Genomic DNA, 57671 nt, shown 5'->3' with positions numbered 1-57671 from the left:
CCGTTACTTTCCGTCATAGAGGAAAGCAATGAAAATCAGAAAAAAAATGTATTAGAAAAAATAATAAGTAAAAATAAAAAAAAGATTGGGATTTTAGGATTAAGCTTTAAAGCGGGGACGGATGATTTGAGAGAAAGTCCTATTGTAGATATTGTTGAAGCACTAATTGGGAAAGGATATGAAATAAGTATTTATGACAAAAATGTATACTTATCTGATTTAACAGGAACAAATAAAGAATATATTGAAACTAAAATAGCACATCTTCAAAAATTAATAACAAATAATATATGGGAAGTAATTGAAAAGTCAGAAGTAATTGTTGTTACAAATAATGAGGAAGAAATAAAACAAGCTTTAATAAATAAAACACTTCATGAAGATAATCCAGCTTTTAATGAAGAAATTGCAGCAACCTTTGAAAGCACCAGACTTATGAAGAAAATAGTTATTGATTTGGTTAGAATAGATGGGATTAAAGGAAATGTAGGTGAGTATGATGGCTTGTGCTGGTAAAGTGTTAATTATCGTAGAAAATCTACCAGTTCCATTTGATACACGTGTTTGGCAAGAGGCGGTTACATTAAATGATAATGGGTACCTAGTATCAGTTATATGTCCTAAGGGAAAGAGTTTTACAAAAGATTATGAAAAAATAAATGGTGTCAATATATATAGGTATGAATTGAAGGTAGAAGGAAATGGAGCCTTAGGTTATTTAAAAGAATATTATATATCTTATAGAGAACAGCTTAAATTGGCTAAAAAGGTGTATAAAGAGGTGGGTTTTGATGTAATACAAGGTTGTAACCCTCCTGATAACATCTATTTAATATGGAAAAAATTTAAGAAGTACGGTGTAAAATATGTTTTTGATCATCATGACTTGTGTCCTGAACTGTTTGAAGCTAAATTTAACAGAAAAGGTTTCCTCTATAAAATGCTTTGCTATTTTGAATATTTGACATACAAAAATTGTTCTATTGCCTTTGTTACAAATGAATCTTATAAAAAGGTTGCAATAACAAGATGCAAAATGGATGAAAAGAAAGTCTATGTATTAAGAAGTGGACCTAATTTAAAAAGGTTAAAACTTCAAGCTTCAAAGCAAAAAATAAAAAAAGGTAAAAAATACATGGTTGGATATCTAGGTGTTATAGGGAAGCAGGAAGGTATAGAATATTTGCTTAAAGCAGCAAAATATTTAAAGGAAGAAAAGGGACGGTCAGATATATTTTACGGTATTGTAGGCGGGGGGCCACATCTTGAGTATTTACAAAAATTATGTAAAAAGATGGAACTAGACAAGGACATTGAATTCACAGGAAGGGTGCCTGATCAGATTATGCTAGACTATTTAAACACCGCAGATATATGTGTAAATCCAGATACCTACAATGAAATGAACGATAAATCTACAATGAACAAGATATTGGAATATATGGCTTTAGGTAAGCCCATTGTACAGTTTAATTTATCTGAAGGAAAGTATTCTGCTAAGGAAGCCTCACTTTATGCTGAAAATAATAATTATAAGGACATGGCAGATAAAATTGAATTTCTTTTAGATAATCCTGAAGTTAGAAATAAGATGGGCAAATACGGAAGAAATAGAATAGAATTTGAGCTCAGTTGGGAACATACAAGCAAAGCTTTACTTAATGGATATGGTAAATTATTATCACAATAATAATTTAATGAAATGGAGGTGGTAAACATATGTGTGGAATTGCTGGTTTTATAACAAGAGAAGTTTTCGATTATGAAGAAACAATAAGATCTATGACAGAGATTTTAAGTCATAGAGGCCCAAATATGCAAGGTTATTTTGAAAGCAGATTACAAAATGATTATATTTTAAAATTTGGGCATGTAAGATTAAGCATACTTGATATTGTAGGTGATCGAGGAAAACAGCCTATGGATTCCTTTGATGGGAGATATACTATAATTTTTAATGGAGAAATATATAATTATCTTGAGCTAAAAGAGTTATTAATGAAAAATGGAATTTATGATTTTAGAACTAATACAGATACAGAAATAATAATTGATATGTATTCACTTTACAAAGAAAAGTGCCTTGATTATTTTAATGGAATGTTTGCATTTGCGATATATGATAAATATACTCAAGAGGTTTTTATTGCTAGGGACAGGCTTGGTAAAAAACCCTTATATTATTCAAAGTTTAAAAATACTTTTGTTTTTGCATCTGAGATAAAGGCAATATTAAAAATCCCTGATATGACAAAAGAAGTTAACATGGATGGATTAACAGATTATCTTAAATTTAGATATGTAAGAAATCCCAGTACTTTGTTTAAAAATGTGTACAAACTTGAACCAGGTTACTACCTAAAATATAAAAATAATAAAATACAGAAAAAAAGATATTGGGACATTAAAAACGATGAAATTGAAAAAGATGTAACTCAGGAAGATGTAGAAAAATTGCTGCTAGATTCTGTAAAGCTTAGAATGAGAGCTGATGTATCCGTTGGAGCATTTCTAAGTGGAGGGTTAGATTCAAGTTTAATAGTTGCAATGATGAGTAAATTCACTGATAAAAAGATAAATACCTTTTCAGTAGGCTTTGAGGGCAATAAAGTAAGTGAACTGCCTTATGCTAAGCTAGTTGCAGATTATTTAGGAACAAATCATCATGAGGTATATATTAATTCTAAAAGCGTAATAAACAATTTAGAAAAATGTATTTATTACAGAGACGAGCCTATTTCTGAACCTTCCGAAATAGGTGTTTATCTATTAGCAAAGGAAGCACAAAACAAAGTTACTGTTGTATTAACAGGAGAAGGCAGCGACGAGAGTTTTGCAGGTTACCCTAAATATGCATATGATTCTCTTGGAGAAAGCAATTTGTGCAATAGTGTTTTTAAAGTTGTAGATGATTTTACTAGCAGCAGGACATCTAATTGTAGAAGAATACGACAAGCAAGCAATGCATTAAAAACCCATGATTATCTTGAAAGATATGATAAATGGTTTGCGTCCTTTAGTAAGACGGAAATTGATATGTTAATGAAAAATAATGATTATAGAACTGGACAATTGCAGGAGTTTAAAATAAAAAAATCATTATCAGGTTTTAAAAGCAATTTAAATAGGATGCAATATTATGACATAAAATATTGGCTTACAGATAATTTACTAGATAGAGCGGATAAAATGCTAATGGCGGCATCACTAGAGGGAAGAGTACCATTTCTTGATTATCGCATAGTAGAACAAGCTTTTTTATTAAAGGATAACCAAAAAATTAAAATGGGAAATTGTAAAAAAATAATAAAAGATATTGCAGAAAGATATATCCCCAAAAAAATAATAAATAGAAAAAAAGTAGGCTTTTACATACCTGTGTCTCAATGGTTTAGAACTGAAATGAAGGATTATTTATGCGATAATCTGTTTTCAGCAGATTTCTTAAATTTAAATTTATTTAATAAGAAGTATATAGAAAACATAGTAAACAATCACATTAGCGGAAAAGAAGATAATTATAAAAAGTTATGGATGTTATTGTGCTTAAAAAAGTGGTTTGAAATGGGGTGAATAAGTTGACAGCAATAAAATTGTATAGACTGTCTAATATGTTATATAAAAAAAACGTACCTTTTTTTCCAAAGTTAATATACAGACTTATTTATTTTATAAATAACTGCCATGTTCATTATTCAACGCACATAGGAAAAGGGACTAAAATAGCATATGGAGGCATAGCTGTGGTTATACATAAGGATGCCATTATTGGTGAGAATTGTGTTATTGAATCCTGTGTTACTATCGGTGGAAGATCTAATTTAAAAGAACTTCCGGTAATAGGAGATAATGTTTTTATTGGAACAGGGGCAAAAATATTAGGCAACATAAAAATAGGAAATAATGTAATAATTGGTGCAAATGCTGTAGTGATTAAGGATGTACCTAGCAATACAATTGTTGCAGGTGTGCCAGCAAAAATTATAAATAATATTAAAGATGTTAATGAAAAAGCCAACCTACTTGAAATCGTTGGAGGTAAGTAATGGAAAAAATCATTATATCAATAATAATAATATGTAAGAATGAAGAACTAAATATAAAAAGGTGTTTAAAATCCATAAAGCAAGAAAGGCTTATGGTAACTTACGAGATATTACTAATAGATTCTTGTTCAATAGATAATACCGTAAATATAGCAAAACAATTTGAAAATATAAAAATATATATACTTAACCCTAAGTGGCATCACAATGCTGCTATTGGTAGATATGTAGGAAGTAAATTAGCTAAAGGTAAATATTTATTATTTATGGATGGAGACATGGAATTAGGAAAAGAGTGTAATTTCACAAAGGCAATTGAAATTATGGAGGCTGATGGGAACATTATTGCATTGTCAGGGATTCTTGAAGAATATATTTATAATGAAAAACAGGAAATAATTGGTCATACAGAAGATAGATATAGGGTTAAAAAGTTGGAGGAAAGATTGGATTTAGGAGGTGTGTTCATTATAAAAAAAGATTTACTGGAACAAGTAGGCAATATGGATATTACCTTGGATTCTGAAGAGGATTTGGATCTGAATTATAGATTTAAATATATGGGTTATAAGTTATATAGAACACCTGAGTTAAAGTTTATTCATCACACAAAGGACTATAACAGTTTTAGGGTGCTAAATTCAAGATTTAAAGATAAAAGGCACAGAGACTTGTGGTTAGTAACAATTAGAAGCGTAAAATATAAATGCTTATATAAACATGTTTATGCAAATAGAGGTGTATTCATGTGGATAATTACATTAGTATTCACACTAATATGTGCAATGCTTCTTTTATTTAAATTGGTAAAGCCTTTAATATTTATTTGTGTAGTTACAGTAGATTGTTCTTTATGTATATACAAAATTGTGAAAAACAAAAAACTTAAATTGGTGCTTATGGATTTTTATCACGCCTTGCTTTGTTTGATAAGTATTTTTCAAACTAATAGTAATAAAAACATAAAAATAGATTTAAGAGATATTCAAAAGAATAATCAGTTTTAATAGAGTTTAATTTTGGGGACTACTGCGTTAGTAGAGAAGGTGTAATTTATGACGTACAAAGAAATAAAAACAGTTAGAAATAAGTTTGACATTATAGGTAGAATATATGGTGTTTTAGTTTTTATGGCTGGAACAGGCGCAATTATACCTGTAATAAGGCAGCAGTCGGGAAATGGATATAACAATATAACTACCGATAGTGTAATGCAGAATGTATGGTATGTGTTGTATATTTTGACAATCATATTCGTCATTTATAAGTGGAAAAAATTTGTTAAAATAATCTTTTCAAATAAATTAATTTGGTTTATCTTTGGATTTGCTACATTATCTGCCATATGGTCAGTTTCAACTGGTATAACACTTCGAAGATGTACTGCATTATTTTTTACACAAATAATAGGGGTGTATTTATATTCGGAGTATAAATTAGAGGGAGTGATGGATTTATTAAGATGGACTTCAGGAATAAGTATTATTTTATGTTTTATATTTTCTATATTTTTACCAGTATATGGTGTACATCATGATGGCGTGTTCGATGGTGTATGGCGTGGAATTTATTTGCACAAAAATACGCTTGGCCTTAATATGGCAATATTTACATCTCTTTGGATGATTACTTTACTAGACAGTATTAAGAATAAAAACAAAAGTATTTTGTCATTTATATTCTTAATATTAGCACTAACTCTTTTGATAAAATCTCAATCTAAAACCTCATTATGTGTCTTTATTATTATCCTAAGCTCAATACCGATTTGTTTAGTGATTAGGAAAAACTTAAGCCTTGCATTAGGTATATTTTTTTCGTTTATTACCTTTGTAGGTATTTTTGTATATAACGGTACAAGTATAATTAATGAATTAATAATATCTATGGGGAAGGATGTCACTCTGAGCGGTAGAACAAACATTTGGATGCTTGTAACTGAGGCAATAAAAGCAAAGCCACTACTTGGATATGGTTATGGGGCATTTTGGCAGGGAGATATTGGACCGTCAGAGTTCATAAGCAGTTTGCTTGATATGCCACTTGATCAAGCCCATAATGGATATCTTAATATTACACTTGAATTAGGGGTAGTTGGACTTGTAATATTTCTTTTATCACTTTTACAAAATATATTTAACTCTATGAGGCTTCAACTATACGCTAAAGGATATCTAGTTATTTTTCCTTTAACATTTATGATGTTTCTTTTGATCTTTAATATGTCAGAATCAATAATTTTATCTCAAAACTCAACTTCCTGGATTATCTATAGCACTTTAAGTACATATTTATCATACGAGTCACTTCAAAATAAAGCAGAAGTAAATGATGAAAATAGAATTCAGTTAAATTCATGTTGAATAACTTGGGGGATAAGATGAAAAATAAAATAATAACTGTTGTAGTAATATTTATAGTTTTATTTATAAGTATAACTCTCAGCATAGCAATTTTTAGTGCGAAATTTAAAAACATAGACAGTATACCTACACCAAACGAAGATCATCCAAGACTTTTTCTTAGTTCAAAAGACATTGACAATTTAAAGAGTAAGGCGACATCTAAAAAGCTAAAACCCGTTTGGAATATCATTTTAAAAAACAGTGAGACTAAGCCTGATACTGTAGATAAACTGGAAGTTAGAAAAATATATGAATCAGATGCATTTGTATACCTAGTAACAAACAAGCGTGAATACGCAAAAAAAGCCATTAACTTGGCGTTAAAAAATTTGAGCGAGCTTAAGGTAAATAGGACAAAAGCTTCAGATTATAATAATTCTCAAATTTATGGAAGAATTATGCTTAGTGGTGCTATGGTTTATGATTGGTGTTACAAATTTTTGACAAAAGAACAGAAAATGAAATTTATTAGCCAGTTTGAAAAAATAGCAAAAAGCTTGGAGGAGGGATATCCACCAAAAATTCAAAGCACTATAACTGGTCATTCTAGTGAAGAGGTAATAATGAGAGATTTGCTTGGCACTGGTATAGCCATATATGATGAGAAAAAAGAAATGTATAATATTTGTTCTAGTTATATTTTTAATGATTACGTACCTGTAAGAAAATTCATTTATAAATCTGGTATGTACTATCAGGGTAATGATTATGGGCCTACACGCTTTAGTTCAGACATGTTTGTTACCTGGATATATGACAAAATGGGATATGGAAATATATTTGGAGCAAGTCAAGGAAAACTTTTGTATAGGACAATTTATTCAAGAAGACCTGATGGGAGACTATTGAAAGATGGTGATATGTTTATGGATGATAATAGTACATATCCTTCATATCCTATGGAAACTATGCTTGCATCAAATTATTATAAGGATCCATATCTTATTAACGAGTTTAATAAAGAATATGACGGGCCGGGAACTATTGATCCTATTTTTGAAATGTTATTTATTGACCCTAATTTAAAAGAAAAATCATTTAACACCTTACCTCTAACACGGTATTTTGGAGCACCTATGGGCTCCATGATAGCAAGAACAGGCTGGAACTTTGGAAGCAAATCAAATGATGTGGTTGCAGAGATGAAAGGTGGAGCATATCAATTTAACAATCATCAACATTTGGATTTTGGAAGTTTTCAAATTTACTATAAGGGAGCTCTTGCAATAGATTCTGGAATATATGAGGGAACAAGTGGGGGATATGGTTCTAATCATGATATTAATTATAATAAGAGAACTATAGCTCACAATTCAATGCTTGTGTATGATCCAAAGGAGATCTTTAGCTTTGATGGTAAAAGGGTTTCAAATGATGGAGGACAAAACTGGCCGAATAATGGATATGAGGCTTTTGATCTTTCACAATTGAATTCAAAAGGTTATGAAAGAGGAAAAGATCTTCACTGGTATTTTGGGCCCGATAACACTAGTCCTGATTTTAGCTATATTAAATGTGATTTAACTCATGCATATTCATCAAAGGTAAAGAATTATAAACGTTCAATGGTTTTTATAAATTTCAAAGATAAGCATATACCTGCGGCAATGATTGTTTTTGACAAAATAGATTCTAGTAATCGAGGTTACAAAAAAAGTTGGCTTTTGCATTCTATTGAAGAGCCTCAAGTTAACAATAACATTTCTACAATAAAAGTAAAAGGAGGAGGTAAACTTGTAGACACAGCTATCTTACCTAGTATAGATAATTTACAAATAGAAAAGGTAGGCGGTAGTGGCAAGGAGTTTTATTATGACGGTACAAACTATGAGAATAGTCCACAAAAATCAAACACTACAAATGAGGATGGTGGCTGGCGAATAGAAATAAGTCCTCAAGCTAAAGCAAATACTGATTTGTTTTTAAACGTGCTTCAGGTTATGGGCACAAAATACAATGCTGTACCAGTTAAAAAAATTAACGGTAGCGACAATATAGGTGTAGTTATCAGTAATTATGCAGTAATGTTTAATAAAGGTGGGGAGGACTTTAAAAAAAATGTAACCTTTGATTTAACTTGCTTACAAGCAAATAAAAAGTATAAATTACTGTTTTGTGATTTACAGGAAGGAGAATGGACTGTTTATAAGGATGGGAAAAAAATTATGGAACAGAAAACAGTAAACCGAAATGCTGGATCAATATTTTGTGTAGGAACTTCAGGCAAATACACATTTAAATATAAAAAATAAGAATTTTAAATTTTAAGGAGGACTAATTGTATGGAAGTAAAAAAATATATTGAAATTGTTGTAAACAATTTGTTATTAATTGTTTTAATAACGCTTTTTACAACAATGCTTACAGCCTACCTTGTACTATTTAGAATTGCACCAGTTTATGAATCAAGTGCCAGTCTCTATGTTATGGAAAATGACTTAAGCTCAGGTCAATATACTGATATGACTGTAATTAAGCAATTAGTTAAGGATTATCAAAGTATTCTTTCAAGCAGGATGATTACTGATATGGTTGAAAAAAGTGTAGGACTAAAAAGTGATGAGGTAAGTGATATTACTAGAAATGTCTATGTGAGTCAACAAGGTGATGCCAATATTATTGTATTAAAGGTGAGAAATAAATCACCTAAGATGGCACAAAACATAACCGAAAATTTTTCTAAACTTTTTATTGAAAAAATTTCAGATATATCAACTGTTAAAAATGTAACAGTAAAGGCTATAGACAAACCAGAATTACCTAAAATGCCTATAACGCCTAGAAATAAGCTTGATATAGCGGTTGCTTTTATGTTAAGTTTTACTGCTTCATTAGGCATTGTATTTTTAAAAGAATATTTTGACACTTCTCTGAAAACAGTAGAGGATGTGGAAAAATATCTTAATCTTAAGGTTTTAGGAACTATACCAGTTAGAAATATTAAATAAGGAGAACAACATAATGGATATAGAAAACATAGATATTTATGATGAGGATAATAAGCCATTTCAAGAGTCATTTAATGCGCTTAGAGAAAATATTAAATTCTGCTGCAACTCTAAAAACCATATTAAAACTATTGCCATTACAAGTTGTAAGCCAAGAGAGGGCAAGACAACTATAGCCATTAATTTTGTTATTTCTTTAGCTAAGAATGGTTACAATGTATTATTAGTTGATGCAGATCTTAGAAAGTCCAAAATAAAAAAAAAGCTGTCAAACAACTGTACAGAAGGAATAACTTCTTATGTAAAAAATGGTTGCTCCCTTGAACGTATCATTTGCAAAAGTAATATGAAAAATGTAGATTATATTGCTGCTGGATATAATTCAAGTAATCCATCAGGAATAATAGCATCAATAAAATTTAAAGAATTAATTACATGTGTTAGAGAAAAATATGATTATGTTATTGTTGATACACCTTCATTAGGCAGTGTTATTGATGGAAGTGTAGTTGCGTCTATAACAGATGGAACAGTTTTGATTGTAGAATCTAAAGCTGTTAATAGAGAAGTTGTAGATAGAACAATGGTTCAACTGAAAAATGCAAAAGCACAAATGCTTGGTGTTGTGTTAAATAAAATAAACAAAAGACAGTATAAGAAATATTGTCGATATTACAAAGATGTATTATTTTGTAAATGATAGCTCGCATAGATAACAGAGAGAGAGGGGGGGACAGGCTATGGAAAAAGCTAAATCACAAAAATTAATAAAAGACACCCTAATATATGGATTAGCAACTTTTGGACCTAAGCTAGTTTCATTTATTTTATTGCCTTTATACACACATTACTTCACTTCTGCTGAATATGGTACCTGGGATTTAGTAGTAACAACAATTTCCTTAGTAAGTCCAATTGTTACATTAGAACTTATAGATTCTGTATATAGATGGCTAATAGAGGCGAAAAGATTAAATGACAGGATGAGAATAATTACAACTGGATTTTTTGCTTTGGTAAAAAATTTAATGATCTCCAATCTTATAGCTGGAGTTTTTTTTATTATGTTTCCAAATAATTATTGGTGGCTTTCATTGTTAATAATTAACTCAGATAATTTAAGTGGATTTGTACAACATTGTGTAAGAGCGTTAGGATACAATAAACAATTTGCAATAATAGGAATACTAAAAACTGCTGTATCAATAGTTTTCACTATATTTTTTGTCTTTATCATGCATTTTAGAATAGAGACATTTTTTTATTCAATGATAATAAGCAACATTTTTGGGTTAATATATTCCTGGAGATTCCTAAATTTTCAGCAATATATTAATATTAAAGTATATTCAAAAAATACATATAAAGAGTTTATTAAATACTCAATTCCTCTAATTTTAGGAGCTGTAAATTGGTGGGTAATGAACGTGTCAGATAGATATATCATTGCCTTTTATTTGGGAGTCAAGGCTAATGGTATATATGCTGTGGCAAATAAACTACCATCTTTGGTGAATGTGGTAAGCTCAATTTTTTATCTTGCATGGCAAGATAACGCTATAAGGGAGTACAATAATAATGAGAGAGACAAATATTATTCTAGTATATTTCGACATTATTTTAGATTGATGGTTACAACAGTAATCTTATTAACTGCATCTTCAAGAATTATCATGAGAATAATGATTTCAAATCAATATGATAGTGCATGGAAATATGTAGGAATATTATATCTAGGAGCGATGTTTTCTACCTTCAGTAATTTTTGGGGGGCAGCTTATCAGGGGTCAAAACAAACAAATAATATTTTTGTGACAACGGTTATAGGTGCAATTTCAAATATTGCTATTAATCTGGCGTTAATTAATCATATTGGGATTTATGCTGCAGCGATATCTACGTTTTTAGGTTTCTTTATAATGTGGATTATGTGTGTATTAGATTCAAAGAAGGAATTCAAAATACAAATAGATTATAAAGAGGTAACAGTACTACTAACAATTTCATTTATAACTCTGTTATTATCTTTTTATGCCAACATTGCAATTGATTTATTTATTTTCTTAGTAGGAGTTGTTACATTTATAATAACTAATGGTGATATAATAAAAAAAATTTTTACTTATAGTTATAATTATAAATTTGTATCAAAAATTACGGTATTAACAAAAAATAAAATAAAGCAAGCAAAGTAGACATACAATAATTATAGAATAACTACTTTGCTTACTTCATTATTTACTTAAATTGTAATTGTTTATGATTTCTTTGTCGGTTAAAGCTCTATTATAAACTCTTATGGTGTATATATTACCTTTGAAGTGTCCATAGCCATTTACAGGGTTTCTTCCTATGTTAATGTCAGTATTATTTGAAATCATTTTTCCACCATAGGTAGTGTTTTTAATCATGGAATCCACCCATATATCAGTCTTACCATTTTGCATTCTGCAAACAATATAATGTTTTTTATTATCAGCTACATTTACTGAAGAACTGCAAAAGGCATCTCTAGAAAAGAAAAATGCTTGTGAAGTTATATTAGTAAAAAAAGATTTTTTGTAATTTTTACCTATGATAACACCATTATCAGCAGAAGTTTTCTTAATAACATATTCAATGGTAATGTTTTTCCCTTTTATATTTAAGCTGTCTGTATTTGGTAAAAAACAATAATCATCAATTCCATCAAATTTCAAGGAGTCTCCTTGCCAGCCGCTAGTGCTATTATAATTAAAGTTCATTAAGGTAAAGTTATTATTATGACCGCTTTTGTCATACCACATGTTTTTATTTCCACTCCCATCTGATCCATCAAGCCATAATACCAATCCATCACTAATAATTGAAGGAGGTTTTGAAGCATTTACAGTTATACTAAAATTAAGAATATTAGAAACTTTTCCAGAGCTATTCCTTGAAGTTATACTTAAAGAATGATTTCCGGCGCTTAGTTTTCCTGCATTCCATGTGTTGTTACCAGAACTTAAAGCTTTACTGGATGTTGACCTTCCATCTATTGTATAAGTTGCTGTAAAACTATCTATAAGGTTAGCACTAGCTATAGTATAAGGAATTGCAATATTGTCATCAGTTGTAAAGCGTGTATTATTGAAAGTAGAAGTTAGTGAGGGAGTAGCAATAGCTTGCTCAAGTTCAAAGCTACTGAGCGTAAGAGGCCTTATGCCTGTACTAACTATATAATCGGCAAGACCTTTCACAAGGCTAGTAGGAACTGTGTACGTATCAGAACTAGGTGAATCAGATACATTGTGGCTAAATATAATTGCAGTGCTACCAGATTCAATAGCTTTGTCTATAGTATTTTTCACATCAGCTAACGTAGTTGTATTTGTCATTTCTAATGCAGATTTTAATGACATGGCATTGTCAACTGGTGTATTTACTAAACCAACAATAGAGCCTCGCGCCATTACAATGCCACTATTTTTAAGAACATCTTGAACGTGTAAATCATCTGCACCTAAACCCTCAGGATATGCAAGAATGTTTGAGGATTTAATAAAACCTAAATTATTTAAATATGTACTGCAGGTTGTTATCTCATTTGCAATACCACTATCGGTTAATGAGGTTAATGCAGTGTGATTAGTAGTGTGATTTATTACATCCCAACCACTATTATATAGGTTTTTCAGTTGAGACTCTGTCATATAACCATCAGTATTAACTGAATTTTTAATTGCACAAACACTAACAGGAATATTTCTAGCTTTAAAATAAGGGTACATTTTATTGTACACACTAGAATAACCGTCATCCATTACAACTATTACCTGTGGTGTACTTTTTTCATTTTTTCTCATCTCTCCAAAGGTTACGTCAGCACTTTTGAGAGAATCTGACCACACCCACAATCTTAATGTAGTTATAGGGGTATTCCAATTGGCATTACCAGAGCTCGTAAAATCTGATTTTGCAAACTTAACGTGATTCCATCCATTTGTTAATGACCATTTTGTAATATTTGCACTAAAACTTGATGCAAAATTATTTGAGATAAGGTCGGCTGATATTGCAAGCAATTTAGATTTATCAGGTATATATACCCAAAAAGAGATAGTCTTGAGGTCAGAAACGTTTAAAGAACAAGTTTTGTCAATGTATGCACCGTCCCCAGGGTTATTTACTGTTAATCTTAGATTGCTTGAACCGGATTTTACATTAATTTTATCTACGGATTTTGTACCACTACTTGAAGCAACCCAATTATCCGTATTGTCGAAGTTATCTAGTAAGGTTCCAGGATTATAGCTATATTTTTGGGAACACAAATATCTAGAAGCAGCATTGTTTATTATGGTGGTTTTGTAGCAAATAACAGTTGAAAAAAATAACAAAGCTAACAAAAATGAAAGATATTTTTTCAAATTAACTCAACTCCTTTTTACTAATTATATTATAAAATGTAATTAATTGTAAATTAAATATTGTATAGAACGCCCGTTAATGTTTTACACCTTTACAGTTGCATTATTTTAGTTCCGTCATATTTTATTATAGAGGAGGGCGAGCTATGAAAAGTTTTAGTGGAATTAGTAGCCAAACTAGTACAATTGATTCGTTAGTGGCTGATATTATTACTATAGATGTAAAAAAGTATGGAGCAAAGGGTGACGGAATTACAGATGATTCGGGTATTATAAAAGGTATTGTGAGTTCATTAAATAGTAGTGCAGGTGGCACAATATTTTTTCCTACAGGCACTTATGTTTTTTCAACACAAATATTAATACAAAATATAAATAACATTAGGATTAGAACAGAAAAAGGTGTAGTTTTAAAAAAACAAGCTAAATTTCCAACTGATATGCCCTATGGTATATTTGAGTTCTTAGATTGTACTGGAGTTCATGTTGATGAAGTTATTTTTGAAGGAATTACAAACTCTGCAACAGACGTAGTATGGAATGACAATGGAGTTAACGTCCATTCTTGTTCAAATGTAATAATTTCAAAATGTTTTTTTAAGGATTTTGGAGATAATGCAATAGAAGTTTGCAGCGAATATAATCCTTCACTACCTGTATCTGTGAACAGTTCCTATATTATGATTAATAATAACACCTTTACAAATGTATCAAAAGCAATAACCACAACACCAGGAGGTTCTGAGGATGTAATCGTTTCTCAAAATATTTCTTATGATATAAAAGGTTATGGAATAAGATTTTATACTGACATTCCAAGCATATCAAGAATAATCATAACTGACAATATAATTAAGAACAGTATAGGCAGCGGAATTGGAATTGATTCTTGTTCTAATGTTATTGTTTCTAATAATGTAGTAGAAAACACAAAAGAAGAAGGGATTTTGCTAGAATCCAATGGAGCAGCTATTACTAATGGACATACCTTTGCAAATGTAAAACTTCACGATAATATAGTCAGAAACTGTGGCAATGGTATATTGGTAATGAATAACGTGTATAACAATGGAGACAACCGTTTAGTACAAAATGTGGAAATTGTCGGTAATTTTATAGAAAATACAGTTGGTGTAAGTAATACTGCTGATCATGGGGCCATAGTTGTAAGTCAAAATCAGATAAAAAATCTTAAAATTGTTAGTAACACAATTAATGGTTCAGCTGATTGTGGCATATATATTGGAATGTATGTTAATAATCTTGCAGATAGTGATGAAATACGAATAAATGATAATTATATTAACAACTGCACTAATGATTTAATTAAGATAGAAAGATATGCAAGCACAAGAAACTATAAGGACATTGAGATTGCTAGAAATAAATGCATAGGAAGTAGTTTTGATATATATGATTGTGACGATTTGACAATTTCAGATAATAGCATAAATTCTTCTAAACTAAGTGGAGTTACAAATTGTAATAGTGTATATGCCAGAAACAATTATTTTCACTCATCAAATGATGGATTTCAATTCTACAATAATAATGGTCTGAATTTAAGCAATAATTATTTTGAGGCATTAACAAATGCTTTAGCTTTACTAGGCTCATGTAAAAATATAATTGAAGTTAATAATGTTTATGTTGGACCAACTGTGCTAACTGGAACTTTTAACACTAAAATTGGCATTAATGGGAACAGCATTGCATTTGGTAATGCTATACCAAGTGCAGGAAGTTACAAAAAAGGTGATATAGTATATAATTCAAACCCAGCTTCCGGAAAATATATAGGTTTTGTATGTATTACCTCAGGAACACCTGGCATTTGGAAGGGTTTTGGCATTATACAAACTTAACTTTAAATAAAAAAAACTACAAAAAGAATTTGATTGTAAATAAATTCTTTTTGTAGTCATTAAATAAACACAGCAGAGATGTCAGATACTTTTATAGCGAATTTCATTGCTATTATTAGCGTAAATCAAAAATTGTTACCGTTCCAGCCCCAATGTTCTACTTCCTCATATTTAATATAAATTCGATCTGAATTTATATCTAACTCTTGATTTAGAATGTCAGTAATAGCTTTTGTAAGTTTAGCATAGGCAGCTTGTGTAGCTTTTCCAAATATTTTTACTTCTACAAAAGCTATTTTATCCTCACTAATACCTTTAAAATAAAGATTACACTGATCATCAAAAGAAAGCATAAGCCAATCTTCCGTTTTTCCAGGAATAAGTTCAATAGCTTTCCCTAATTTACTTTTTAGAATTTCTTCTTTTTCTTTTGAGATTTTTACATTTACTTTTGTACTAATAAATGGCATATATAATCCTCCAATATTTTATTAAACTTAATATTTATATAGCATATTTTAGCACTTTAAAATTTAAATATCAATTTTATCCATTAGCTATCATCCGTAAAAACTCTCACTTCGAACTAAACGATAAAGTGAGTTAACGGCTGCTACGTGCTGGACTTTAGTTCAACTAACATTAATATAGGGTAAAAAACAAACTCACACATGAGTGCAAGTTTCACTTTATTTAGAAATTTACTTTGTTTCCATAATAGATACAAGTGAATAGTTTCTCCATTGTCTTATCATCTATTTCTCTAGGATTTGAACTAGTGCAGGCATCTAATACTGCGTTGTGAGAAATATATTCTAGATTGGATTTAAAATCTTCTTCTGTTGTACCATAATCTTTCAAAGTAAGAGGAAGATCCATTTTTTTATTTAAATTCTGTATGAAATTAATTAATGACTCAACTAGTTCATCGTCAGTTTTACCAGATAAATTTAATCTTTTAGATATATTAGCATATCTGTGACAACATTTTTTAGAGTTATATTGAATTACATATGGTAAAAAGATTGCATTAGCACATCCATGAGGAATATGAAATACAGCACCTGTTTTGTGTGCCATTGAATGAGCTATGCCAAGTAGTGCATTTGAAAATGCCATTCCAGCTAAACATTGAGCTGAGTGCATTTCATTTCTAGCCTCTTTATCTCCATTATAGGATTTTATTAAGTATTCATTTATCATAACAATAGCGTCTAGTGCGAGTGGATCTGAAAAGGCGGATCTAAGACTAGCAACATAAGCTTCAATAGCATGAGTTAGAGCATCCATACCAGTATGAGCTATAAGTTTTTTTGGCATAGTTTGAGCAAGTTCTGGATCAACTATTGCGATATCCGGAGTTATATTAAAATCAGCTATAGGATATTTAATTTTCTTTTTATAATCAGTTATAACTGAAAAAGCTGTAACCTCTGTTCCGGTACCACTAGTTGATGGAATAGCAATGAATTTTGCCTTTTGCCTTAGTTCCGGAAGGCCAAAAGGAACAACGGCTTGTTCAAATGTGAATTCTGGGTATTCATAAAATATCCACATAGCTTTAGCAGCATCTATTGGGGAGCCACCACCGATAGCTACAATCCAATCAGGCTCAAAATCCCTCATTATAGTAGCACCATCCATAACCGTATCAACTGAAGGGTCAGGCTCTATACCATCAATAACTTTAACTTCTATATGAGCTTCTTTTAAGTAATCAATAACCTTGGCTAAAAAACCAAATCTTTGCATAGAACTACCACCAACAACTACTACAGCTTTTTTGCCATTTAGGGTTTTTAAAGTTTTAAGAGAACCTTCACCAAAATATATGTCTCTTGGTAATGTAAATCTTGCCATAAAATATTCCTCCTAAATAATATAAATTTACAATTTATTTCTTGTATATAGAATAACAATAACAGACAAAAAATGCAACAAAATAATATAAAAAATGTGTCTAAAATATTGCATTGTTTGTGTAATGAAAGAAACCACCGGCTTAGCCGGTGGTCATGATTAAGTGCAATTATTATAAAACTGAAAATTTATATATTGTAGTATGGTTATATTCCTCATTAGACTTTAGCAGAGGGGAGGCAAAATTATTGTTATTTATAGCATTAGGTACACATTGTGTTTCAAGACAAACAGCATTTCTTTTTTCATATACAGCACCGTTTTTTCCAATATCAGATCCATCAAGAAAATTAGCTGAATAAAATTGTACTCCTGGCTGAGTAGTATAAAGCTCCATTACTCTGCCTGTAGATTCATTTACTAATTTTGCAGCTAGCTCATTAAGGTTTCCTTTAGAATTTAACATCCAGTTGTGATCATATCCTAAGCCAAAATGAATTTGTTCGTAAGTTTCATCAAGCTGGTGGCCAATAGTTTTTAATGTTTTAAAATCCATGGGAGTTCCTTCTACAGCTACAACTTCCCCAGTAGGAATAGAATATCTATTATTTGGTGTAAATTCATCTGAATTAAGCATTAGTTTATGATTTAAAGCACTTCCAGATGCATGTCCTCCTAAATTGAAATAGGAATGATTTGTAAGGTTAACAACTGTATCTTTATCGCTAATTGCTTTATAATTTATTTCTAAAGCATTGTTTTCTGTAAGTGTATAAGTAACTGTGACATTAAGATTTCCAGGATAAGATTCTTCTCCATCTTTACTGAAATAGGAAAGCTTTAATATGTTTTTTTCAGCATCAAGTATGGATGCTGTCCAAACTACCTTATCAAAACCTTTAATACCACCATGCAGGTGATTATCACCATCATTTCTAACTAATGAATATTCTTTTCCATTAATTTTAAATTTTCCATTCTCAATTCTGTTAGCACAACGACCAACCAAGGCACCAAAAAACTTGTTACCGTTTTCATAAGATGTAATATTGTCATAACCTAATACAACATCATCAAATTTATTGTTTTTATCAGGTACGATTATGGAAACTATGGTACCTCCATAGGTAGAAATTTTCACTGTGACACCATTATTATTAGTAAGAGTAAATAGATCTACGTCAATGTTTTCCTTTGTTTTCCCAAAATTTTGTTTAGTTATAGACATAATAAAACCTCCATTAAAATTTATTTGTAATATAGAATGTTTAATAAATGAGAAATATTCATAATACTTATAAATTGCAAAGTACGGGTGAAGGGTTTTCACCTTTGCTTCGCCTTTTAACGGGCGCAGCATCCGTTAAAACCCTTCACTATTATTTTGCAATTTCTTTGTATTATGAAATAAAATTATTAAGCATGTGATAACGAAATATTAGGACCTACAGTGTCTCTTTTAACGAGACAATTATTTAAAATTATTCGTTTGCTATATTTATTGTCACAGTCAATCTTCTGTATTAAAAGCACTGCAGCATTAGTACCAAGAAGAAACATGTTTTGATCCATAGTAGTCAATTTTGGTTCTACAAATTTGCTTAACAGTATATTATCATAACCGATTATTGAAAAATCCTTTGGAACATTTAAATTTAATTTTTTACAAGCGTTAAGCACACCAACAGCCATAAGATCGTTACATGCAAACACAGCAGTTGCAGAAGAGCTCTTTAATAATTCAAGAAATAGATTTAAAGTGTTATCAACAGTGTCGCTACTATTTCCATTTCCAATATTAATAATATTATTAGGCTTAAAATTATTAATTTTTTTCATAAATTCTTCATATACTTGTTCTTTTAAATCACAAGAATAACTATCTTTACCCCTAACAAATAATATGTTTTTATGATTGTTATTCAGTAGATAATCTAAAGCGATTTTTGCACCCATAACCTCATCATTTGAGACACAAGATATGTTAGAATCTACATAATGACCATTTACAAATACAATTGGTATTTTGCTTGATATATTATCGTAGAATTTAGATCTAATATTATTTGTATTAGGTCCGATTAGTATTATTCCAGAAACATTTCTTGATATTAAATTATTTATACATTTTTTCTCTTCGTTAGCATCGTTGTTAGTACAGGTTAAAACTATAGATAAAGATTTGTTTTTTAAATGACTCTCTATACCATTAACAACTTCAGGAAAAAACATATTATTAATACTAGGTACAACTACACCTATAGTAGCAGATTTTTGCTGTGTAAGTTCCCGTGCTTGCATATTTGGTATATAGTTAAGTTCATCTATTGCTTTAAGAACATTTTCACGAGTTTCAGCCTTTACGGGGTAATTACCATTCATTACCCTTGAAACTGTTGCAACAGACACATTTGCTTTTTTTGCTACTTCAAGTATAGTTATCTTCATAATTAATCACCTATAATATATTTATAAATTTGTCGAAGGCACATAAACCAGATGAAGTTCTTTTAAACACACCAGAATGAGTTAGAACTTTTAAAAATTTAATACCAACTTCTTCTTTTAAAATGTTATCAACATTTCCTTCATTTATATCTTCGTATTTATCTATAAGGAATTTATACCAATCACTATGTTTTGATACATTTTTATCATTTGAAATATGATTTACTCTATTAATTAAACATTTTCTCAAAATAATAAGTTCATATTTTAGCCTTGCAGGGAGAACTGCGAGACCCATTACTTCTATAAGACCTATATTTTCTTTTTTTATATGATGAACTTCGCTATGTGGATGGAATATGCCAAGAGGATATTCCTCACTAGTTCTATTATTCCTTAAAACTAAATCAAATTCATACTTTCCATTCCTTTTTCTAGCAATAGGGGTTATAGTATTATGAGGTTCATCACCAGTATGACTCATAATATTAACAGATTCATCTGAATAAGTTCTCCAAGTATCTAATATATGCTCTGCTAAATTTATTAGCTTAGTTTTATTATCCCCTGAAATTCGAATAACTGACATAGGCCACTTAACTCTTCCAATTTCTATATTATCATAACCAGATATAAAATATTTTTTTTCTATAGGGGCTTTCTCCATAGCAAAGCTATATCGGCCTCCTTGATAATGATCATGAGATAATATTGAACCGCCAACTATAGGTAAATCTGCATTTGAACCAGCAAAATAGTGAGGTAATATATCTATAAATGATAGTAGATTTTCAAAGGTTTTTCTACTTATTTTCATAGGAATATGATTGCTGTTTAATATTATGCAATGTTCATTATAATAAGTATACGGAGAATATTGCATAAACCATTGACTTTCTCCAAATTTAAATGGAATTATCCTATGAGTTTGTCTTGCCGGATGGTTTATATTCCCATAAAAGCCCTCATTTTCTTTACATAATAAACATTTTGGGTAAGAGGTTGATTTAAACAATTTTGCTTTTGCTATGTCTTTTGGATCTTTTTCTGGTTTTGACATGTTTATAGTTATATCCAAATCTCCATATTCAGTATTGGTTTTCCAAATTATATTTTTATCAATTCTACTCTTTCGTATATAGTTTGAGGCCACACTCAATTTGTAATAATAATTAGTAGCCGTTTCTGGAGACTCTGAATAAAATTTATGAAAGTTACTTATTACTTCAGAAGGTCTTGGCATTAAAGCATTCATTATTTTAGTATCAAATAAATCTCTTTCAGTAATTGTGCCGCCTATAATATTATTTTCTACGGCATAGTTTAATATGTTTTCCAAAATAGGAGTAGGTGTATCTAAATTTTCATTAACGTCTTCTGGCTCAAAATAATCTATATTTAGTAATCCAATAAGCATGTTTGCTGAATAAATCTTGTCCTCTTTACATATAAGGTTTTGTTTAATAGCAAAATTAATAAGTCTGTTTAGCTCATAATTAATCATAGTAAAAACCTCCTAGTCTTCAAAGCCATTTGGATGAGTCTCATGCCAAGTCCAAGCATCTTTTACAATTTCTTTAATGTTTGTATATTTCGGACTCCATTCTAAAATTTTTCTAGCCTTTTCACTTGAAGCAACTAGTTGAGCAGGGTCTCCAGCTCTTTTTTCGCCTAAGACAACCTTAATATCTTTTTTTGTGACTTCTTTAGCAGCATCAATCATTTCCTTTACGCTAAAGCCGATTCCATTACCTAAATTAAATATGTTACTTTCATTACCATTTTCTAAATACTTAACAGCTTTAATGTGGGCATCAGCTAAATCAAGCACATGGATATAATCACGTATACATGTACCATCAGCAGTAGGATAATCAGTACCAAATACAGTTATAAATTCACGCTTTTTTAATGGAACTTGAAGTATAAGTGGAATTAAATGAGTTTCAGGATGGTGGTCTTCACCTATACTTCCATCTTCTAAAGCACCAGCTACATTAAAATATCTAAGGGCTACAAAGTTAATTCCATAAGCTTTATTACACCATTTCATCATTTTTTCCATAGTAAGTTTTGTCTCACCGTAAGTATTTGTAGGGTTTGTATCATCACTTTCAACTATAGGAATTCGTTTTGGTTCTCCATAAACAGCAGCAGTGGAGGAAAATACTATATTTTTTATATTAAATTTAACCATAGTTTCAAGTAAGATTTGCATTCCATAAACGTTATTATTGAAATAAAGCAGAGGTTTAACCATGCTTTCTCCAACCAAAGAATTGGCTGCAAAGTGTAATACGGATTCTATTTTGTTTTCATAGAAAACCTTTTCTAAAAATTTACTATCTCTAATATCACCTTTATAAAATTTAGCGTTTTTATTAACGGCTTTAAGATGACCGCTTTGTAAATTATCTACTATAATGACATCATTGCCTTGTTCTATAAGCTTGTACACTGTATGAGAACCGATATATCCAGCACCACCACAAACTAAAATTGACATAAATAAACACTCCCTTTAGATAAAATTTTTAAATAAGGAGAAAACATTTTCATTTCCTTATAATGCTATAGTAACCGATTACTATAAAAAAGTAAAGAGTAAATTTTAATAATTTATCCCATGACTATCATTCGTAACACTCCAATCTTTTTCAAAGTGGGAGATAACGGTTGCTACGTTTCTGGATAATTACTTCTAAGTTTATTATACGTTTTTTAATTATTTTATAGATATGTGTAGAACATACTATTATATAAGCAATTGACAAGTATAAGATTATCAATTAAACTAACTTAGTTATAAAATGAATAAGCTAATTCACTTTATTTTATAGAAAGGAAATTATAATGAAATTTAAAATGTTTTTAATATATAAAGGTGCAAAGATGAGTATTAGAAAAAAGTTTGTAATTTTTTCAATAATATTAGGAATAGTACCAACTTGTCTTGCAGTAAGTATATGCATTGTAAACTTTAACAATAAAAATGTAGAAATGATTAAAGAGAACGTAACAACAGTTGCTAAAGATCAATCAAGTAAATTAGATGAGTTTTTCAAACAAAACATTACTGATCTTAACATAGCTGCCAATATACCAGTAACCAAGCAATTATTAGTCACTTCTAATAATGGAATAGATGATAAAAATTTAAAATACAATAACGAAATGTTAAGTCAACTTTTTGAAAGTATACAAAAAGAACAATTTTTTTTAGATAGAGTATTACTTGTTAATAAATATGGAATTGTAATTTTATCTAGTGATAATAGATATGTAGGTAAGAGCATTATTCTTTCTGATAAAGAAAGAGAGACACTTTTAAAGAACAACATAGTCGTAACAGATATTATTCAAAAAAAAGATTTTAACAATGGAGTTAAAAGTGCAATAATAGCAAGACCTATATTCTCTGAAAACAAGTACCAAGGATCTATATTTAATGTGATAAATATGAATTATTTTCAAAAAATCGTAAATAGTGTGGGATTTTTTAAAAATGGGAAAGTTGCAATTGTTGATGGAAAAGGAGAGGTTGTATCAAGTAGTAGCAGAGAAGTAAAAAATAATATAAATAAAATTAGCAGCCCTAATAGTTTATATTCACAATGGAATAGAATAGATTTCAATAAGAATCCAAATGGAATAATTGAATACAATATGAAGGGAACAGATAAAATAGGATATTATTCTAGAATTCCAAACACGGGATGGACGGTATTAAGTGGTGTGGAATGGTCTGAATTTAAGAATCCAATGAATAATAATATAAGAAATTTAATTGCTATTTTAATGTTTATTATAGCGATTGTAACAGTACCATATATTTTTGTAATCAAACATTTTTCTAGGCCTCTATTTAAGTTATTGGAATCTATAAAGAGAATAAAGAAAGGTAATTATTCTGATAGATTTATATATAATAAAGATGATGAATTTGGTGAAATAGCAACAGCATTTAATGGATTAATAGATAAGATTCAGGAGAATAAAAGACATATTGAAAATAAAAATAGAAATTTACAATCTCTAACATCTAATATACCAGGAGGTGTTCATCGCAATGTACTAGAAAATGGTGAATTTATTTTAGATTTTTTAAGTGGTGGATTCTTACAACTTTTAGGCTATGAAAGACGTGAATTTAATAGGATGTTTGGGAAAAAAATATTTGATGTTATTTATGAAAAAGATCGTGAGCGAGTAAAAAAAGAAATTAATGAACAAATAAGTAAGCATAATAAGTTTAATGTGGAATATAGGCTTGTACGAAAAGATGGAAGTATAATATGGGTAATTGATAATGGGCAAACGGTAAAAGATAGGAATGGAAAAGTTTTTAGTTATAATGTAGTAATTAATATAAATGATGCTAAAATAGCACAAGAAAAGCTTAGACTAAGTGAAGAACGGTATCGTATAATTATGTCTCAAACTGAAGACATAATCTTTCAGTGGAATATTATAGAAGATACTTTTTCACATTCAGATAAATGGAATAGAATTTTTAATGAAGAAACTGATATAAATAATATTAGTAAGAAAATATATAAAACAGATGTTATATATAAAGATGATTTGAAAAAATTAAGCCAAAATTTAAATCAAATTATAAATGGTGAAGAGTATGAAGAAACTGAAATTAGAATTAAAAATAAAAATTCTCAATACATTTGGTATAAAATAAGAGCTACTGGAATATTTGATGAAAATGGAGAACTTTTTAGAGTTATAGGAGTAATAATTAACATTAATAAAGAAAAAATTGAAGCTGAAAAACTTTTATTTAAAGCACAAAGAGACAGCTTAACCAGTCTTTATAATAAAGGCATTACACAAAGTATAATTGAAGAATATATGGAAAATGAAGGAGAGGGTATTACTGGAGCATTATTTATCATAGATGTAGATAATTTTAAAGCTATTAATGATAATTTAGGACATTTAGCTGGAGATGTCGTACTTACTAGTATTTCTTCCATGCTTTTAGAAGTTTTTAGTGAAGATGCCATTGTAGGTAGGATGGGTGGAGATGAATTTATGGTGTTTTTAAAAAATGTAGATTCAAAAGAATTTTTATATAAAAAAGCTGAACAGTTACTTAAAGGATTTAGAAAAGAACATATTGAACAAAATTCAAAATACAAAATTTCAGCAAGCATAGGAATTGCAATGTATCCAAAGCATGGCGTGTCATTTAAAGAACTTTTTATAAATGCAGATAAAGCAGTATATCTAGCTAAGAACAGAGGCAAAGACAATTATTGTATTTTTGAGGATGCTTAGCTTGCAAGTCCGTATTTTAAGCACAATGTTAAAATATGGACTTACAAGTTAAATTTTAAAAATTAAGCAAAGCCCCCAAAATCCACTTAGTTTTATCTTATTTGATGTGTTCCGTTGCCTATTCCACTAGAATAGAAACTTGGTTTATATCCAATTCTTTCAGTGTAAGCTTTTCTTACCTCATCTGTAAAACTACTTATTTTATCGGTTTTAACTAAAGCTATAGCACAGCCTCCAAAACCAGCACCAGTCATTCTTGCCCCAATACATCCATCATTCTTTAAAGCTTCTTCAACTAATGAATCAAGCTCTATGCCTGTAACTTCATATAAATTTTTTAAAGAATCATGAGATTCCATTAAAAGTCTTCCGAACTCTTCAAGTTCACCTTTGTTAAGACAGTCAAAGGCACTTATTACTCTATCATTTTCATATACAGCATGCTTTGCTCTGTTTTTAATTTTCTCATCAGTAAATATATGTTCTAAAGCATCAAATTCTTCTGGAGTTAATTTGCATAGATTCTGAACATTCTTTTCTTTTTGTATAATTTTTAAGGCTTCCTCACATTCTGCTCTTCTCTCATTATATTTAGATTCATTTAAAGCTCTTCTCTTATTAGTATTCATTATTACTATTGAATAATCCAAAAGCTTCATGTCAGCATATTTATAATTTAAGCTGTTGCAATCTAGAAGGATAGCCTTGTTAGTTTTACCTAGACCAACTGCAAATTGATCCATTATACCACAATTAACTCCAACAAATTCATTTTCAGCTTTTTGGGCTATCTTAACTAATTCAACTCTATCTATTTTACCTTCATTAAATAAATTATTTATAATTACACCAGTCAAGACTTCAAGTGATGCAGAAGATGAAAGCCCTGCACCATTAGGTATATTTCCACTTATAAGTATATTCATACCTTTAGTTTTGTAACCCTTGTCTTGCATTATTTTTATTACTCCCTTAGGATAATTTGCCCAGTCATCTTCTTTGTTGTAAGCTAAATTATCTAAATCATTGCATACTTTTAAATCAAAATTTGTAGATGTGAAATTTAATTTATTATCATCTCGTAAACTGACAAGAGCATAAGTTCCAAAATCTAGGGCACATGGAAACACTAGACCGCCATTATAATCTATATGTTCACCTATAAGATTAATTCTACCAGGTGAAAAAAAACAAAATTCACTTTTTGCTCCATATATATCTTGAAATATTTCTTCTAATTTATTTATATCCATAAAATTATTCCTCCAAAATTCTTATATTTGTTATTTTAACTATGAGTTATGTTACAAAATATTCATCCATAAACTTTTTACTTATTTAGTATTAAATTTGCATACATGTAGAAAACCTTTTCTATGTATTAATATTATCAAATAAGGTTGTTCTTCGCAAGAGTTTTTTAAAAAACGTTTTCATATTTTTGAAAAGGTTTAAATTTTTATTATATAGTATATAATGTACATTATTTTTTTTTATAAAATAATTAAGAAAACGTTTAAAAAAAACTCTTGTACTATTAAAAAATATTTGATAGAATGAAATCATGAAAAAAAGAAAACCTTTTCTATATAAAAGTTAAATCTATTAAAAGAATGTAAGGGGGAAGTAAAAATGAGACAAAGAATTTCATATGCATTAGGTGCATTTGGTCATGATATTTACTACGCAACATTGTCAACATACTTCATGATTTTTGTTACAAAAGCTATGTTTACTGGAGCACCAAAGGATGTTCAAGCTAAAATGATAGCTCTAGTTACTACATTAGTTGTAGGTATTAGACTGATTGAAATCGTTTTTGATCCGATTATTGGTAGCGTCATAGACAATACTAAAACTAAATGGGGAAAATTTCGTCCATGGCTTTGTATTGGAGGAACAGTCAGTGCAATTTGTCTTGCAATGTTATTTACTAATTTCTTTGGACTAGCTACAAGTAATCAAACTGCATTTACTATTGTATTTATAATCGTTTTTATTATTTTGGATTGTACTTATTCATTTAAAGATATAGCATTTTGGTCAATAATCCCTGCACTTAGTGAAGACTCAGCAGAGCGTGGGAAATTAGCAACATTCGCTCGTTTCGCTTCATCATTAGGAGCAAATGGAACAACACTTGCGGTAGTTCCTATAGTTTCATTTTTTACATTAATGATTACGGGGCATTCTGGAGAGGCCGCTAGTGGATGGTTTGCATTTGGACTTATAGCTGCAATAATCTATGGTGTTACAAGTTGGATTGCAGCTCTAGGAACAAAAGAAGAAGACAGTGCCTTACGTAAGCAAAATGAGAAAACTTCAATAAAGGATGTTTTTGGGGCACTTGCTAAAAACGATCAATTAATGTGGCTTGCATTGGCATATATTTTGTTTGCCATAGGTTATGTAGCCACAACAGCAGTATTAATGCTTTACTTCCAATATGTAATAGGTAATATAGCAGCTTTTTCCATTGTAGGTGTCGTATCTGCAATATGTGGTATTATAGCTGTTCCACTATTCCCAGTTATCACTAAAATTATTTCAAGAAAATACGTTTATGCAATTGGTATAGTATCAATGTTAATTGGATATTTATTATTTTCTGTAGGATCAGCAAGTTTACTAGCAGTTATTATTATAGGTTTAGTATTCTTCTACTTCCCATACCAATTGATTTTCCTATCAGTGCTTATGACGATAAGTGATGCAGTTGAATATGGACAATGGAAAAATGGAGTTCGTAATGAAGCGGTAACTTTATCTCTTCGTCCATTATTAGATAAAATTGCAGGCGCACTATCAAATGGTATAGTAGGGTTCATATCAGTAGCATGTGGTATGATTGGAAATGCACAGGCAGGTGATATAACATCTAAAGGTATTTTAGCATTTAAAATGTATGCTTTTTATTTGCCAGCAGCATTAATGATTATCTCATGTATTATATTCTTGCTTAAAATCAAATTGACAGAAAAAAGACATGCTGAGATAGTGAAAGAATTAGAGGCATCACTAGGAGAATAACTGAATCGTATATGTTGACAGCGTAAATAGAAATACTAGAGGCTGATTTTTATCCTTAATAAATGAGGGTAAAAATCAGCTTTTTTATTTCTTAGGAATCCATTTTAGATAATATTTTTTTTGCTATTAAATCAGCATCTAAAGTGTCATCAACTTCAACATGTATTTTATAGCTAAGCCCTTTGGCCTCACCAGTTGAATAAATGATCTCGGCAGTTTTATTGTCAATTTTTTTAACAACTGTTGCGGTATCTCCTGCTTTTACTAAAGCAGTTCCACCTTTAGCTAGTGGAATTTTATGACTAACTTTAAATTTTATTTGTTGTCCTATTTTTACCTTCAAATTAGCTCAGCTCCTTATGTGATAATTTACTACAACTATACTATAAATTATTTTCGTCCTTTACCAGTAATATGATTAATGCTTATTCCAAATACTCTAGTAGCTTTTTCGGCTCGAGCTATGTATTTCTTGCCTTCATCTATGTAAGACAGAGAGAATTTTTCTATTATTGCCAGAAGTACTGATATTTTTTCATCATCAAAAACTTCATAAGCATCTCCAAAAACAATTACACTTCTATAGTCTGTACTAAATTTATCAGGGAGTATATCGTGTTTCGTAACTGCAGTAAAACAAATCTTGTTGTTTCTTTTAATCATATCTAGCTTGTAGCCTTCTGTGGCACCATGAAAATAAATTTTATCATTTAAATATACAAAATTTATAGGTACACCGTAGGGGTATTCTTCACCATTTATAGAAATAAAACCATAATCTGCAGAATTTAATATTTCAATGGCTTCTTCATTTGATAGTTCTCTTTGCTTTTTTCTCATTTCACGAAACATATGCAAAACTCCTCACTAATTTTAATATTTTATAATTCAATAATAATAGTATATATTTTAAATTAAAAATTTGCTATAAATTTTAAATCTATTAAAGCAGAACATATTGATGTAAATGTTATTTTTGTAAATAGAATAACTATAGATGAAAAGTGAAATAATAGTAAAGTGAAAAACTATTTAAGGAGCTGTTGAAATGGAAAATTCAATGTTTTGTTATCAATGCGAACAAACTTTTGGTGGGAAGGGGTGTACAAAAAGCGGAGTTTGTGGAAAAACACCAGAAATCGCAAATTTGCAAGATTTACTCATATATCAGCTAAAGGGGATATCTTGTTATGCAAAACCTTTAATTGAACAGGGGAAAATTATCGACAAAGATATAGTGAAGTTCGTAGAAAATTCTTTGTTTACAACACTTACAAACGTAAATTTTGATGCAGAAGCTCATGTGAAATTATTAGTGGAATCTCAGAGGATTAAAGAAATATTAAGAGATGAAGCGCCTAAAGCAGAATATCCAGCTGCTGCTACATATGATTTAAGTGGTGAAAAGGAAATTATGTTAAAGGATTCAGTTAAAGCAGGAATTATGTATGATGAAGAACTTGATGCTGATATAAGGTCTTTGAGATCAACAATATTGTATGGGTTGAAGGGAATAAGCGCTTATGGGCATCAAGCAAGATTCATGGGATATAATAGTGATCAAGTAGATCAATTTTATTTTTTAGGACTAGAGGCTACTACAAATGATAATTTAAGTTTGCAAGATATGATTCGTTTCACAATGAGAACGGGAGAGATGAGTGTAGAAGTTATGAAGATTTTAGATGAAGGAAATACATCCAAATATAAAAACCCTTCTGCACATAAAGTAAATGTAAATATTAAAAAAGGACCGTTTATAATTGTATCGGGTCACGACTTAAGAGATTTAGAAATGCTTCTTAAGCAAACAGAAGGAAAAGGAATTAATATTTATACCCATGGAGAAATGCTACCAGCACATGGATATCCAGAACTTAAAAAATACAAACATTTAGTGGGGAATTTTGGCTCTGCTTGGCAAAATCAGCAAAAGGAATTTGATGGAATACCGGGATGTATCTTAATGACAACTAATTGTTTAATGAGACCAAGAGAGACATACAAAGATAGAATATTTACTACAAGTGTTGTTGGATGGGACGGAGTGAAACACATAGATACAAATGAAAATGGAACAAAGGATTTTAGTGAAATAATAGATAAAGCATTAAAACTTGGTGGATTTAAGGAAAATGAAGAAACAAAAGAAATTTTGGTAGGTTTTGGACATAATGAAACATTGTCACATGCAGGTGAAATAGTTAATGCAGTTAAAGAAGGAAAGATAAGTCATTTCTTTTTAATAGGTGGTTGTGATGGGGCTAGACCAGGTAGAAATTATTATACGGATTTTGCAAAGATGCTTCCAAAGGACTGTGTAATCCTAACTTTAGCTTGTGGTAAATACAGATTCAATAAATTAGATTTTGGAACAGTGGCAGGACTTCCAAGACTACTGGATATTGGTCAATGTAATGATGCCTATTCAGCAGTTAGAATAGCTACGGCACTTGCAGATGCATTTGACACTGATGTAAACTCGTTACCATTAACTATTGTTTTGTCTTGGTATGAACAAAAGGCGGTAGCAGATTTATTAGCACTATTGTCGCTTGGTATAAAAGGAATATATTTAGGACCAAGTTTGCCAGCATTTTTATCTCCTAATGTATTACAATATCTAGTGGATACGTTTGGCATAAAGCCAATCAGCACTCCAGAGGAAGATTTAAAAAGTTCGCTTAAACAAGCAAATTAAATGAATAGTTTTTCAAGGAGCTACTAAAAAATAATTTGAATCCTAGGGTGTAATGCTCTAGGATTTGTTTTTCATTCGTCAAAAATAAATCATAAAAACTAATGTTTGTGTAACATATGATACCGATATTATATAAGAAATGCTCTATAATATAGTCAATAAGTGAAAACATAGGAGGAAAAAATATGAGTTCTTTTTTAGGGAAAATTCATTATTTATTATATAATAAAATACAGGTAAATGAGGAAATATTAGAAGAAGTATTAAGGCTAGCAGAAGAAAAAAATATTGATGTAAATTCAATAAAGGATAGAGTTTATGAAAAATATGGGTATCCAGAAAAGAGAGCATTAGAGGATGTTATTGAACATGACAATATTCACGGATGGCTTCAATCAAAAATACAAAGTGTAGAAAATAGAACAGCTGCAATTATTACAGAATTAACAAGTGGAGCCTCAGTAGACATCGATGAAATTGCTGAAGTATATTTTAAAAATGGTGAGAAAATTATGAAGGGTAGCGGTGAAATGGATTGCTCGCCAAAAAAATTATTTGATTTAATATTTGATTACATGCTTGAAGGAATGCCATGTGATATGATTAATCAGGTGATTTCTGAATCAGAAAATGAATTCGAATGGAAGACTACAAGATGCATACACAAAGAATATTGGGAAAATGTAAATGGAAATGTATTAAATTTTTATTCATTAAGAACAGCATGGATAAATGGCTTCTTAAGTGCAGCTGGTGCAAATTATTCTTATGTGCGTAATGGCGATGGATATAATAAAATAACGAAGGAGGCAAATTGAGTATGGATACTATAAATTTAATGATTGAAGAGCATAAAAATATTAAAAGAATGCTTTTAGTTGTAAGAAAAGCTAGTTTCAAAGTTCTTCAGACAGGTGAAATTAATTATGAAGATTTTAATAAAATGATCCTATTTGTAAGAAATTATGCGGATGCACATCATCATGGGAAAGAAGAAAAAATGCTTTTTAACAGGATGGTAGATGAAATAGGTGGTGTAGCCGAAACACTTGTTAAGTTTGGAATGCTTGTAGAACACGATCTTGGAAGACTTTTTATGACGGATTTAGAGCAGGCATTAATAAAGGTGAAAAATGGTGATAATGAGGCTAAAATTGATGTGATTGCCAATGCGGTTTCATATACAAACCTGCTTCAAAGACATATTGATAAAGAAGATAATGTAGTGTATACATTTGCTAGACGTAAGCTTAGTAAAGAAACGCTAAGAAACATTGATGAAGAATGTGAAAGCTTTGAAAAGGAAATGCAAGAGAAAAAAATACAAGAAAGATATATAAAACTTTTGGAAGAACTTGAAAAGAAATATTTATAAATATATTAGAAGTTAAAGATTTTTGCTATAAAATTATGGCTAGAGAAATCTTTAACTTTTTTTGTGAATAAATAGATATTACTCACTTAAGTTTAATTTGTGATAGGGTGTATTTGTTGTAATCATTTCTATAAATTTTAATAAAGAACTTGTCATTAGACTGTCTTTATGTCTTATAACAAAAGTTTGTGCATGGCTATATCTTTCAGGTATTTCAAATGTATTAAGAAGTCCATGCTCTTTTTGCTTTTGTACAGAAGATTCCGGCACAAAAGAAGCACCAAGCCCAGAAATCACACCTTCAATAATTAAATCCAAACTATTAAAATCCATGAAACGGATATTACTAATACCTTCAGATTTAAGCCAAAGCTCAAGATTTAACCTATTTGGACAACCTATAGAATTCATTAAAAATGGCTTTGAACATAAAGATTGTATATCATTGTATTTATTACTAGATATTAAAACCAGATTTTCATCAAACACTAATTCTTTAATAATATTAGGATTATTAATAGAGGATGATTTCACAAAAGCAACATCAAGTTCAAAATGAACTATTTTGTGAATAAGTTCCTCTGCATTTGAAGTTGTTAATGATAAGTTTACGTCAGGATATATACTGTTGTAATTTGATAATAATAGTGGAAGATTCAAAGTTGAGATAGTATTATTAGTTCCAATGTACAAATCTCCAGATGGATTTCCAGAATCATTTAGAGCTTTTTCAGCTTTATCCAGAAGGTGTAAAATTTCTTCAGCATAGGATAGGAGTCTTGTACCCATTGGAGTCAAAAGCATGCCATGTTGCCTATAAAATAATTGAGTATTTAAATCCGATTCTAATTGTTGTATTCTAGCGGTAACATTAGACTGTACATATCCAAGACGTTTAGCAGCTTTCGTAATACTTCCTTCTTGTGCAACTGCCATAAAAATTTTTAGTTCATTACTTTCCATCTATTACCTCCTTAACTATAATCATTAAAAGTGAATAGTAACATTATTTATAATCATTTTACATGATATATAGTTTATTGTAAACTACGTATAGGCCTAAAATAATTAACATGTTATTTATTTAAAATTTTAGTTAACAGAAAAACAAGGAGAATTTATAATGGAAAATTCAAAAAAATGGATTATTTTATCAGTTGTAACGTTGGTTTCATTTATTACCAATGTGGACTCTACTATAGTAACTATAGGATTACCCAAGTTAATGAAAGGATTAAATATTAATTTAGTTACTGGATTATTAGCAATCACAGCTTATATTATAGCAAGTACAGTGCTGCTACTTCCAGCAGGTAGATGGGCAGATATGATTGGCACAAAACGCATTTTTATCTTAGGATTCGTTATATTTACCATTGGTACAGTTTTATGTGGTTTTTCAAATTCAGGAGTTACATTAATTGTTTACAGGATAATTCAAGGAGTAGGTGCTGCATTAGCTTTGGCAACGGCTACACCAATCATTGTAAAAACATTTCCCAATAATCAACTTGGATTAGCACTTGGAATTAATTCCACCTCATGGGTAATTGGAGCATTGGTTGGACCAATAGTTGGTGGGATTTTAATAAGTAAGTTTGGATGGCAATCAATATTTTTTGTCACAGTACCATTTGCCATAATCGGTATAATAGGTGCCGTGCTAGTTTTAAAAGAAACAGAGACTAATAAAGAAGTAAAAAATGATTGGATTGGAATATTGGCATTTGGAATAGGATTAACAGCTGTTATGATTGCTCTTTCAGAGGGGGAATCATGGGGATGGGTATCTAAAGCATTGATGGGGTTATTAATAGTAGCTATTATTTTCTTAGCTGTTTTTATAATCAATGAATATCAAGTTCAAAATCCTCTATTTAATTTAAGGTTGTTTTCGTATAAAAATTATACGTTAGGGTTAGGTATAACTTTAAGTTATTGTATAGCGTATTTCTCACTAAGTTTAATACTTACGATATACCTACAAGGAGCCCTGCATTTAAGTGCACTAGATTCAAGTTTTCTTTTGATACCTTTGTCATTGCCACAACTTGTTATGGGACCATTGGGAGGGAAATTTGCAGATAAATTTGGAACAAAACCTATGATAGTGCTAGGATCTGTATTCCTAATAATTGGCTCATTTATGCTTGGAAATCTTGGATTTAAGCTTTCTATTATTGGGGTAGTTGTTCCACTTATAATAATGTCTGTAGCTAATGGAATAGCATGGCCATCACTTGCTAAACAAGTACTTTCTGCAGTGCCTAAGGAAGAATCTGGAGCAGCATCAGGCATGTTCTATACGATATACAATCTTGGGAGAGCCTTAAGTCAAACGTTAGCTGTTATGGCAATAGGATTTACTATATCACCTACAATAGTTTCAAAAGCTATAGTAGGAATGGCTGATTTAAAAAATTTAAAAACAAAAGGCGATTTAGTAACTGCAATTGATTTCAGTTTTCACTTTTTTAGTGCATTTTTTATAATAGTATTTATATTGGGATTAGCTCTAATGTATGAAAAAAAAGTGAATAAGATTAAGGAACAAGAAGTAGATACGGCTGAATAAAATGTTAATTCTTAAATTATAGATATAATTATAAATCTATAATTTAAGAATATTTTCTTTCATATATTTATTGACAAAACAAACAGACTGGTTTATAAATTAATTCATAAGATGGGAGTGGATTTGCATGGCTAAAAGTACCAAAGGAGAACAATCAAAAAATAAATTAATAAAGTGTGCTGCTAAATTATTTCTAATAAATGGGTACAATGCCACCGGAATTAATGAAATTTTAGAACTTGCAGAATTACCAAAAGGATCGTTTTATTTTCATTTTTCTAGTAAAAAAAGTTTAGCTATAGAAGTATCAAATTACTACAGTGAAAAACTAAATGAATGGATTTTAAATGTTTCACAAGATAAAAAGTGGGATGAATTTATAAATCAATTAGTTGGAAAAATGATTAAGCAGGCAGAAGACAAAAAACATTTTGGATGCCCGCTGGCTGTAGTAGGAATAGAAATTGCATTTTCTGAACCGGATATTTCACAATATTATTATAAGTCTATGAAAGATTTAATAGGTATGTTTTCTAACATATTTGAGTTTTCAGGAGTACCTTCAAATAAACTTGATACAATATCTCATAAGGCTTTTGCAATTTACGAAGGATATTTATTGTATTACAGAGTAAGCAAAGATGTAGATATATTAAAGAGGATGAGAAAAGATCTTATTGAAATAAGTGAGGAGTATAAATAGCTATATAGGTTTAAAACACCAACAACAAAATATATCAAAAATCATATTGACATAATAGACAGACTGGTCTATTATGAAATTGTAGATTTACTTTAAATATTTTAAAAGTTAAAAATATAGGGAGGTAATTTTGAAATGAAAGAGGTTGTAATAGTAAGTGCAGTGAGGACTGCAATAGGAGCATTTGGGAAGAGTTTAAAAGATGTACCAGCAGTTGATTTAGGAGCTGTAGTTATAAATGAAGCTATAAAAAGGGCAGGAATAAAATCAGAAGAGGTACAGGAAGTTGTTTTTGGTAATGTACTTCAAGCTGGTCTTGGACAAAACCCTGCAAGGCAAGCAGCTGTAAAGGCAGGATTACCTTTCGAAGTCCCAGCTTTTACAGTTAACAAGGTATGTGGTTCTGGTTTAAGATCAGTAAGCCTTGCAGCTCAAATTATTAAGGCTGGAGATGCAGATATAATAGTTGCAGGTGGCATGGAAAATATGTCAAGATCTCCTTATTTGGTTCAAAATTCAAGATGGGGATATAAAATGGGAAATAGAGAATTTGTTGATGAAATGATTCAAGATGGATTATGGGATGCATTCAATCAATATCATATGGGAGTTACTGCAGAAAATGTAGCTGAAAAGTGGGGGATAACAAGGGAAGAACAAGATAAGTTTTCTCTTTTGTCACAACAAAAAGCAGAAGCAGCAATAAAAAATGGTGAATTTAAAGAAGAAATTGTCCCAGTAACTATAAAAACTAAAAAGGGAGAAGTTATATTTGATACAGATGAATTTCCTAGATTTGGGAATACCATTGAAGCGTTATCAAAATTAAAACCAATATTCAAAAAAGATGGTACCGTAACAGCTGGAAATGCATCAGGACTTAATGACGGAGCAGCTGCATTGGTTATTATGAGTAGTGAAAAGGCAAAGGAATTAAATATAAAACCTCTAGCTAAAATTATTTCTTATGGTTCAGCTGGTGTAGATCCTTCAATAATGGGATATGGTGCATTTAGCGGAGCTAAAGTAGCTCTAGATAAGATAAATTTAAAGAGTACAGATTTAGATTTAATAGAGGCAAATGAAGCTTATGCATCTCAGAGTTTAGTAATATCTAAAGATTTACAACTTGATGTAAATAAGGTTAATGTTAATGGTGGTGCAATTTCGCTTGGACATCCAATAGGGGCCTCTGGTGCAAGAATATTAGTTACTCTTTTACATGCAATGAAAAAGAGAGATGCGAAAAAAGGTCTTGCTACATTATGTATAGGTGGAGGTATGGGTACAGCAATAGTCATTGAAAGAGAATAAAAAATGTTTATATATATATTAATATTCACAAATAAGATTTAGTATTGTCATAAGATTGTCATAATTTTAGTTTAATATGGAAATGTTATATTTATTACATATTAAATTTATAGCCTTTTGGCGGAATGGAGACAAATTTTATGGAAATCAAAGAAAAAAGTACATCTGAAAAATCAAAGAGGGTTACAAGTTCAATTGTACTGTATGTTGCAGGCATAATAGTAGCCATCGTTGGAATTGCATTATTAGTAACTAATATTTTATATTTTAAAAGTCTAATTAGTCAATATGTATCTCAAGGATATTCATCGGCTACAGTTATGAAGCAATTATTACCATCACAATTTTTACCATCAGTATTTAATTCAATAGGCGTTTATGGAGGAATTTCTGTTCTTCTAATTGGAGCAGGTATAATAAATAAAAAGGTTACAAAAGTTTCTGAAATAGATGAAAATGTTGAAATCAGTGAAATTCAAGAAACTGAACAAACTGAACAGTAGTTAAAATGAATAAAATCCTTTCTTATAACAAAATCTATAGTTAAAGAAAGGAGAAATAAAAATGAAATTAACAGTAGAAGATATGATTAAGCAAAAACTTTTAGATGCACAGGAAAATGTTAGAGATTATCAAGAATATTCAGGTAAAGCTGAGGACAAAGAGGTTGATGAAACTTTTAAAAGATTTGCAGAAGAATCGGCATTTCAAGCTCAAAAATTACAACAACTTTTAGATAAGCATAAGAATTAAATGTTAAAAGGTTTAGTCCATATGGAGGTTTTGATATGGACTAAACCTTTTTTGATGTTTACATACAATTAAAAACATGATATAATTGGTAATTATTGTATAAAGGGTGGTTATATGTGGGATTTATTCTTAAGAATAGTATTGTCAGGTGTATTAGCAGGAGTTATAGGACTTGAGAGAGAATTTAGGTCAAAGGATGCTGGGCTAAAAACACATTTTTTAGTTGGAATAGGAAGTGCTCTTATAATGATAGTATCTAAATATGGCTTTTACGATATAATAAGTTTGAAAGGTATTGCACTAGATCCAAGTAGAATTGCAGCACAGGTGGTAAGTGGAATAAGCTTTTTAGGTGCAGGAACTATAATTGTAGAAAAACATTTTGTTAGGGGGTTAACTACTGCTGCTGGCATATGGACAACTGCAGGTATAGGTATAGCACTTGGAAGTGGACTATATGCAATTGGTATTTTTTCAACGGTTTTAGTGTTAATTGGCCTTGAAATTTTGAATAGATTGTTTAAAAATACAGCAATAGTATATTCAAAAATTAATATTTGGACAAGAAGTGAAGAAATAGCTTATATATATGAGTTCATGGAAGAAAATAAGTTTACTATAACTAAATTTAAATTTAAAAAAACTCATGAAAATAATTCTAAAATCACTTTAATTCAGGCTACATTAAAAGGAATACAAAAAAACAATTCTCAGCTGTTAGTAGACAAATTATATGAGAATAAGGACATATTAAAAATAGAAATGGAAAATGCATAGTAAAAAATAATACAAGGATTTGCAGTATATCCTTGTATTATTTTATAAATTAACATTAAGCTTCTTTTTCAAGAATCTCAGTTTTAATTGTTTGCAGAACACCAGATTTATCATTACTAGCGGCTATAAAACGTCCATATTTTTTAACTCCATCTGGAGCATTTTCCATAACGTAGCTGTGATATGCACTTTTAAGCATATGAATGTCATTATAATAGTCACCAAAAACCATAGTTTCATCTTCTTTTATTCCAAATTTATGTTGTAAGAATTTAATAGCCACACCTTTGTTTATGTCATTCCTACCAATATCAAGCCATTTTTCTCCTGAAATAGTAACCTGTAATGTCTGTCCCCATTTTGGATATATAATTAAATTTGAATTATTATCAGGGCCTTTGGAATCATACAATGAAATCTTGAGAATTTCATCATTAATCTCATTAAAGTTAGTGACTAGAGTATTTTTATGATAATACTTATTTACCTCCTCAATGAACTCTGGGTCAGTATCTTTTATATAAGCACTATTTTTTCCGCATAAAATAATTTTGCAGTCAGGAATTTTATTAGAATCTTCAATGATATTTAAAACTGTTTTTTTGGGTAGAGTCTTTGAAAATAACTCTTTTCCGTTGTGAACTATAAAGGCACCATTTTCAGCGGCAAATGTAATTTTATCTTTGCCTTTATATAAATTTTTAGCAAGGGTAAAATATTGTCTGCCACTTGCTGCAACAAATATAACGTTTCTCTCAATTAGTTTGTTTAAAATCTCGAAGAAATCTTTTGGCAAATTGCCATTGCTATCTAGTAAGGTTCCATCCATATCTGATGCAATTAATTTTATCATATAACTTAACCTCCATGTAGTTCCGAATTGCACCTATATTATAGCATAAAAGATTATAAAAACTACAATTAGAGTAATTGTTTAAAACTAAAAAATATAGTGTATAATAAAAATATAAAAAAATTTCAGATTGGAGTGATAAAAATGTCTTATAAAAAAGTTAAAGTAAAGTTGAAAGAAAATGCAACAAGCAATGATTTTTGGCAGGCAACTTATAAAAGTGACTCTAATCTTGGTATACGCCTTGTTCAAAATTTTGATAAGATGAAGAGAGAATATCTTAATGGAAAACTATCAGACTTAGGTTCTTTAGGAGTAGAAATTCCAATATCATATTTTAATAGAGAAAATGATACCATTGATAGTGATATAATTGAATATAATTACATTGAAGACATGAAAGACATTTGGGAAATCGTTGAGGAATAATAGGTTAAATGAATATATGATCTAACTTAAGTATAAATTAAATTGCCATAGAAACTGTGTTAAATTATTATGTTGCTAAGTTTAAGATATTGAAAAATGGGTATAATCAATAAAATGAAGCAAAGTAAGGTTTAATAAAAAGAGGTTTTAGTTATGGATAATTTAATTACAGCAGAAGATGTGGTTTCGGTTATAACAGAAGCAAAGTGTAAAACTGGCTGCTTCTGCCCATATTGCAGATGTGAAATGATAATTAAGTATGGAAAATATAATGGAATACAGAGATATAGGTGTAAAAAATGTAAAAAAACTTTTTCTGCTATGAGTTTTACACCCATGAATAAAACCCATTACATAAAAAAGTGGCCACTTTTTATAGAGTGTATGATTTTGGGTTATTCTCTTCGTAAGTCAGCAAAAATACTTGGAGTAACTTGGGTAACATTATTTTACTGGAGACATAAAATTTTAAATAATTTAAAGCATAAAAATGTTAAAAGCTTTAAGAAAATTGTTGAAATACACGATATATATTTTGCATATTCAGAGAAGGGAAGTAGAGAAATAGCAAAAAGAAAACCCAGAAAAAGAGGGTATATACATAAATCGTTTGGAAAAGATGATAGTTCTGTTTGCGTTATTAATGTAAAAGATAGTGAAGGTGGTACACTATCTAAGGTAACATGCCTTGGAATTGTTAACAAGAGGAAAATAGAGAAGGTTATTGGAAAATATATAGATAAAGGCAATATACTATGCACAAGGGAGTGGAGAGAATATAAAAATTTTGCTAGAATAAGAGGAATGAAATATTATCCTATAAGTAATAAAGATATGAATTCCTTATACAACATTAAAAGGATTAAGAAATATACAAATAAATTAAAAGTTTGGATAAGTAGATTTTGTGGCGTTGCATCTAAATATCTAGATAACTATTTGGCATGGTATAAGTTATTAGATTATATTAAGTTTATATGTAATAAAAAAAATATAACAAATATGATTATTGATTCATGCTCATATGTTGAGAATGACACATTTGAGTCTTTGAGACGTTCTAAATTTGTAATATAAAATCGAATTTTGAAAGAAATTTAGATGTTAACATAAACAACACTATACTTTAACATAGCTATTATGTGATGAGTGGTTATATTGAACAACTATGCTTAGAGAGAGGAGATTAATATAATGGGAAAAGAGTATATAGACTACTCGCTAGGGGTGCCTGTATATGTTGACTTTTTAACAATTAATGAATACCCTGTACATTGGCAAAATGCAATAGAAATAATTTATGTTCTTAAAGGGAATATTAAAGTTACTGTTAACAATGGAACCTACGATTTAGAAGAAAATGAAATTGAGATAATTAATGTAGATGAGGTTCACAAATTATACTCTGACGATAAAGATAATAGAGTTTTGATATTTCATATAGATCAGTATTTTTTTGAAAAATATTACAATGATATAGAAAATATGTTTTTTTATACAAATACCTCAGATGAAGGGGCACAGGATAGTGAGGAATATGATGAACTGAGGACATTTTTAAGTATAATTTTATGTGAATTTGTTCAAAAAAATGATAATTATGATGAAGAGATTGAAGATAATTTAGTTAAACTTTTATATCATCTAATAAATAACTTTCATTACCTTATGTATGAACAGGAGGAACTAAAAGATAATGAAGAACAACTTGAAAGATATCATCGTATTGCTAAATACATATTTAATAATTATAACAATAACATAACGTTACAGGATATTGCAGAAAAAGAATTTTTGAGTACGCATTATTTATCACATGAAATAAAATATGCTACTGGTTCAAGTTTTACGGATCTTATTAATATTACTAGAGTTGAAGAGTCAATTAAACTCTTATTGGATAGTGATAAAAGTATTTCAGAAATATCAGAGGAAGTTGGTTTTTCCCATACAAGATATTATAACAAAAACTTTAAGTTTTATTATAAAATGACACCATTAAATTATAGAAAAAAATATAAGGTAGACGAGGAAACCTTTGAAGAGCAAAAAAAGATTGAACACCATCCATTAAATGAAGCTATCGAGTATGTTATGTACTATTTAGAAGATTATGATAGATTTAACTCTGAAAATAAAATAAACAAAATAGATATAGATATGAGTAGAGACCTTGGAGAATTCAAAAAAAAGTTTAAGAAAATAATAAATGTAGGAGATGCCTTTGACTTATTAATAGAGGATAACAAAGACATTTTAGAAGAACTTCAAGAAGAAATTGGTTATGAATACGCAAGACTTCTAAATGTATTTTCATTAGATATGGGGATATTTAGAGGTGGAAATTTTTATAACTGGAGCAGGGCAATGACGGTTTTTGAATATCTTGATAGCCTGAGAATTTATCCTCTAATTGTAATTGACGACAGAGACTTTGAGAAAAATGAATTTATAGGAATACTTAGATCATTTTTTAAGTTCTTTAGCAATATTGAAAATCTAGAGTTTGATAAATTTACATTCCAGTTTGCAGCTACAGTTTCTAATGAAATAATAGAAGAGGCAACAATATTAATTGAAGATGAATATAAATTTTCTATAATTAAGGGAAACTATAATGTTATTTTAAAAATTGATCCAATATATGATACAGCATATATGTTACCATTTATAATTGAAAATTATATAAAAGATAAAAAAAGTTTAGATATGTTAAGGGCTTTTGATGCTCTTGATAGACAAGCAGATTTAACTAACGAAGTATTTTTTGGATATCCTGGAATTGTAAATGATAAGGCTATAAGAAAACCAGCCTTTTATGCTTATTATCTTTTAAATAAACTTGGAGATATTTTAGTGGCAAAGGATAATGGTTATATAGTTACTAAAAATGAAGGAGAATATCAAATACTTTTATATAGTTATAATGAAGACATAGACAACTTAATCCAGTTAAAAAGCTTTTCAAAACTTAGAGGACTAAAAAACTCAAAAGAGAAAAAATTCTCATTAAATATAACTCAAATTTCATCAACAGTAAGAATCACAACCTATGTAATAGATGAGGAAGTTGGTTCATCATACAACTATTGGCTTGATATGGGAAAACCTAGACGCCTTAATAAGGAAGAAAAAGAAATAATACATAAAGCTTCATTCCCACAAATAAATTTCAAATTTGCGAAAAAGACTGCCGTTCTTAATCTACAAACAAAACTTACAGGCTATGGAGCGGTATTAATAACTATAAAAGAAGTACAAAAACACCTTGTTTAAGGTGTTTCTCTGCTTTTTGTATAAATAAGGTAAAACAAACGAATGACTTATTAGTACCTTTATGAGGGCAGTTAAGTGAGTTTAATTTAAGCCACGTATAAAATATAATAATAATATAGCAAAACTCATGAAACTACAGGAGGTGGGACCTCATGGGAATAGACAATTCCATTTTTAATGAAAAGAAGGTAATAAAGGTACTTTTAAAATTTGCAATACCATCAATAATATCACTTTTAGTGGTGGAGCTTTATAATATGGTTGATACAGTTTTTGTAGGACGTTATGTTGGTGTAGATGCAATAGCAGCACTAACAGTATCATTTCCGGTTCAAAGGTTTCTTACAGCTATAGGAATGCTTATATCAATAGGTGCTTCTACATTCGTTGCAAGAAGTCTTGGAAGTAATAATATAAAAGAACTAAAAGATACTATAATAAATTCTTTTGTATTAACTATTGTTACACTACTTATAGTGGTTTTAGGAATTTATATATTTAAAAATCCTTTAATAACAGCACTTGGTGCAAGTAAGGCAGTTTATCCAATGGCTGATAAATATATAACAATTATATTAATAGGTAGCATATTTCAATGTATATCTATGGTTGCCTGTTATACTATGACAGCTCTTGGCATTACTAAAATGACCTTGTACTCAAATTTTATTGGAGCTACTCTGAATATAATATTGGATATTATATTAGTTAAAATGTTAAGTATGGGTGTAGAAGGTGCAGCAATAGCAACAGCGTTTTCACAGATTATTGCGTTTACCTTTGCAATGTATAAATTTAATAAAACAAGGACTAAATTCCAGGTGAAATTTACTTTAAATAGCATATTAAAGTCGTTTAATAAAAACTTGCTAAAAGGAATAATAGCTATTGGTTTCTCAACCTTTGTAATTGAAATTTCAGATGCAGTTGTTTCAGTTATATTGAACAAACTTCTAGTAACAAGTGGTGGAGATACAGCAATAATTATAGTTGGAGTAATAACTAAAGTTTCAATGTTCATATTTGTTACTATTATAGGAATAAGTGAAGCAATGCAGCCTATCGTAGCATATAATTATGGCGCTGGAAATTATAAAAAGATGAGAGAGACACTAAAGGTAACAATAAAAACAGTTACAATAACTTCGTTATTCTTCGGAAGTCTATTAATGATATTTGCAACTCCAATTATAGGCTTTTTCTTAAAAGACGCTTCCATATTAGGTAGTGCTGTAACGGCTTTTAGAATAAGTATAGCAGTTCATCCTGTAATCGGAATATATTATATTTGTATATATTATTACCAGGCTATTGAGGAGTCAAGAAAATCATTTTTACTTTCAATATATAGACAGATTGTTGTTTTTATACCTTTAGCAATTTTATTTGTACACATGTTTGGAATCGTAGGAGCATGGATAGCATATCCAGTATCTGATATGGTCTCTTTTGTAACATCCTTATGGTTTATAAGAAAAGGGGTTTCACAAAGACAAAAATACAGTACTTCTGCAACAGCTGTGAAGACAAGTATTCATGCAGTTAGGTACAATTAATAATTTGAATCCAAAGAGGTTCCTCAGACTAATGATGAGGTACCTCTTTATTTATATTGCTCTTTTATAAAAACATATGAAACATTGAAATTTTTTTAGAGGCAAGTATAATAAATGATGAAGACTTAAAAATAAGGGGACAGTTATATGATTTTTTACAGAGAAGATGTTATTAAATTGACAATACCAATAATGATGGAGCAACTATTTGTCGCTTTAATGGGAATGATAAACACAATGATGGCTGGACACATAGGCAAAGAAGCTGTTTCTGCAATTGGAATGATTGATTCAATTAATAACATTTTTATAGCTTTTTTCTCTGCTTTAGCAGTAGGCGGAACAGTTGTAGTAGCACAATATATTGGACAAGGTAATATTAAGCAAGCAAATGAAGCTACTAAACAAGCTTTATATTCTAGTATTGCAATATCATTTATAATTACAATTATGATGGCCATATTTAGAAAAACACTTATTGGTTTTTTATTTGGCTCAGCTGAAAATTCAGTAATTCAAGATGGATATAGCTATCTTGGAATAACGTTAATAACATACCCATTAATAACTATTGATTTAGTCTCAAATGGTATACTTAGAGGAGCAGGTGACTCTAAAACACCAATGAAAATATCTATATTTATGAACATATTAAATGTATTATTTTCATGGACATTTATAAATGGGATTACTATAGGTGGGAAAACATACATTAAAAGTATGGGAGTAGTAGGGGCTGCACTTGGAATTGCCACAGCTAGAGTTATAGGTGCTATTATCATAATGATTGTTTTACTTAGAGGCTCTAGAATTATACAACTAAAGAAACTTAGGACTTACAAAATAAATAAACAATTATTACATTCGATATTTGGAGTTGGTATACCTGCTAGTATTGAATCAATTTTATTTAATGGTGGAAAGCTTATAATGCAAGTATTCATTGTAGATATGGGAACAATAAATATGGCTGCAAATACTGTTACTAATTCTATTTGTAATTTTTTTAATATACCAGGAAATGCGTTTGCAATATCAGCGACGGCATTAGTTGGTAGGTATATGGGGAAAAAAGATGAAAAAGAAGCTGGAAAATGTCTTTCATATGTAACAAAGATGTCTATAGTACTTTTATCAATTGTAGGAATACTTTCGCTTTTATTTTCTAGACAACTTGCATCTTTGTACACAAACAATGAAAATATTATAAATATAACAGTAAATATATTAAAGGTTAATGCGGTTGCTATGTTATACTGGCCATTGTCGTTTGTTTTACCAGCAGGACTAAAAGGTGCAGGAGATGCGAAATATACAATGGTAACATCAATAATTGGAATGTGGGTTTTTAGAATAAGTTTGGGATATATTTTAGGTATAACGCTTGGTATGGGATTAATCGGAATTTTTCTTGGGATGTATACAGATTGGCTGGTAAGAGGTGTCTTATATGTACTTAGATTTAAAAGTGGTAAGTGGAAAATGCATTCAGTTATAAAATAGATAAAAAACGGGCCTTTTTTGTTGACAAAAGCATAAAAAAAGGCTAAGATATAGATAATAAATGATAATGATAATCAATTTCAATAAGAAGGAGGGATTTATATGAGTGTATTACTTATAGGTGGAGACAGAATTGAAAGCATAACTCGAAAACTAAAGGAAAATGGGTTTAACGATATAGAGCATGTGAGTGGAAGAAAACATGGAAATAGAAAATTAAAAATCAATCCTAAGACTGATTTGGTACTTGTTTTAGTAGATTTTGTTGAACATAATTTAGTTGAAATAGTAAAAAAAGAATCAAAAAAGATTGGTGTTAGAGTTGAATTTTCAAAGCGTTCGTGGACTTCAATGGAAAGCAGCATACAGGAGTGTGCTAAGGAGAAATTCAATGCTAGAGAAAGCTAATTTGGCAGTAGGTTAAAAAATATGTTTCAAATCAATTAAATGATTTTGGAACATATTTTTTTTGCTAAATTAATAAAAAAATTGAATTAATTTTAATAATAGCTTTACTATATTGGTAAAAAACATTAAACTTAGTTATGAACAACATGTAAATAGTTTAAACTTATTAGGAGTGAGAAAATTTGAATGAAGAAAAAATACTTTCGACAGTTGAAGAAGTTAAGGCTTACAATGATCCATATAGGATGAAGATACTTTATACCTTTTATGAACTAAGGAAACCAGCTACGGTAAAGGAAATTTCTGATATAATGGGAGAAGTTCCAGCAAAAGTTCATTATCATATAAAAAAGATGGAAAAAGCTGAACTTGTAAAATTAGTGTATAGAAAAGAAATAAATGGCATAATAGCTAAATATTATGAACCAATAGCTAGAAGCTACAGAATTCAAAACAAATATCTTGATCAGGCGTCTAAGGATGTTATGGTAAATGAGATTGGAAAAGCAATGACCGAGATATTTGATAATGAAAAAAATAGATTTATTCAAGGTATTATGGAGGAAAAAAACGGCAAGGACAATGGGTATTTACAGAGGGGAAATATTTATCTAAATGAAGACGAAGTTGAAGACTTGTATAAGCTTGTGTATAATTTTTTAGAGAATAAAAAAAATAGTCAAGTTGGAAAAGAAAAATATAGGGCTTTTGTAACACTTGTTAAAGATTTTGAAAAAAAATAATTAAATAATAGCTATAAGCCGTTGGTACATATGCCAACGGTATTTTTTATATATGAAGAATAAAAAAACGCTATTAATTAATCTATTGTGTTTACATAAAGGCAAATTAGAATTATAATTTTAAAATGTACAATAATAAGAGGAGACATCAATAATTGTTTAGGCAATAAAGGTACACAGGAGGTTTGTCAATTTTGGATAATAAGGAAAAGCAAGTTTATGATGTACTGTCATTGACTTCACTAGAAAAATTAGAACCAGTAAGAATAAGGCCAGGAATGTATATAGGTTCTACAGGAAGCAAAGGATTACATCATTGTATATGGGAGATTTTAGACAATGCTATAGATGAAATATCAAATGGATATGGAGATAAAGCAAGTATTATATTAAATGAAGACAAAAGTTTAACAGTTTCCGATAATGGTAGAGGTATACCAACTGGAATACATCCTGTTAAAAAGAAATCTGGTGTTGAGATGGTTTATACAGAGCTACACACAGGTGGAAAATTTGATAATAAAAATTATAAGACTTCAGGAGGACTACATGGAGTTGGAGCAGCTGTCGTTAATGCACTTTCTGAGTGGCTTGAAGTTGAAGTAAAGCAAGACGGAGCAATTTATAAGCAAAGATTTGAATATGCTATGGATAAGTCGCTTAAAAGATATATGCCAGGAACGCCGGTTACAAAACTTATTAAGCTGGATAAAAAAACAAATGAAACGGGAACTAAAGTAACATTTAAACCAGATAAACAAATCTTTAGTTCTACAGATTTTAAATTTGAAATTATAGATGAGAGACTTCAGGAATTATCGTTTCAAAATAAGGGTATAACCCTAGAGTTAATTGACAATAGGAAAGAGGAAAAAGTACAAAAAGTATATCATTCAGAACGAGGACTTTTAGACTTTATAGAATATTTAAATGAAAGTAAAAATCCAATTCACAAGGAACCAATTATTTTTTGTGGTGAGAGAGAAGTAAATGGTATATCAATGGAAGCAGAAGTATGTATGCAGTTTACTGACTCGACTACAGAATATATAGCAAGTTATGTTAACAATATACCAACAACTGAGGCAGGAACTCATGAAACAGGTTTTAAGACGGGAATGACTAGAGCCTTTAAAGAATGGGCTAGAAAGCTTAATTTAATTAAAGAAAAGGATAAAGAATTTGAAGGTGACGATTTAAGAGAAGGTATGACTTCAATAATAAAAATAAAATTATCGAATCCTATTTTTGAAGGACAGACTAAAACAAAACTTGGAAATAATGAATGCCACACAATGATGAATGATTTAGCCTACACAAAATTATGTGAGTGGATTGAAGATAATAAGGAACTTGCAACTACAATTATGAACAATGCAATTGAGGCATGTACAAGAAGAGAAAAAATAAAGAAGATAAATGAAGCTGAAAAGAAAAAGGTAGGTAGAGGTACAGCACCACTTGCAGGCAAGGTTGCGGCCTGCACTATAAAAGATTCTAGTTTTACTGAATTTATAATAGTTGAGGGGGATTCAGCAGGTGGAAGTGCAAAACAGGCAAGGGATAGAAGATTTCAAACAATAATGCCTTCAAAGGGAAAAATAATGAATACTGAAAAACAAAAATTAGAGAATGTTCTTGCTAGTGAAGAGCTTAAAATTTTTACGTTTGCTATAGGAACTGGTGTTCTTGAAAATTATAAAGAAGAGGACTTAAAATATGATAAGATAATAATTATGAGTGATGCTGATGTAGATGGATATCATATTAGAACATTGTGGATGACATATATTTATAGATATATGAGACAACTTATATCAAATGGACATTTATTTATTGCACTTCCTCCTCTTTATAAAGTTTATAAATCTGGCAAAAGTGGAGAGATTGTTAAATATGCATATTCTGATGAAGAGCTTGCTGCTGCAAAAAAACAGGTTGGAAAAGGATGCTTAATACAAAGATATAAGGGACTTGGAGAGATGAATCCAGATCAGCTTTGGGAAACGACTTTAAATCCAACTACGAGAACAATTCAAAAGGTTACAATAGAAGATGCGGCAAAGGCAGAAAAAATGGTATCACTTTTGATGGGAGACGTTGTAGAACCAAGAAAGAAGTACATGTACAAATATGCAGAATTTTAATATAAATTAACAGATACTTGTACATACGTAATATAAAGAGATTGCGAAGTAAAGACTAAAGAATTTTATCGTAGCTAAAGCTAGATAAAAAGATTAAAGAAAGCCTTCGGCTAGATGGAAGAATTGACGGTGCTAAAGCCGTCAAAGGTGAGAGAAGTTACTTACGTAACAGGTAAAGGAAATTTTATATATCTTAGTATTTTAAGATAACTCTACAATATGTTTTAACCGTAGGTTTTGCTTTTAGGCGTAGCCTTTAGTGTCCATATTATTAGTTAATATTCTAATAAATACTCATACGCTAAATAACACGACCTTCGGTCAAAAAAATGAAGGGCAATATACTTTAGATTATCTATTTTAAGTTCAAAGATTTTTCGAAGCATAGCGTAGAAAAATCATCCTTCTTAACACCTTTTGCTGCAAGCAAATTCTCTCGCCATTAACGGCATTACCGTTAATTCTTTTATCTTGCCACTCTGGCAATCTTTCACCTTTTTACTCACGTAGTAGAGGAAAAATCTTTAACTGACTTGCTTCGCAATTTCTAACTATTATGATGTAATGAAAGGAATGGATATATAATGGCCAAAAAAATAGATATACCGAAGGATAATAATATTATAAACATACCTCTTGAGGAGGCCATGCCAGATAACTATTTACCTTATGCAGTAGAAGTGGCAAAAGAAAGAGCACTTCCTGATGTAAGGGATGGGTTAAAACCGGTTCATAGAAGAATTTTATATGGAGCATATATGCTTAAGGCATTTCCAGACAAACCATATTATAAATCAGCTAGAATAGTTGGAGATATACTTGGTAAATATCATCCACATGGAGATTCTTCGGTTTATGAAGCAATGGTAATACTTGCTCAAAATTTTTCTACAAGGTACCCATTAATTGATGGACATGGGAACTGGGGAAGTCAGGATGGTGATGGAGCTGCAGCAATGCGTTATACTGAAGCAAGGCTTACACCAATTGCAATGGAAATGTTAAAGGATATTGATAAAAATGTTGTAGATATGATAGAAAATTATTCTGCATCAGAGCTTGAACCAAAGGTACTTCCAGCAAAATACCCTAATCTTTTAGTAAATGGAGCTTTTGGTATAGCAGTGGGACTTGCAACTAACATACCACCACATAATTTAAATGAAGTTATTGATGGCACGCTTAAATACATAGATAACAATGAAATTACAACGAATGAGTTGATGGAATATATAAAGGGACCAGATCTTCCTACTGGAGGCATATTAATAGGTAAAGAATCCCTTTTGTCGGCTTATGAGAAAGGTGAAGGAAAAGTAACGCTTAGGGCCAAAACAAATATAGAAACGCTTGAAAATGGTAGATACGGTATAGTTATAACCGAATTTCCTTATAGAAGAAATAAGGCTAAGATACTAGAAAATATTTCAGAAATGACTGGAGATAAAAGGCATCAAAGGGCACTTGAAAGTATTACAGACATTAGAGATGAAACTGATAGGACAGGTGTTAGGTCAGTTATAGAATTTAAAAAAGCGGCTACAAGAGATGAAGTAGAGAAAGTACAAAAATATCTTTTTAAAAAGACAGAGCTTCAATGTAATTTAAGCTTTAATATGGTGGCACTTGCAGATGGTAAGCCTTTAACCATGGGATTAAAAACGATAATTGGACACTATGTTAATCATCAGAAAGAGATTATAAGAAGAAGAACTGAAAGGGAACTTGAAATTGCAGAAAAAAGATTTCATATAGTAGAAGGATTTATTAAGGCAATTGATATTATAGATGAAATAATAGCTACAATTAGGGCATCTAAGTCAAAAAAAGATTCCATTGACAACCTTATTAAAAAATATGAATTTACCTCTCTTCAAGCAGAAGCTATAGTAGAACTTATGTTATATAGACTTACAGGACTTGAAATAAAGATATTCCAAAAAGAACATAAGGAGTTAAGTAAAATTATTAAGAAACTTAAGAGTATTCTAGAAAATGAAAATGAACTTTTAAAAGTTATAAAAGATGAATTAAAAAATGTTAAAGAGAAATATGGAGATGAAAGAAGAACTAAAATTGTTTTGGATGAGACGGAAGCAAGGATTGATATAGAGGAGTTAATAGTAGTTGAGGATACAGTAATAACAATGTCAAATGAAGGTTTCATAAAACGCATAGGTCAAAAATCATATTTACGATCTAATACAAATGTAGATGATATTGATTACAGAGAAGGTGACTTTTCAAAATTTGTATTAGACTCAAATACAAAACACACAGTTATGTTTTTTACTGATTTAGGAAATATGTATCAACTTAGAGGAGATGTTATACCTGAATATAAATGGAAGGAAAAGGGTGAAAAGCTTGACACAATAATTAGGGGATTAGATTTAAATAAAGAACGAATTGTAAATGTATTTTCAATAAAAGATATGGATGTTAATAAGGAGTTTATATTTTTTACTGATAAGGGTTATATTAAGAAGACAGCTTTACCTAAATTTGCTTCAAATTATACTAGAATTATGGCATTAAAATTAAAAGAAGGTGAGAAGCTTAATTTAGTAAATCTCATAGAAAAAGATGAAGTTTACAAATTTATAAAGGTTAAAACTCACTTTGATTTAGAGTTTACAGTTAAAATAAAAGAACTAATGTCTGTGGACAGAAACATCATTGGTACAAAACTTTTCAATATTTCAACAAAAGACAGAGCGGTTGAAGCAACTTTCATAAATGAATATGAAAAGGAAGATTTTTTTGTTAGTATAAGTGACAGGGGAATAATAAAAACTGCCAATAAATCTAAACGAAGTAATGGAATTAAAGAATGTAAGGTAAATGCTCAGAGTACAATTTTAGCATTTACGAATTTAGGAAAGGTGCTTAAATTATCAGCGTGTTTGTTAGAAAGCATAAAAGAAAATGGAGTTGAGTTAGATAAGCTTAACGATGATTTTGAGAGTAAAAAGGAAAAAATACTAAATATTATTTCCGTTGATGATTATAATGATTGTGAGGATGTTTACTTCTTTACTAAAAGAGGCTTTGTAAAGAGATCAAGACTTAGCGAATTTAATGGAGACTATACAAGTACTATAACTTATAAGTTTAGAAGTGAAGATGATGAAATAATAAATGTTGATTTTTCAAATAATAAAGTTGACAGTGATGCTATAATTATTACTAAAAAGGCAATGAGTATTAGATTTAAATCAAATACAATAAACTATATGGGCAAGATAGCTTCTGGTGTTACAGGGATAAGTCTAAGTGAAGAAGATGAAGTTATATGTGGATTTTTATATAATGAACAATATGGAGAAATTATATTAAAATCTAAAGAAAAAGAAATTAAAACAATAAAGGTAGAAGAAATCAAAGTCCAAAATAGAGCTGGAAGAGGTAAAAACATAATGCTCGTAGTGCAAGATAATTTTATTAAAGATATTAAGCTTAATAAATTATCTTCAAAAAAATAATAGATTTTATGGAGATGGGTAAAATGTCAAATGTAATATTATTTTTAGAGGATGGATTTGAGGAAATAGAGGCTCTTACAGTTGTAGATGTACTTAGAAGAGCTGATATAAAATGTGATATGTGTGGTATTAATGGAATAAATGTTAAGGGCTCACATGGAATAGAAGTAAAATGTGATAAAGTATTAAAAGACATAGATGCTGATGATTACAATGCAGTTGTATTGCCAGGGGGCATGCCTGGTGCAAAAAACTTAAAAGAAAACGAGAATGTAATTAAAATTGTAAAAAAATACTATAGTGAAGGAAAGATAGTAGCAGCAATTTGTGCAGCTCCAATGGTACTTAATGAAGCGGGAATAATTACTGGAAAAGAGATAACGTCTTATCCAAACATTGAACTTGACAATTGCAATTATGTTGAAAAAGTTGTGGCAGAAGATGGAAATATAATTACAAGCAGAGGACCAGCCACTTCGATTTATTTTGCACTTAAACTTGTAGAAAAACTTAGTAATCTTGAAAAAATAGACGAATTAAAAGACAAAATGATGATTAATTTTTTGGAAAGTAGCGCAAAATAAAGAAAAATAAAGATACAATGATTAAATTATTGACTAGTTTTGTTTAAACACGTTAGAATTTAAATTTGAACAGAATTTGAACATTTTTAAAATTGTAATATGAGTTTACGTAATATATAATCAAGTAATGTTTAGAAAGTAAATTGGTTACTAGAGGTGTACTTATGATTGATAGTGTGAAAAAACTTTTAATAGGAAAAGCTCTTAAAACGGAGCAGTTAAAAGCAGAAAAATTTAATATATTCTGGGGACTTCCAATATTGTCTAGTGATGCAATATCGTCAGTAGCATATGCTGGGCAAGAAATACTTTATGTACTTATACCAGCAGTTGGCTTTATGGCCTTTGCAGATATGATCCATGCAGTTTTAATGATTATATTTTTATTGTTTATACTTGTATTTTCATACAGGCAGGTTATTGATTGTTATCCCAATGGAGGAGGAGCCTATATTGTTGCACAAGACAACTTAGGAGTAACTCCAAGTCTAGTAGCAGCAGCAGCTTTATGTATTGACTATATTTTAACTGTTGCAGTCAGTATTTCAGCAGGTACAGCAGCAATTACTTCGGCATTCCCTAATTTGCTACCATATAATGTGATTATATGTGTCGTACTTATACTGTTAATGACCATAGGAAATTTAAGAGGTATTAGCGAATCGGCTAAAACTTTTGCAATACCGCCTTATATATTCATCGGAATTATAATTATAATGATTGTTGTAGGTTTTGTAAAATACAATATAATGGGAATTCATCCTAAGCCGATTTATAATGTACCAAACTATACAAATGCACTTTCCTTTTTAGTATTTTTAAAGGCATTTGCAGCAGGATGTACTGCACTTACTGGAGTTGAAGCTGTAAGTAACGGAATACCTAGCTTTAAAGAACCATCTCAAAAAAATGCAAAAATTGTATTATTGCTATTAGGCTTTGTTGCACTTGTTTTATTTGGAGGTATGTCATATCTTTCCGCAATATATAAAGCAATGTATAATCCAGATGTAACAGTAATAGCACAGCTTGCTATGCAAATATTTGGTCATGGATCTATTATGTTCTATGCTATTCAAGCTGCTACAGCTATAATATTAATCATGGCTGCAAATACTTCATACAATGGATTTCCATTGTTACTTTCAATTATAGCAAAAGATGGATATGTTCCAAGACAGTTCTCAAAAAGGGGATCAAGACTTGGGTATTCGAATGGAATAATATTTTTATCTTTAGCGGCAATAATACTTCTTGTATATTTTAAAGGCGATAATCATAGTTTGTTACCACTTTATGCAGTTGGCGTATTTGTTTCCTTTACCTTAGCTCAAACAGGTATGGTACTAAAATGGTTTAGACACAAAAAGGGTGCATGGAGACATAAGGCTTTTATTAACGGAGTTGGTGCGATTTTGTCATGCATAACAACTATAGTTCTTGGTGTAACAAAGTTTCAAGAAGGTGCTTGGATTGTATGCATACTAATACCAATACTAGTATATCTAATGTCTAAGGTTAAAGTTCACTACAATGTAGTTGCAGACGAATTAAAGCTTTGTTGTGATCAGAAACCTAAAAAAATCAATCATGAAAAGCAGAAAAATTATATGATTATACCTATAGATTCACTTAATAAATCATTTTTGAAATCATATAATTATGCTAAGAGTTTTACTGAAGACATTATAATATTTCATGTTTCTGTTGATGAAGAAGCTACGGCAAGACTTCTACAAAGATGGGAAGAATATGGGATAGATATTCCTATAGTAGTAAAGAAATCACCGTATAGAAGTTTAGTAGGACCGCTTGTAAAATTTATCGAATCAGAAGAATTTGTTATAATGCCAGGAGATACAATAACAGTTGTAATGCCTCAATTTGTTGTTAAGAAATGGTGGCAAAATATTCTTCACAATCAAACTTCATTATTTATTAAAAGTACTCTTTTAAAGAGAAGAAATATTGCACTTACAACGTTACCTTATATAATTAACGATTAAAAATATAGATAAAAATAAAGACACTGCTAATTTTGTATATAGATTTAGCAGTGTTTTTTTATAAAAATTATAGAAAGTAATTAGACTTTATGATATTATTTTGTATGGTGATTATGATGAAAAAAATTAATATTAAAAATGGAATAAAGCTTATATATGAGAAAAGAAAAAATTATATTACATCATTTTGTATTGGCTTTAATGCTGGTGCACTTATGGAAAATAAAGATGAATTAGGACTTGCCCACGTTGTGGAGCATATGATTTTTAAAGGTACTAATAAAAGAGATGAAATGCAAATAAATATGGCTTTAGATGAGGTGTTTGGCTTCAACAATGCTATGACTAATTTTCCATATTCAATTTATTATGGAACTACATTAAGTGAAGATTTTGAGAAGGGTTTTGAAATTTATTCAGATATAATTTTAAATCCAACATTTCCTATAAAAGGATTTAAGGAAGAAATAGATATAATATGTGAAGAATTAAGAGAATGGAAAGATGACAATTTTCAACTTTGTGAAGATGAGATGCTTAATAATGCTTTTGAAGATAGAAGAATAAAAACTTGCATAATTGGGGAAGAAGTAAATATAAGAGCTTTTACCATGGAAGATATAAAAAGGTTTTATAATAAATTCTATACTCCAAAAAACTGCACTATAAGTGTTGTATCCTCTCTAGACTTTGATGTAGTTCAAAGCATTGTAAACAAATATTTTGAAAATTGGAACACTAAAAATTTTGAAATAAAAAAAGATTTTTATGAAAAGAACAAAGCTGGCAAGTTTGTGAAAAAAAGAGAAGGAATACAAGGTGCTAAAATACAATATTGTTTTCCTATAGATAAATTAGACCATAAAGAAACAACAGCTCTAAAAATATTTAATCTTAAATTTGGAGAAGGTACAAGTAGTATCCTATATGATAAAATAAGAACAGAAAATGGTCTTGCTTATGACGTATATAGTTATATTAAAAATGAAGCAGGAATAAAACTTTTTACAATATGTATGGGTACTGCTAAGGAAAATGTTGACAAGGCAATTGAAATAACAAATAATCTGATTTTTAATATAGATAAAATTAAAGCTACATTTACTGAAAATGAAATAAAAAATGTAGTTAATAGGCTAAAGCTTAAAAGAGAACTAAAAATTGAAAGGTCTATAGAGCTTAGTAAAGAATTAACTACTAGTGAGATTATGTATGGACATCAAGAGGATTTTAATGAACAAGAAATTTTAGAAAAAATAGGATTACAGGAAATATACGGAGTAATAGACAAGGTACTTGTTTCACCAACAATACAAGTTTTAAGTTAGTGAGAGTTTATAGGAGGAATAATATGGATAGTATTATTGAAAGTATTGAGAGGGCAGAGTTTACAAATAGTTTGACAAAGGAAGAAATAATAAACATTTTAAATGATGATGAACATAAAGAAGCCCTATATAAAGCTGCAGATAGAGTAAGAAAAAAATATATGGGAGATGAGGTGCATTTAAGAGGTTTAATTGAATTTTCTAATATATGCAAAAGAAACTGTATGTATTGTGGATTACGTTCAGGGAACAAAAATATTAAGAGATACAGACTTATGCCAGATGAAATAATAGAACTTGCAAGAAAAGGTGCTGGATATGGATATAAAACCTTTGTACTTCAATCAGGTGAAGATGATTTTTATACAGTAGAGAAAATGCAATATATAATAAGTAGTATAAAAAAATTTAATGTAGCTGTAACAGTTAGTATTGGTGAAAAAACCTTTGAGGAGTACAAAGCTTATAGAGAAGTAGGTGCGGATAGATATCTAATAAGAATAGAAACAACAGATAAAAATCTTTATGATGCCATGGACCCAAATATGAGTCATGAGAATAGAAAAAGATGTCTTAGTGATTTAAAAAAGTTAGGATATGAAGTTGGAAGTGGATCTCTTGTTGGTCTTCCAAATCAAACTATTGAGTCTATTGCAGATGACATATTGTTTTTTAAGGAAATAGGTGCGGATATGATTGGAATAGGACCATTTATTCCTAATGGAGATACACCTTTAAAGGATGCTAAAGGTGGAGATTTTCATTTAAGCCTTAAAGTAATGGCACTTACAAGAATTTTATTAAAGGATATTAATATTCCAGCAACCACGGCTATGGAAACATTAGATAAGAATGGACGAATAATTGCAC

General features: G+C 29.8%; 47 protein-coding genes (2 of these 47 running past the window's edge). 35 read left to right on the top strand and 12 right to left on the bottom strand.

The window, feature by feature from the left end:
- The 10 genes in view from B8978_RS02595 to B8978_RS02550 are tightly spaced (at most 48 nt apart) and all read left to right on the top strand, a layout consistent with a single transcriptional unit that may run on beyond the window.
- A protein-coding gene (locus B8978_RS02595; RefSeq protein ID WP_084113723.1) for a nucleotide sugar dehydrogenase crosses the window boundary here: on the top strand, positions 1 to 516 show its 3' portion. The gene continues 858 nt to the left of window position 1, outside the view; 516 of the gene's 1374 nt are visible here — the last part of the coding sequence; its start codon lies beyond the left edge, outside the window; its stop codon occupies positions 514 to 516.
- The gene (locus B8978_RS02590; RefSeq protein WP_242950459.1) at positions 497 to 1690 is read left to right on the top strand and encodes a glycosyltransferase family 4 protein; all 1194 of its coding nucleotides are present in this window, start codon (positions 497 to 499) and stop codon (positions 1688 to 1690) included. The genes B8978_RS02595 and B8978_RS02590 overlap by 20 nt, the downstream gene beginning before the upstream one ends.
- A 29-nt stretch (positions 1691 to 1719) precedes the next feature.
- Entirely contained in the window at positions 1720 to 3573 is a 1854-nt protein-coding gene (gene asnB / locus B8978_RS02585; protein WP_084113721.1) for an asparagine synthase (glutamine-hydrolyzing), read from the top strand.
- 5 nt (positions 3574 to 3578) lie between these two features.
- On the top strand, positions 3579 to 4046 hold the full coding sequence (locus B8978_RS02580) for a serine O-acetyltransferase (RefSeq protein WP_084113720.1): 468 nt from the start codon (positions 3579 to 3581) through the stop codon (positions 4044 to 4046).
- Positions 4046 to 5053 carry a glycosyltransferase gene (locus tag B8978_RS02575; RefSeq protein ID WP_084113719.1) on the top strand — a complete coding sequence of 336 codons (1008 nt, stop codon included), beginning with the start codon at positions 4046 to 4048 and terminating at the stop codon, positions 5051 to 5053. Before B8978_RS02580 ends, B8978_RS02575 begins: the two co-directional genes overlap by 1 nt.
- A 48-nt stretch (positions 5054 to 5101) precedes the next feature.
- Entirely contained in the window at positions 5102 to 6409 is a 1308-nt protein-coding gene (locus B8978_RS02570; protein WP_084113718.1) for an O-antigen ligase family protein, read from the top strand.
- A gap of 17 nt (positions 6410 to 6426) precedes the next feature.
- Positions 6427 to 8703 (top strand): heparin/heparin-sulfate lyase HepB, encoded by a 2277-nt coding sequence (gene hepB, locus B8978_RS02565; protein ID WP_176212588.1) that lies wholly within the window; start codon positions 6427 to 6429, stop codon positions 8701 to 8703.
- A gap of 30 nt (positions 8704 to 8733) precedes the next feature.
- Positions 8734 to 9399, top strand: coding sequence for a YveK family protein (locus B8978_RS02560; RefSeq protein WP_084113716.1), 666 nt, complete (start codon positions 8734 to 8736; stop codon positions 9397 to 9399).
- Between the two features lie 13 nt (positions 9400 to 9412).
- On the top strand, positions 9413 to 10099 hold the full coding sequence (locus B8978_RS02555) for a CpsD/CapB family tyrosine-protein kinase (protein ID WP_084113715.1): 687 nt from the start codon (positions 9413 to 9415) through the stop codon (positions 10097 to 10099).
- 40 nt (positions 10100 to 10139) lie between these two features.
- Positions 10140 to 11594 (top strand): lipopolysaccharide biosynthesis protein, encoded by a 1455-nt coding sequence (locus tag B8978_RS02550; RefSeq protein WP_084113714.1) that lies wholly within the window; start codon positions 10140 to 10142, stop codon positions 11592 to 11594.
- A gap of 39 nt (positions 11595 to 11633) precedes the next feature.
- On the opposite strand, the gene B8978_RS02545 is transcribed toward B8978_RS02550, so the two are convergent.
- Entirely contained in the window at positions 11634 to 13790 is a 2157-nt protein-coding gene (locus B8978_RS02545) for a polysaccharide deacetylase family protein (RefSeq protein ID WP_084113713.1), read from the bottom strand.
- A 146-nt stretch (positions 13791 to 13936) separates the two neighbouring features.
- Between B8978_RS02545 and B8978_RS02540 the strand changes: the two genes are divergently transcribed.
- Positions 13937 to 15655 (top strand): right-handed parallel beta-helix repeat-containing protein, encoded by a 1719-nt coding sequence (locus tag B8978_RS02540; protein ID WP_084113712.1) that lies wholly within the window; start codon positions 13937 to 13939, stop codon positions 15653 to 15655.
- Positions 15656 to 15780: 125 nt separating this feature from the next.
- On the opposite strand, the gene B8978_RS02535 is transcribed toward B8978_RS02540, so the two are convergent.
- The 6 genes from B8978_RS02535 to galE all read right to left on the bottom strand — a co-directional run bounded on the left by B8978_RS02535 (position 15781) and on the right by galE (position 22469).
- Complete coding sequence (locus B8978_RS02535; protein WP_084113711.1) at positions 15781 to 16125, bottom strand: phenylpyruvate tautomerase MIF-related protein; 345 nt, start codon at positions 16123 to 16125, stop codon at positions 15781 to 15783.
- 223 nt (positions 16126 to 16348) lie between these two features.
- The gene (locus B8978_RS02530; protein WP_084113710.1) at positions 16349 to 17515 is read right to left on the bottom strand and encodes an iron-containing alcohol dehydrogenase; all 1167 of its coding nucleotides are present in this window, start codon (positions 17513 to 17515) and stop codon (positions 16349 to 16351) included.
- Between the two features lie 172 nt (positions 17516 to 17687).
- A complete protein-coding gene (locus B8978_RS02525; protein WP_084113709.1) occupies positions 17688 to 18743 on the bottom strand; it encodes an aldose epimerase family protein in 1056 nt (351 codons plus the stop codon).
- Between the two features lie 188 nt (positions 18744 to 18931).
- Positions 18932 to 19963 carry a LacI family DNA-binding transcriptional regulator gene (locus B8978_RS02520; RefSeq protein ID WP_084113708.1) on the bottom strand — a complete coding sequence of 344 codons (1032 nt, stop codon included), beginning with the start codon at positions 19961 to 19963 and terminating at the stop codon, positions 18932 to 18934.
- Between the two features lie 10 nt (positions 19964 to 19973).
- Complete coding sequence (gene galT / locus B8978_RS02515; protein WP_084113707.1) at positions 19974 to 21467, bottom strand: UDP-glucose--hexose-1-phosphate uridylyltransferase; 1494 nt, start codon at positions 21465 to 21467, stop codon at positions 19974 to 19976.
- Positions 21468 to 21479: 12 nt separating this feature from the next.
- Positions 21480 to 22469, bottom strand: a complete 990-nt coding sequence (gene galE / locus B8978_RS02510; RefSeq protein WP_084113706.1) for a UDP-glucose 4-epimerase GalE — start codon at positions 22467 to 22469, stop codon at positions 21480 to 21482.
- 347 nt (positions 22470 to 22816) lie between these two features.
- On the opposite strand from galE, the gene B8978_RS02505 reads away from it, so the two are divergent.
- On the top strand, positions 22817 to 25255 hold the full coding sequence (locus B8978_RS02505) for a sensor domain-containing diguanylate cyclase (protein WP_242950458.1): 2439 nt from the start codon (positions 22817 to 22819) through the stop codon (positions 25253 to 25255).
- Between the two features lie 92 nt (positions 25256 to 25347).
- On the opposite strand, the gene B8978_RS02500 is transcribed toward B8978_RS02505, so the two are convergent.
- A complete protein-coding gene (locus B8978_RS02500) occupies positions 25348 to 26508 on the bottom strand; it encodes a galactokinase (protein ID WP_084113705.1) in 1161 nt (386 codons plus the stop codon).
- 379 nt (positions 26509 to 26887) lie between these two features.
- Here B8978_RS02500 and B8978_RS02495 point away from each other — a divergent pair, with 379 nt between their 5' ends.
- Positions 26888 to 28285, top strand: coding sequence for a glycoside-pentoside-hexuronide (GPH):cation symporter (locus B8978_RS02495; RefSeq protein ID WP_084113704.1), 1398 nt, complete (start codon positions 26888 to 26890; stop codon positions 28283 to 28285).
- A gap of 91 nt (positions 28286 to 28376) precedes the next feature.
- On the opposite strand, the gene B8978_RS02490 is transcribed toward B8978_RS02495, so the two are convergent.
- Together B8978_RS02490 and B8978_RS02485 are read right to left on the bottom strand one after the other, a co-directional pair.
- Positions 28377 to 28628, bottom strand: a complete 252-nt coding sequence (locus B8978_RS02490) for a hypothetical protein (protein WP_084113703.1) — start codon at positions 28626 to 28628, stop codon at positions 28377 to 28379.
- Between the two features lie 47 nt (positions 28629 to 28675).
- Positions 28676 to 29137: a pyridoxamine 5'-phosphate oxidase family protein gene (locus B8978_RS02485; protein ID WP_084113702.1), complete on the bottom strand. Its 462-nt coding sequence runs from the start codon at positions 29135 to 29137 to the stop codon at positions 28676 to 28678.
- A 196-nt stretch (positions 29138 to 29333) separates the two neighbouring features.
- Here B8978_RS02485 and hcp point away from each other — a divergent pair, with 196 nt between their 5' ends.
- The 3 genes from hcp to B8978_RS02470 all read left to right on the top strand — a co-directional run bounded on the left by hcp (position 29334) and on the right by B8978_RS02470 (position 32361).
- A complete protein-coding gene (gene hcp, locus B8978_RS02480; RefSeq protein ID WP_084113701.1) occupies positions 29334 to 30986 on the top strand; it encodes a hydroxylamine reductase in 1653 nt (550 codons plus the stop codon).
- Positions 30987 to 31171: 185 nt separating this feature from the next.
- Positions 31172 to 31804 carry a hypothetical protein gene (locus tag B8978_RS02475; RefSeq protein WP_084113700.1) on the top strand — a complete coding sequence of 211 codons (633 nt, stop codon included), beginning with the start codon at positions 31172 to 31174 and terminating at the stop codon, positions 31802 to 31804.
- Positions 31805 to 31806: 2 nt separating this feature from the next.
- Positions 31807 to 32361: a hemerythrin domain-containing protein gene (locus tag B8978_RS02470; RefSeq protein WP_084113699.1), complete on the top strand. Its 555-nt coding sequence runs from the start codon at positions 31807 to 31809 to the stop codon at positions 32359 to 32361.
- Between the two features lie 78 nt (positions 32362 to 32439).
- Here the strand turns inward: B8978_RS02470 and B8978_RS02465 are convergent, their stop codons facing one another.
- Positions 32440 to 33324: a LysR family transcriptional regulator gene (locus tag B8978_RS02465; RefSeq protein ID WP_084113698.1), complete on the bottom strand. Its 885-nt coding sequence runs from the start codon at positions 33322 to 33324 to the stop codon at positions 32440 to 32442.
- A 160-nt stretch (positions 33325 to 33484) separates the two neighbouring features.
- On the opposite strand from B8978_RS02465, the gene B8978_RS02460 reads away from it, so the two are divergent.
- The 6 genes from B8978_RS02460 (at position 33485) to B8978_RS02435 (ending at position 38483) form a co-directional block, all read left to right on the top strand.
- Positions 33485 to 34936: an MFS transporter gene (locus B8978_RS02460; protein WP_084113697.1), complete on the top strand. Its 1452-nt coding sequence runs from the start codon at positions 33485 to 33487 to the stop codon at positions 34934 to 34936.
- 127 nt (positions 34937 to 35063) lie between these two features.
- Positions 35064 to 35639 (top strand): TetR/AcrR family transcriptional regulator, encoded by a 576-nt coding sequence (locus tag B8978_RS02455; protein ID WP_139795950.1) that lies wholly within the window; start codon positions 35064 to 35066, stop codon positions 35637 to 35639.
- 135 nt (positions 35640 to 35774) lie between these two features.
- Positions 35775 to 36953, top strand: a complete 1179-nt coding sequence (locus B8978_RS02450) for an acetyl-CoA C-acetyltransferase (RefSeq protein ID WP_084113695.1) — start codon at positions 35775 to 35777, stop codon at positions 36951 to 36953.
- Positions 36954 to 37093: 140 nt separating this feature from the next.
- Positions 37094 to 37456: a hypothetical protein gene (locus B8978_RS02445; protein ID WP_084113694.1), complete on the top strand. Its 363-nt coding sequence runs from the start codon at positions 37094 to 37096 to the stop codon at positions 37454 to 37456.
- 61 nt (positions 37457 to 37517) lie between these two features.
- Complete coding sequence (locus tag B8978_RS02440) at positions 37518 to 37706, top strand: hypothetical protein (protein ID WP_084113693.1); 189 nt, start codon at positions 37518 to 37520, stop codon at positions 37704 to 37706.
- Between the two features lie 114 nt (positions 37707 to 37820).
- A complete protein-coding gene (locus B8978_RS02435; protein ID WP_084113692.1) occupies positions 37821 to 38483 on the top strand; it encodes an MgtC/SapB family protein in 663 nt (220 codons plus the stop codon).
- 55 nt (positions 38484 to 38538) lie between these two features.
- Here the strand turns inward: B8978_RS02435 and B8978_RS02430 are convergent, their stop codons facing one another.
- Positions 38539 to 39336 carry a Cof-type HAD-IIB family hydrolase gene (locus tag B8978_RS02430; RefSeq protein WP_084113691.1) on the bottom strand — a complete coding sequence of 266 codons (798 nt, stop codon included), beginning with the start codon at positions 39334 to 39336 and terminating at the stop codon, positions 38539 to 38541.
- 144 nt (positions 39337 to 39480) lie between these two features.
- Here B8978_RS02430 and B8978_RS02425 point away from each other — a divergent pair, with 144 nt between their 5' ends.
- From B8978_RS02425 to hydE, 13 genes are all read left to right on the top strand, one after another.
- On the top strand, positions 39481 to 39765 hold the full coding sequence (locus tag B8978_RS02425) for a hypothetical protein (RefSeq protein WP_084113690.1): 285 nt from the start codon (positions 39481 to 39483) through the stop codon (positions 39763 to 39765).
- A 153-nt stretch (positions 39766 to 39918) separates the two neighbouring features.
- The gene (locus B8978_RS02420) at positions 39919 to 40842 is read left to right on the top strand and encodes an IS1595 family transposase (RefSeq protein ID WP_084113689.1); all 924 of its coding nucleotides are present in this window, start codon (positions 39919 to 39921) and stop codon (positions 40840 to 40842) included.
- A gap of 117 nt (positions 40843 to 40959) precedes the next feature.
- Entirely contained in the window at positions 40960 to 43041 is a 2082-nt protein-coding gene (locus B8978_RS02415; RefSeq protein WP_084113688.1) for an AraC family transcriptional regulator, read from the top strand.
- A 152-nt stretch (positions 43042 to 43193) separates the two neighbouring features.
- Complete coding sequence (locus B8978_RS02410; RefSeq protein ID WP_084113687.1) at positions 43194 to 44597, top strand: MATE family efflux transporter; 1404 nt, start codon at positions 43194 to 43196, stop codon at positions 44595 to 44597.
- Between the two features lie 147 nt (positions 44598 to 44744).
- A complete protein-coding gene (locus B8978_RS02405; protein ID WP_084113686.1) occupies positions 44745 to 46100 on the top strand; it encodes an MATE family efflux transporter in 1356 nt (451 codons plus the stop codon).
- A gap of 102 nt (positions 46101 to 46202) precedes the next feature.
- Positions 46203 to 46508 (top strand): DUF2325 domain-containing protein, encoded by a 306-nt coding sequence (locus B8978_RS02400; protein WP_084113685.1) that lies wholly within the window; start codon positions 46203 to 46205, stop codon positions 46506 to 46508.
- 182 nt (positions 46509 to 46690) lie between these two features.
- Positions 46691 to 47251, top strand: coding sequence for an ArsR/SmtB family transcription factor (locus B8978_RS02395; RefSeq protein ID WP_084113684.1), 561 nt, complete (start codon positions 46691 to 46693; stop codon positions 47249 to 47251).
- Between the two features lie 194 nt (positions 47252 to 47445).
- The gene (locus B8978_RS02390; RefSeq protein ID WP_423236703.1) at positions 47446 to 49398 is read left to right on the top strand and encodes a DNA gyrase/topoisomerase IV subunit B; all 1953 of its coding nucleotides are present in this window, start codon (positions 47446 to 47448) and stop codon (positions 49396 to 49398) included.
- A 584-nt stretch (positions 49399 to 49982) separates the two neighbouring features.
- Positions 49983 to 52883: a DNA topoisomerase IV subunit A gene (locus B8978_RS02385; protein ID WP_084113682.1), complete on the top strand. Its 2901-nt coding sequence runs from the start codon at positions 49983 to 49985 to the stop codon at positions 52881 to 52883.
- A gap of 23 nt (positions 52884 to 52906) precedes the next feature.
- Positions 52907 to 53467, top strand: a complete 561-nt coding sequence (locus B8978_RS02380; protein ID WP_084113681.1) for a DJ-1 family glyoxalase III — start codon at positions 52907 to 52909, stop codon at positions 53465 to 53467.
- A gap of 164 nt (positions 53468 to 53631) precedes the next feature.
- Entirely contained in the window at positions 53632 to 55473 is a 1842-nt protein-coding gene (locus tag B8978_RS02375) for an APC family permease (protein ID WP_084113680.1), read from the top strand.
- A gap of 116 nt (positions 55474 to 55589) precedes the next feature.
- The gene (locus B8978_RS02370) at positions 55590 to 56801 is read left to right on the top strand and encodes a M16 family metallopeptidase (protein WP_084113679.1); all 1212 of its coding nucleotides are present in this window, start codon (positions 55590 to 55592) and stop codon (positions 56799 to 56801) included.
- A gap of 23 nt (positions 56802 to 56824) precedes the next feature.
- Positions 56825 to 57671 carry the 5' portion of a [FeFe] hydrogenase H-cluster radical SAM maturase HydE gene (gene hydE, locus B8978_RS02365; protein WP_084113678.1) on the top strand. Its footprint extends 200 nt past the window's final position, so 847 of the gene's 1047 nt are visible here — the first part of the coding sequence; the start codon lies at positions 56825 to 56827; its stop codon lies off the right edge, out of view.

Origin of the sequence: Clostridium acidisoli DSM 12555 (genome assembly GCF_900176305.1) — a bacterium.
In the GTDB taxonomy this organism is placed as follows: Bacteria; Bacillota; Clostridia; order Clostridiales; family Clostridiaceae; genus Clostridium_I; species Clostridium_I acidisoli.
The sequence above is the reverse complement of the archived record's forward strand: the minus strand, read 5'-3'. Positions and strand labels throughout refer to the sequence as shown.

Bases quoted from the DNA above. Each gene is read 5' to 3' on its own strand.
- B8978_RS02590 (WP_242950459.1), top strand. From the start codon at position 497: ATGATGGCTTGTGCTGGTAAAGTGTTAATTATCGTAGAAAATCTACCA.
- asnB (WP_084113721.1), top strand. From the start codon at position 1,720: ATGTGTGGAATTGCTGGTTTTATAACAAGAGAAGTTTTCGATTATGAA.
- B8978_RS02575 (WP_084113719.1), top strand. From the start codon at position 4,046: ATGGAAAAAATCATTATATCAATAATAATAATATGTAAGAATGAAGAA.
- B8978_RS02570 (WP_084113718.1), top strand. From the start codon at position 5,102: ATGACGTACAAAGAAATAAAAACAGTTAGAAATAAGTTTGACATTATA.
- hepB (WP_176212588.1), top strand. From the start codon at position 6,427: ATGAAAAATAAAATAATAACTGTTGTAGTAATATTTATAGTTTTATTT.
- B8978_RS02560 (WP_084113716.1), top strand. From the start codon at position 8,734: ATGGAAGTAAAAAAATATATTGAAATTGTTGTAAACAATTTGTTATTA.
- B8978_RS02555 (WP_084113715.1), top strand. From the start codon at position 9,413: ATGGATATAGAAAACATAGATATTTATGATGAGGATAATAAGCCATTT.
- B8978_RS02550 (WP_084113714.1), top strand. From the start codon at position 10,140: ATGGAAAAAGCTAAATCACAAAAATTAATAAAAGACACCCTAATATAT.
- B8978_RS02540 (WP_084113712.1), top strand. From the start codon at position 13,937: ATGAAAAGTTTTAGTGGAATTAGTAGCCAAACTAGTACAATTGATTCG.
- B8978_RS02535 (WP_084113711.1), bottom strand. From the start codon at position 16,125: ATGCCATTTATTAGTACAAAAGTAAATGTAAAAATCTCAAAAGAAAAA.
- B8978_RS02530 (WP_084113710.1), bottom strand. From the start codon at position 17,515: ATGGCAAGATTTACATTACCAAGAGACATATATTTTGGTGAAGGTTCT.
- B8978_RS02525 (WP_084113709.1), bottom strand. From the start codon at position 18,743: ATGTCTATAACTAAACAAAATTTTGGGAAAACAAAGGAAAACATTGAC.
- B8978_RS02520 (WP_084113708.1), bottom strand. From the start codon at position 19,963: ATGAAGATAACTATACTTGAAGTAGCAAAAAAAGCAAATGTGTCTGTT.
- galT (WP_084113707.1), bottom strand. From the start codon at position 21,467: ATGATTAATTATGAGCTAAACAGACTTATTAATTTTGCTATTAAACAA.
- galE (WP_084113706.1), bottom strand. From the start codon at position 22,469: ATGTCAATTTTAGTTTGTGGTGGTGCTGGATATATCGGTTCTCATACA.
- B8978_RS02505 (WP_242950458.1), top strand. From the start codon at position 22,817: ATGAAATTTAAAATGTTTTTAATATATAAAGGTGCAAAGATGAGTATT.
- B8978_RS02500 (WP_084113705.1), bottom strand. From the start codon at position 26,508: ATGGATATAAATAAATTAGAAGAAATATTTCAAGATATATATGGAGCA.
- B8978_RS02495 (WP_084113704.1), top strand. From the start codon at position 26,888: ATGAGACAAAGAATTTCATATGCATTAGGTGCATTTGGTCATGATATT.
- B8978_RS02485 (WP_084113702.1), bottom strand. From the start codon at position 29,137: ATGTTTCGTGAAATGAGAAAAAAGCAAAGAGAACTATCAAATGAAGAA.
- hcp (WP_084113701.1), top strand. From the start codon at position 29,334: ATGGAAAATTCAATGTTTTGTTATCAATGCGAACAAACTTTTGGTGGG.
- B8978_RS02475 (WP_084113700.1), top strand. From the start codon at position 31,172: ATGAGTTCTTTTTTAGGGAAAATTCATTATTTATTATATAATAAAATA.
- B8978_RS02470 (WP_084113699.1), top strand. From the start codon at position 31,807: ATGGATACTATAAATTTAATGATTGAAGAGCATAAAAATATTAAAAGA.
- B8978_RS02465 (WP_084113698.1), bottom strand. From the start codon at position 33,324: ATGGAAAGTAATGAACTAAAAATTTTTATGGCAGTTGCACAAGAAGGA.
- B8978_RS02460 (WP_084113697.1), top strand. From the start codon at position 33,485: ATGGAAAATTCAAAAAAATGGATTATTTTATCAGTTGTAACGTTGGTT.
- B8978_RS02455 (WP_139795950.1), top strand. From the start codon at position 35,064: ATGGCTAAAAGTACCAAAGGAGAACAATCAAAAAATAAATTAATAAAG.
- B8978_RS02450 (WP_084113695.1), top strand. From the start codon at position 35,775: ATGAAAGAGGTTGTAATAGTAAGTGCAGTGAGGACTGCAATAGGAGCA.
- B8978_RS02445 (WP_084113694.1), top strand. From the start codon at position 37,094: ATGGAAATCAAAGAAAAAAGTACATCTGAAAAATCAAAGAGGGTTACA.
- B8978_RS02440 (WP_084113693.1), top strand. From the start codon at position 37,518: ATGAAATTAACAGTAGAAGATATGATTAAGCAAAAACTTTTAGATGCA.
- B8978_RS02435 (WP_084113692.1), top strand. From the start codon at position 37,821: ATGTGGGATTTATTCTTAAGAATAGTATTGTCAGGTGTATTAGCAGGA.
- B8978_RS02430 (WP_084113691.1), bottom strand. From the start codon at position 39,336: ATGATAAAATTAATTGCATCAGATATGGATGGAACCTTACTAGATAGC.
- B8978_RS02425 (WP_084113690.1), top strand. From the start codon at position 39,481: ATGTCTTATAAAAAAGTTAAAGTAAAGTTGAAAGAAAATGCAACAAGC.
- B8978_RS02420 (WP_084113689.1), top strand. From the start codon at position 39,919: ATGGATAATTTAATTACAGCAGAAGATGTGGTTTCGGTTATAACAGAA.
- B8978_RS02415 (WP_084113688.1), top strand. From the start codon at position 40,960: ATGGGAAAAGAGTATATAGACTACTCGCTAGGGGTGCCTGTATATGTT.
- B8978_RS02410 (WP_084113687.1), top strand. From the start codon at position 43,194: ATGGGAATAGACAATTCCATTTTTAATGAAAAGAAGGTAATAAAGGTA.
- B8978_RS02405 (WP_084113686.1), top strand. From the start codon at position 44,745: ATGATTTTTTACAGAGAAGATGTTATTAAATTGACAATACCAATAATG.
- B8978_RS02400 (WP_084113685.1), top strand. From the start codon at position 46,203: ATGAGTGTATTACTTATAGGTGGAGACAGAATTGAAAGCATAACTCGA.
- B8978_RS02385 (WP_084113682.1), top strand. From the start codon at position 49,983: ATGGCCAAAAAAATAGATATACCGAAGGATAATAATATTATAAACATA.
- B8978_RS02380 (WP_084113681.1), top strand. From the start codon at position 52,907: ATGTCAAATGTAATATTATTTTTAGAGGATGGATTTGAGGAAATAGAG.
- B8978_RS02375 (WP_084113680.1), top strand. From the start codon at position 53,632: ATGATTGATAGTGTGAAAAAACTTTTAATAGGAAAAGCTCTTAAAACG.
- B8978_RS02370 (WP_084113679.1), top strand. From the start codon at position 55,590: ATGAAAAAAATTAATATTAAAAATGGAATAAAGCTTATATATGAGAAA.